The 57,671-nt window shown below is 35.4% G+C and carries 43 protein-coding genes and 1 tRNA gene (2 of these 44 running past the window's edge); 9 read left to right on the top strand and 35 right to left on the bottom strand.

Features of this window, described 5'->3' with window-relative positions; translation table 11 throughout:
- The 3 genes in view from ACHRV5_RS11165 to ACHRV5_RS11155 are tightly spaced (at most 19 nt apart) and all read right to left on the bottom strand, a layout consistent with a single transcriptional unit that may run on beyond the window.
- On the bottom strand, nucleotides 1-1,258 hold the 5' portion of the coding sequence (locus tag ACHRV5_RS11165) for a DUF6850 family outer membrane beta-barrel protein (protein ID WP_395426804.1). It extends 254 nt beyond the left edge of the window; the window shows 1,258 of its 1,512 coding nt (coding positions 1-1,258); its start codon is at nucleotides 1,256-1,258; its stop codon lies off the left edge, out of view.
- A 10-nt stretch (nucleotides 1,259-1,268) separates the two neighbouring features.
- Nucleotides 1,269-2,477, bottom strand: a complete 1,209-nt coding sequence (locus ACHRV5_RS11160; protein WP_395426803.1) for a DUF4876 domain-containing protein — start codon at nucleotides 2,475-2,477, stop codon at nucleotides 1,269-1,271.
- 19 nt (nucleotides 2,478-2,496) lie between these two features.
- Nucleotides 2,497-5,322 carry a TonB-dependent receptor plug domain-containing protein gene (locus tag ACHRV5_RS11155; RefSeq protein WP_395426802.1) on the bottom strand — a complete coding sequence of 942 codons (2,826 nt, stop codon included), beginning with the start codon at nucleotides 5,320-5,322 and terminating at the stop codon, nucleotides 2,497-2,499.
- A 317-nt stretch (nucleotides 5,323-5,639) separates the two neighbouring features.
- Between ACHRV5_RS11155 and ACHRV5_RS11150 the strand changes: the two genes are divergently transcribed.
- Both ACHRV5_RS11150 and ACHRV5_RS11145 read left to right on the top strand, forming a co-directional pair.
- Nucleotides 5,640-5,724 (top strand) — tRNA-Ser (locus ACHRV5_RS11150).
- A gap of 439 nt (nucleotides 5,725-6,163) precedes the next feature.
- Nucleotides 6,164-7,384 (top strand): phage integrase SAM-like domain-containing protein, encoded by a 1,221-nt coding sequence (locus ACHRV5_RS11145; RefSeq protein WP_395426801.1) that lies wholly within the window; start codon nucleotides 6,164-6,166, stop codon nucleotides 7,382-7,384.
- Between the two features lie 37 nt (nucleotides 7,385-7,421).
- Here ACHRV5_RS11145 and ACHRV5_RS11140 read toward each other — a convergent pair whose 3' ends face one another.
- The 20 genes from ACHRV5_RS11140 to ACHRV5_RS11045 form a co-directional block, all read right to left on the bottom strand.
- The gene (locus tag ACHRV5_RS11140; RefSeq protein ID WP_395426800.1) at nucleotides 7,422-7,706 is read right to left on the bottom strand and encodes a helix-turn-helix domain-containing protein; all 285 of its coding nucleotides are present in this window, start codon (nucleotides 7,704-7,706) and stop codon (nucleotides 7,422-7,424) included.
- Between the two features lie 22 nt (nucleotides 7,707-7,728).
- On the bottom strand, nucleotides 7,729-8,151 hold the full coding sequence (locus ACHRV5_RS11135; protein WP_395426799.1) for a hypothetical protein: 423 nt from the start codon (nucleotides 8,149-8,151) through the stop codon (nucleotides 7,729-7,731).
- A 71-nt stretch (nucleotides 8,152-8,222) separates the two neighbouring features.
- Complete coding sequence (locus ACHRV5_RS11130; RefSeq protein ID WP_395426798.1) at nucleotides 8,223-8,525, bottom strand: hypothetical protein; 303 nt, start codon at nucleotides 8,523-8,525, stop codon at nucleotides 8,223-8,225.
- A gap of 13 nt (nucleotides 8,526-8,538) precedes the next feature.
- Nucleotides 8,539-9,594 (bottom strand): hypothetical protein, encoded by a 1,056-nt coding sequence (locus ACHRV5_RS11125; protein ID WP_395426797.1) that lies wholly within the window; start codon nucleotides 9,592-9,594, stop codon nucleotides 8,539-8,541.
- Between the two features lie 24 nt (nucleotides 9,595-9,618).
- A complete protein-coding gene (locus tag ACHRV5_RS11120; protein ID WP_395426796.1) occupies nucleotides 9,619-10,422 on the bottom strand; it encodes a hypothetical protein in 804 nt (267 codons plus the stop codon).
- Nucleotides 10,423-10,449: 27 nt separating this feature from the next.
- On the bottom strand, nucleotides 10,450-11,295 hold the full coding sequence (gene traN / locus ACHRV5_RS11115) for a conjugative transposon protein TraN (RefSeq protein ID WP_395426795.1): 846 nt from the start codon (nucleotides 11,293-11,295) through the stop codon (nucleotides 10,450-10,452).
- Nucleotides 11,296-11,313: 18 nt separating this feature from the next.
- Nucleotides 11,314-12,612, bottom strand: coding sequence for a conjugative transposon protein TraM (traM, locus tag ACHRV5_RS11110; RefSeq protein ID WP_395426794.1), 1,299 nt, complete (start codon nucleotides 12,610-12,612; stop codon nucleotides 11,314-11,316).
- A gap of 2 nt (nucleotides 12,613-12,614) precedes the next feature.
- The gene (locus ACHRV5_RS11105; RefSeq protein WP_395426793.1) at nucleotides 12,615-13,106 is read right to left on the bottom strand and encodes a hypothetical protein; all 492 of its coding nucleotides are present in this window, start codon (nucleotides 13,104-13,106) and stop codon (nucleotides 12,615-12,617) included.
- A gap of 13 nt (nucleotides 13,107-13,119) precedes the next feature.
- Nucleotides 13,120-13,728, bottom strand: a complete 609-nt coding sequence (traK, locus tag ACHRV5_RS11100) for a conjugative transposon protein TraK (protein WP_395426792.1) — start codon at nucleotides 13,726-13,728, stop codon at nucleotides 13,120-13,122.
- A 31-nt stretch (nucleotides 13,729-13,759) separates the two neighbouring features.
- Complete coding sequence (gene traJ, locus ACHRV5_RS11095) at nucleotides 13,760-14,956, bottom strand: conjugative transposon protein TraJ (protein WP_395426791.1); 1,197 nt, start codon at nucleotides 14,954-14,956, stop codon at nucleotides 13,760-13,762.
- Nucleotides 14,957-14,968: 12 nt separating this feature from the next.
- Entirely contained in the window at nucleotides 14,969-15,604 is a 636-nt protein-coding gene (locus ACHRV5_RS11090) for a TerB family tellurite resistance protein (RefSeq protein WP_395426790.1), read from the bottom strand.
- Nucleotides 15,601-16,230: a hypothetical protein gene (locus tag ACHRV5_RS11085; protein ID WP_395426789.1), complete on the bottom strand. Its 630-nt coding sequence runs from the start codon at nucleotides 16,228-16,230 to the stop codon at nucleotides 15,601-15,603. The genes ACHRV5_RS11090 and ACHRV5_RS11085 overlap by 4 nt, the downstream gene beginning before the upstream one ends.
- 15 nt (nucleotides 16,231-16,245) lie before the next feature.
- Nucleotides 16,246-16,935 (bottom strand): conjugal transfer protein TraI, encoded by a 690-nt coding sequence (locus ACHRV5_RS11080; protein WP_395426788.1) that lies wholly within the window; start codon nucleotides 16,933-16,935, stop codon nucleotides 16,246-16,248.
- 11 nt (nucleotides 16,936-16,946) lie between these two features.
- A complete protein-coding gene (locus tag ACHRV5_RS11075) occupies nucleotides 16,947-19,415 on the bottom strand; it encodes a TraG family conjugative transposon ATPase (protein WP_395426787.1) in 2,469 nt (822 codons plus the stop codon).
- Between the two features lie 40 nt (nucleotides 19,416-19,455).
- Nucleotides 19,456-19,773 carry a DUF4133 domain-containing protein gene (locus ACHRV5_RS11070; protein ID WP_395426786.1) on the bottom strand — a complete coding sequence of 106 codons (318 nt, stop codon included), beginning with the start codon at nucleotides 19,771-19,773 and terminating at the stop codon, nucleotides 19,456-19,458.
- 10 nt (nucleotides 19,774-19,783) lie between these two features.
- Nucleotides 19,784-20,122, bottom strand: coding sequence for a DUF4134 domain-containing protein (locus ACHRV5_RS11065; protein ID WP_395426785.1), 339 nt, complete (start codon nucleotides 20,120-20,122; stop codon nucleotides 19,784-19,786).
- 136 nt (nucleotides 20,123-20,258) lie between these two features.
- The gene (locus ACHRV5_RS11060; RefSeq protein WP_395426784.1) at nucleotides 20,259-20,732 is read right to left on the bottom strand and encodes a hypothetical protein; all 474 of its coding nucleotides are present in this window, start codon (nucleotides 20,730-20,732) and stop codon (nucleotides 20,259-20,261) included.
- Nucleotides 20,733-21,148: 416 nt separating this feature from the next.
- Nucleotides 21,149-22,852 (bottom strand): S8 family peptidase, encoded by a 1,704-nt coding sequence (locus tag ACHRV5_RS11055; protein WP_395426783.1) that lies wholly within the window; start codon nucleotides 22,850-22,852, stop codon nucleotides 21,149-21,151.
- Nucleotides 22,853-22,930: 78 nt separating this feature from the next.
- Nucleotides 22,931-23,101 carry a hypothetical protein gene (locus ACHRV5_RS11050; RefSeq protein ID WP_395426782.1) on the bottom strand — a complete coding sequence of 57 codons (171 nt, stop codon included), beginning with the start codon at nucleotides 23,099-23,101 and terminating at the stop codon, nucleotides 22,931-22,933.
- Nucleotides 23,102-23,235: 134 nt separating this feature from the next.
- The gene (locus tag ACHRV5_RS11045) at nucleotides 23,236-25,017 is read right to left on the bottom strand and encodes a helix-turn-helix domain-containing protein (protein ID WP_395426781.1); all 1,782 of its coding nucleotides are present in this window, start codon (nucleotides 25,015-25,017) and stop codon (nucleotides 23,236-23,238) included.
- 430 nt (nucleotides 25,018-25,447) lie between these two features.
- Between ACHRV5_RS11045 and ACHRV5_RS11040 the strand changes: the two genes are divergently transcribed.
- The 4 genes from ACHRV5_RS11040 to ACHRV5_RS11025 are packed head-to-tail and all read left to right on the top strand — an operon-like array spanning nucleotide 25,448 to nucleotide 35,265.
- Nucleotides 25,448-27,106, top strand: coding sequence for a T9SS type A sorting domain-containing protein (locus ACHRV5_RS11040; protein WP_395426780.1), 1,659 nt, complete (start codon nucleotides 25,448-25,450; stop codon nucleotides 27,104-27,106).
- 7 nt (nucleotides 27,107-27,113) lie between these two features.
- On the top strand, nucleotides 27,114-30,386 hold the full coding sequence (locus ACHRV5_RS11035; RefSeq protein WP_395426778.1) for an RHS repeat domain-containing protein: 3,273 nt from the start codon (nucleotides 27,114-27,116) through the stop codon (nucleotides 30,384-30,386).
- A gap of 12 nt (nucleotides 30,387-30,398) precedes the next feature.
- Nucleotides 30,399-34,661, top strand: coding sequence for a DUF6443 domain-containing protein (locus ACHRV5_RS11030; RefSeq protein ID WP_395426777.1), 4,263 nt, complete (start codon nucleotides 30,399-30,401; stop codon nucleotides 34,659-34,661).
- Between the two features lie 13 nt (nucleotides 34,662-34,674).
- The gene (locus ACHRV5_RS11025) at nucleotides 34,675-35,265 is read left to right on the top strand and encodes a hypothetical protein (RefSeq protein WP_395426776.1); all 591 of its coding nucleotides are present in this window, start codon (nucleotides 34,675-34,677) and stop codon (nucleotides 35,263-35,265) included.
- A gap of 550 nt (nucleotides 35,266-35,815) precedes the next feature.
- Here the strand turns inward: ACHRV5_RS11025 and ACHRV5_RS11020 are convergent.
- The 8 genes from ACHRV5_RS11020 to ACHRV5_RS10985 all read right to left on the bottom strand — a co-directional run bounded on the left by ACHRV5_RS11020 (nucleotide 35,816) and on the right by ACHRV5_RS10985 (nucleotide 48,594).
- The gene (locus ACHRV5_RS11020; protein ID WP_395426775.1) at nucleotides 35,816-36,259 is read right to left on the bottom strand and encodes a hypothetical protein; all 444 of its coding nucleotides are present in this window, start codon (nucleotides 36,257-36,259) and stop codon (nucleotides 35,816-35,818) included.
- Nucleotides 36,260-36,385: 126 nt separating this feature from the next.
- Nucleotides 36,386-37,111 (bottom strand): hypothetical protein, encoded by a 726-nt coding sequence (locus ACHRV5_RS11015; RefSeq protein WP_395426774.1) that lies wholly within the window; start codon nucleotides 37,109-37,111, stop codon nucleotides 36,386-36,388.
- Nucleotides 37,112-40,759, bottom strand: a complete 3,648-nt coding sequence (locus ACHRV5_RS11010) for a DUF6443 domain-containing protein (RefSeq protein WP_395426773.1) — start codon at nucleotides 40,757-40,759, stop codon at nucleotides 37,112-37,114.
- 30 nt (nucleotides 40,760-40,789) lie between these two features.
- Nucleotides 40,790-44,077, bottom strand: coding sequence for an RHS repeat domain-containing protein (locus ACHRV5_RS11005; protein WP_395426772.1), 3,288 nt, complete (start codon nucleotides 44,075-44,077; stop codon nucleotides 40,790-40,792).
- A gap of 13 nt (nucleotides 44,078-44,090) precedes the next feature.
- Entirely contained in the window at nucleotides 44,091-45,632 is a 1,542-nt protein-coding gene (locus ACHRV5_RS11000; protein WP_395426771.1) for a T9SS type A sorting domain-containing protein, read from the bottom strand.
- A gap of 336 nt (nucleotides 45,633-45,968) precedes the next feature.
- A complete protein-coding gene (locus tag ACHRV5_RS10995) occupies nucleotides 45,969-46,649 on the bottom strand; it encodes a hypothetical protein (RefSeq protein ID WP_395426770.1) in 681 nt (226 codons plus the stop codon).
- Nucleotides 46,650-46,746: 97 nt separating this feature from the next.
- Nucleotides 46,747-47,541: a helix-turn-helix domain-containing protein gene (locus tag ACHRV5_RS10990; protein WP_395426769.1), complete on the bottom strand. Its 795-nt coding sequence runs from the start codon at nucleotides 47,539-47,541 to the stop codon at nucleotides 46,747-46,749.
- A 330-nt stretch (nucleotides 47,542-47,871) separates the two neighbouring features.
- Nucleotides 47,872-48,594 (bottom strand): hypothetical protein, encoded by a 723-nt coding sequence (locus tag ACHRV5_RS10985; RefSeq protein ID WP_395426768.1) that lies wholly within the window; start codon nucleotides 48,592-48,594, stop codon nucleotides 47,872-47,874.
- Nucleotides 48,595-48,939: 345 nt separating this feature from the next.
- Between ACHRV5_RS10985 and ACHRV5_RS10980 the strand changes: the two genes are divergently transcribed.
- Nucleotides 48,940-50,604, top strand: a complete 1,665-nt coding sequence (locus ACHRV5_RS10980; protein ID WP_395426767.1) for a helix-turn-helix domain-containing protein — start codon at nucleotides 48,940-48,942, stop codon at nucleotides 50,602-50,604.
- 91 nt (nucleotides 50,605-50,695) lie between these two features.
- Complete coding sequence (locus ACHRV5_RS10975) at nucleotides 50,696-50,872, top strand: histone H1 (RefSeq protein ID WP_395426766.1); 177 nt, start codon at nucleotides 50,696-50,698, stop codon at nucleotides 50,870-50,872.
- 117 nt (nucleotides 50,873-50,989) lie between these two features.
- Here the strand turns inward: ACHRV5_RS10975 and ACHRV5_RS10970 are convergent, their stop codons facing one another.
- From ACHRV5_RS10970 to ACHRV5_RS10955, 4 genes are all read right to left on the bottom strand, one after another.
- Nucleotides 50,990-51,694, bottom strand: a complete 705-nt coding sequence (locus tag ACHRV5_RS10970) for a hypothetical protein (protein ID WP_395426765.1) — start codon at nucleotides 51,692-51,694, stop codon at nucleotides 50,990-50,992.
- 18 nt (nucleotides 51,695-51,712) lie between these two features.
- A complete protein-coding gene (locus ACHRV5_RS10965; RefSeq protein ID WP_395426764.1) occupies nucleotides 51,713-52,876 on the bottom strand; it encodes a hypothetical protein in 1,164 nt (387 codons plus the stop codon).
- Nucleotides 52,877-52,924: 48 nt separating this feature from the next.
- Entirely contained in the window at nucleotides 52,925-53,911 is a 987-nt protein-coding gene (locus tag ACHRV5_RS10960; protein WP_395426763.1) for a hypothetical protein, read from the bottom strand.
- Between the two features lie 245 nt (nucleotides 53,912-54,156).
- Nucleotides 54,157-54,378 carry a helix-turn-helix domain-containing protein gene (locus tag ACHRV5_RS10955; RefSeq protein ID WP_395426762.1) on the bottom strand — a complete coding sequence of 74 codons (222 nt, stop codon included), beginning with the start codon at nucleotides 54,376-54,378 and terminating at the stop codon, nucleotides 54,157-54,159.
- 662 nt (nucleotides 54,379-55,040) lie between these two features.
- On the opposite strand from ACHRV5_RS10955, the gene ACHRV5_RS10950 reads away from it, so the two are divergent.
- On the top strand, nucleotides 55,041-57,671 hold the 5' portion of the coding sequence (locus tag ACHRV5_RS10950; protein ID WP_395426761.1) for a SusC/RagA family TonB-linked outer membrane protein. The gene runs 333 nt beyond the window's last position; 2,631 of the gene's 2,964 nt are visible here — the first part of the coding sequence; it begins with the start codon at nucleotides 55,041-55,043; its stop codon lies beyond the right edge, outside the window.

Here is a 57,671-nt window from a genome sequence, read left to right as displayed (position 1 = left end):
GGGAAGTTGATACACTGATTAGAGATTGTGCTAAAAGTTTTGATATTGAAAAATCCAATTTACCTATAGCTTGCTGAATATCGATAGTTCTGAGCGGATCGATGTATTTTTCTGCCGTATTTTTCAAATTAAAACTTGGTGCAACAGACCATGATACTTCAGGATTCGGAACATAATACAATCCCGAAAACACAACCGATGCAACTTCATTTGTATATTTCGTATATTCCGATATTTTGACATAGGATGTTGTGGTTTGGTTGTCAAATATATTTTCTGTTCCTGCACGATCTGTATACGAAACACCAATTTTTGCACCCCAAACCTGCTCTTCTGTTTTTTTCAAATAAGAAGCTTCTCCTTCAAAACGCTGCTCTGCAATACCTGATGCAATGAGATTTTGAAATTCGGTCATTATCTTCTCATAATCAAAATGATTGTATCCTATTGATAGCGCAAAACCATTTCGATCTTTCGGGAAGAACTGTACATTTGCTCCATATCCCTTTCCATCATAAAAAGAACTCAATTTATTTCCCGTAAGCAAATTATTGTATACGCCAAGCCCGGTCATATGATATACTGCCGGAGCACCTAACTCGCTAAAGAATTTCAAATTATTAGACTGCGTGTATTTTTGGACATTAAAGGACGTTCCAATCGCATAATGATCTCCAATATTTCCTAAAATTCCGGCCGCTACTTTTAGATCCGAAACTGTGTTTTTGGGTCTGGGATCGATATCACGGTATTCCAATAAGGCGCGGTATTCTGCTGCAATTCCAAGAGTCATTTTTCGGAAAGCTTTAGCATAACCTCCTTTAAAAGAATATTCTTCATACGAAAGATCCCCTCCAATAGAATCGGCCGTTACATAAGGATATATGATTTGATAATCTGAGCTTTCGTTCCATTGGACATTTTTACGTCGGCCATTCTTATAGGAAGCATTTCCAAAAACGGTGTTTTCAGAATCAATCTTATAATACGATTGTGCCTTAATAAGAAACTGACGAATACCATTTCCTAACTGTTCTAAATTGGTTTGCTGAGAGGCCGTGCTATAACTAGCACCGAATTCAGACAAAGAATATCGGTATGCAAATTGTTGGTTTGCCGGATTACTGGAAAATGCATTCGAAAAATTGCTTGGGGGAGCTAAATTTTCACGAATACGAATCAGTACCGAAGTGCTGTCTTGCGCGTACATAATACCTGAACCAAAAAGAACAAATAGAAAAAGGGAACGAAAACTCATGATTATTGTATTAATTCATTAAAGAAGGTTTAACCTCAGGACTAAAATCTAAGGTAGAATTATTGGTATCCTTCAATATTTTTTTTCCGTTTGAAGCGCTTGAAAGCACTTTACGACGAACACTTTTACCATAACGGCTTTGGTCTGCATCAACTTTTCCGCAATAGGTCCATCCCATATCTAAAGTCGGAGCAGTAACAATCCATTGAAATTCTGATTGAACACTTAAATTTACAGCATCGATAATCCAGGTATTTGGTATCGAATAAACGCTCTCTCCCATTGGATAACTTTCACCACCAATTACCAAATTATACTCATAGTCGTACGTATTATTAGCCAGAAAAGCGTCTTTAGTTATGGGTAAACGCGCGATCACAAAACTTTTAAAACCTCTGTTATGAATAACCATTGAAGAGAATAAATTCTCCATATTTGGAACAGCCGGATTATCTACATCATCTGCATCTTCTGTATAAAACTCGAAAGCAGCAGTTCTCATATCAATCGAAGCTGAATTGTATTCTTTATGATTGATCGCATCTTCAGCAATAATAAAAAATTCACCCGGAGCAATTGGATAAGTTGTCCCCTTACCCGGAACAATAGCAATATTGGATGCCGCAAATGACTGTGCCATAATATTTGGAGTATAAGCTTGTTTGTCAGTCGTCATAAATTCTGACTGTGCAATCATTAATCCATCGGCGTATAATACTTTGTCTGTATTGTTGTAAATCTTAAAGTATTTGTCTCCCCAATATTGTTTCCCTTCAGGAGTTTTGGTTCCTGTAAAAAATACTTCTTCGATGATAAAATCAGATTGTGTTGTTTTCAAGAAAAGATTTAAAGAAACCGCCGCTGTCTGACCGGTAATAACAACCGATTTATTGTAACCGCTAACAGAAGCTTCGGCAGTACTTCCGTCCGCCGCGTAACGAATTTTTCCATCAACAGCAATTTCATAAGACCCTTCACTCAATGTGATAGCAAGTTTATTATTGACAAATGAAGTGCTTTGAGTTACTTTACCGGTATTCAATTCTTTAAAAGAAATCGAAAGATCAGAAAATGAAACACCGCTTAAATCCTCAGGATTAACAAGCGTTAAAGCTATATTGGTTTGTTTATCGCTATAAGTATCATCCTCTTTTGAACAGGATTGTAATAGGGCCATTACGGCTATTGTTAGATAAACGGGGAGTAATTTAATTTTCATGATTGTTTATTGTTTGTTGTTAAAAATTCAAGTTTAATTCCATTCCGAAATAAGGAGACGTAAGTCCTCTTCGCTCTATCTTCTGACCATTGATTTCATAATTTTGATAGTAGCTGAAAAGTCGGTTAACGAACATGGAAATTCTAATTCTCTTATAAAAATCTTTCGAGACTTTCAGGTTCATATTCATCGACATGGGAATAGTTCTTTTTTGAAATAAGGCATCATTGTATTTGATATCCAGCCATTGTAAAATCGGATCTGATTTATCCCCCTCGAGATAAGGATGCTGTTTTCCGGAAGGATCAATATAAGCAACAGGAGTCCCGTTCATTGGTAAAGCCTGATCACTTCTAAAACACATAAATTGAAAGGAACTCGAAAACTCCAGCCCCAGTGAAGGAACATAGGTATCAACAATCAAGTTTGCATTTAACTGTTGTTTTTCAGAACCGTCATCCCATTGATAAAGACCTATGTAAGGAAGTCTCTTTCCGTCGATAATGATCTCTTTCTGGCCGCTTTTATAAACAGGGCTGCTATTGGTGTAAGTCGTTTTAAACCAGGCACCATTTACGGTAAATCTTGTATTAATCGAAGTAAAACGTTTTGACGAAAATTGAAACTCAACCCCACTCTTCAGCAACTTACTACCATTATTAGTACTGTTGTAGGCTGTTAATAAAGTATCCATCACGAAACTCATTTGAGCAAGATCAGGCTGTGAGGTTAATGTATTTGGATCAATAGAACTACTATCGTATTTTTTATATGAAAGAGCCTGATATCGGGAGCTGTTTCGGAATCCGGAGTTTAAGTTTTCCTTAAAAAAAGTAGCTGAAAATCGATTATTGTCATACGAAAAATCAGCCCTAACCTCCCATTTTTTATTCACCGCCGGCGCCAAATCGTAATTAACAGCAGACGTTTTATAAGTCATTAAATTGATTCTCCTGTATTCGGGTGTATTATGATAATAGTTCAATTGTACTAAATCATTATAAACAAAATCAGGATAAAGCTGAGCCAAAGTTGGAAATTTAGTATACTGTCCGATTCCGGCAGTTAATTCAGCTCTCAGAGCCCGATTTCCAATTTTGAAAGACGGAAATACCCATTGTGCATTAATTCGCGGATCAAAATAATACTTACCTTGAATCGCATAAGCGGATGATATATTTAATAATGACGTAGCCCTAACCCCTGCCGCAACATTCAACTCATGAGCTGCAATCGGAATTTTAACGGCATCTTCCGCAAAAAAAGAAATATCTGTGCTTGCCGGAATATCTTTGTAAGATCTTGGACGTGTTGTCATTTCGGGCGATGGCGGATGATTGGTATCATAAACCTGGCCTTTCCCGTTATTTTTAGCATACGTCCATTCTGAACCCATTTTTAAAGTCTGTTGTATTCCAAATAAAGGAATTTCAAAATCACCCATTACTTTTAAAAAAGCGTCGAATGGTTTTCCGTCTACTTCAAGATTTGAAATGTACTGCGGCGTTAAAAAAATACCATCCGACTCTCCTTGTTCAGTGTTATTCGGAATTGCAGTTGCACTAGAAACCTGTACCCACTTGGTTTGTCTAATCTTATCAAATTGCTGCCCAACCGATGCGGAGGTATGAATCGATTTCAAGAAACGCGATGTTTTGAAATTTATATCCAAAGAATTCGCAAACGAAAACCGATTAAAATCTGAACTATAGCGGTCTACTTTTGCATAACCAATATCCGGATCGGTTTTTTCATTATCCATTGAACCGCTGTAATCTAAACTCGAATCCCATTGAAACAACTGAGAATCGTTCTCCCATGTTTTTTGTGTCCGAATTGATGTTGTGATTCTTTTGTAATTCTCAAAACTATTTCTCGGATCCGGTTTTGCATCTAAATAATCAAGACCAACATTTAAAACGAATCGTTTTTCTTGCGATTCAAAACCTTTTCCAACATAATATAATTTACTGAATTCGTCTGCTTTAAACCTTGATTCCCAATTACTACGGCCTCTTTTTCGTTGAATTTTAATAAGTCCGCTCGTTAAATCACCATATTCCACAGAAGGAATCCCTCTCACAATTTCTACTTTCTCAATTTGATCTGTCGAAATAGAACGCATATCTACTCCTTTTGATGTTATATTTCTGCGCGTATTGGCATAACCGGAACCTGGTGTAATCTGCACGGTAGGTCCGGTTGTAAATTGCAAGTTCGAATCTGTGTTAATGGGAATTCCGTCAACTACAAAAGAAGTTCCGAGAGAGGAAATATCATAATTAGAATCGGCTGTTCCAACTTCTCTCAATTTGATATGATTTGAAGCATTAAATACAGGATCCTTTGATCGTCCACCAGGTAACAATTCCAATAAATCTGTAAAACTTGACGGTTGCAAATGCTGCATTGCTTTTTTGTCAATGATGGAAGTACTGGTCATACCGCGTGATTCGACTGCTGTAATAACGACTTCGTTTAACTCAATACTTAAAGGGATTAATTCCAAGGTCAGATGCTGACCCGTTGTAAGTTCCAGTGTTTTTTCAAGAACTTCATAGCCTTTATGAGATAGTTTTATCTTGAATTTACCATTTGGAATGGATTTTAGAAAAACAATACCATAATAGTCTGACTGTATCTCATATTGCTGAAATACTCCTTCCACAGTTACCAGAACTCCTTTTATAGGTAATTTACTTTCCGCATCCTTAACAATAAGCTGAGGAGTTACTTTATCAATATTTTGAGTAAAAGCTATATTAGAAACTAAGAAGAGTGCTAAAAGAATGATGATTTTAATCCTTTTACTAAGTGGTATTGTGAGACTATTATAAGAAGTCATTGCATTGTATTTGTGGCGGCAGCTATAAAATATATAACAGAAAGGCGATTAAAAGTTGCAAATATAACCTAATTTAGACTAATTAAAAATAATAAAATGTAAAATTACCTGTTATTGCTTTATACATTGTCCCAAAAATACTATTATGAGATATAAAAGTTGTTCCGTTTAGCGCTAGATCACAGCAAACCAATATATAAGGAATCCAAGTAATAATAAAATGCAGTTATTCTAAATAATTGGTTCAAAAAAAGTTTTTATAATCGAAAAAGCGTCTTATATTTGCACTCGCAATCGGCAAATGATAGCAACATACTGGAGAAATGGCAGAGCGGTCGAATGCGGCAGTCTTGAAAACTGTTGACTGTAACAGGTCCGGGGGTTCGAATCCCTCTTTCTCCGCTGAATGAAGCTTCGAAAGAAACTTCCACAGAACAGAAACCTTTAGATCTCACGATTTAAAGGTTTTTTTATTTTTAGACATTAGTGGACCTATAAGTGTACCTGTTCTTAAACATAACGCGAAATGCCCGTATTTACTGGGAAAATTATAAAGGAAACGGAGCCTCTTCCTCCGCCACATGAAGTTTCAAAAGAAACTTTAAACATCAAAAGCCTTTAGATACCTAGTATTTAAAGGCTTTTTTCATTTGTGTTACTATGTCAAAGAACACATTAAATGTCATAGTACAGTGTACCTATAGGTGTACCTACTTTTTTCAAGCCTTTTTTTGACAAAATAGGTACACTAAATTCTAGGAATTCCCGCGGAATTCCCAGAAAACAAAGAAGACTCTCATAGTTTTTAATCAATTTTATTAATTAGAAAAAACAATGAGTTATGTTAAAAGTAATTTTCTACATCAAAGCACAAAAAGCCAACAAGAACGGAGAAGCTCCAATCTTCGCACGTATTAACTACATGGCTAAAGAAGTAGCAGTATCAAGTGGAAAGTCTATTAGTTTGGATAGATGGAGTCAGACCAATAAACTTAGAAATGTCCTTAAACTTGAAAAAGAAAAAGTAATTAAACATGGACTGGATAACTTTCAGCTTGCAATTGAAAAGAAATTTAATGAGCTTTTCAAAATTGATCCTGATGTATCGCTTTTCTTGCTTAAGAAAGAACTAAGCGGTAAGGCCAAAACTAAAAAAGAGGCTATAACCATACTTGAAGTTATGGAAAGGCATAATACCTATTTCAAAAAGAAGGTAGATGCCGGTGATCGCGCTGCCGCATCTTTACAGAAATATGAGAGAGCAAAAGATCTTCTCAATAACTTCATGAAAAAACAATACCGAATAAATGATATTGATTCGACTGAGATTAACAGTGCATTCGTACACAATCTTGAAGAATACCTCACCTACGAGAGCACATTTAAGGGACGTAAAGGGATTAAGAATAATTCAGTTGTAAAATATATTAAAAACTATAAAACGGCCTGTAATCACTGTATTAAACTCGACCTGCTTGAAAAAAATCCTTTTAATATATACCAAGGTCGTTTAAATGTAAAAGATGCTGTCTTTTTAAGTCAGGAGGAACTTAATCGTATTGAAAGCAAGAAAATCTCAATAGAAAGACTGGATAAAGTGAGAGATATTTTTTTGTTTAGTTGCTATACTGGTTATGCTCCAGTAGATGCCTCCAATTTAACACATGATAACATCTCTACAGCAAATAATGGGCAAACATGGCTTATGACCAATAGAGCAAAGACTTCCATCAGAGCAAATGTTCCGGTACTGCCTCCTACTCTGCATATCATAAAAAAATATGACGGAAAACAAGAGGGGCTTATTCCACGGATATCAAACCAAAAAATGAATGCCTATTTAAAAGAAATAGCAGATATCTGTGGTATTGATAAACATCTAACCTGGTATGTTGCCCGTCATACCTTCGCTACTACGGTTACATTAGGGAATGGTGTTAGAATTGAGAACGTCTCAGCTATGATGGGTCATACTAACATTAAACAGACCCAGCACTACGCAAAGGTCTTAGATCAAAATGTTATGGATGATATGCTAAAAGTTATGGAACGCTACAAGTAGCTCAAATTAAAATGGATTCCTATTTTAGGAATCCATTTTAATTTTCATTCTCTTCAAGAATTTTATCAATCTTCCTAGCATCATAAAGAAATATATCCCCAAGCTTCGTATATGGAAGTATTCCGGTTTGCCGGTACTTAATAATTGTATTACTCGATAATCCAAATATGGTTTTGAGATCATCATTTCTGTAATATTTTGGTTTTAGATTCTGCTTTAAAAGAATTACATCCATTCTTTCCAATTTTGAATATAGTGGGTCCAAAAGATTTTTAAATGCAGTCAGAAGCTTAGACTTATAGTGTGTTTTATCCTTTTCCATATATCTCGAATTAAAGATTTCTTTACCTCCTCTGTTTTCTTTGCTGTAATAGACTTATCATCTTATCCAGAAAGAGCATATGTTTTTCACGATAGGTAAACCCCTTTGCTTCAGAAAATTCTTTACTTATTTTGCTAATTGGTGTTTGAAGCCCCTTATCTCCACGATAGGTAAAATGTCTTTCTATAAAACATTGAAGCATACCTCTGTTTCTATTTTTATCATGCTCATCAAAAATCAGAATATCCTCATCCATAAGAATAAAAAATAGCTGCGCCAGTTCGGATTTATTAAGAGTAGTTCCGCAAGACGCTCTGGACTTTCCATTGGTTCGGCCTTTACTAATATTTCTTTCCAATCGCTTGACTTTCCTGCAAAGTGTTGCCACTATATGCGGAAGTTCTTCGGTTGAAATAAATGTATTACGCTCATTATTAACTGTCATAGAAATAGATTTTAGTCACGTGATTTTTCTTAAATGACGGCATATAACTAAAATAATCATATGCCGTTAGGTCATTCATTCACTTCTGTAGGCAAAACAAAATAGACTTTGCTTCCCCTTTTTCTATTGCGGCTTGGCTCGTATTTAATGTATCCATACTCATTCAATTGACGTATACACTTATGATAGGTCTTGGGAGAGTAGATCTTAGCAATGGCAATAATTTCAGACCTGTATACCTGAATAGGATTTATAAAGCCCTTATCTGCCCTGAACTGAAGCAGAGCGGCATACATCCCAATATGGGTAATGCTGATCCGCTGATCCTTCTTAATGGCTTCAAAGAAGTCTGATAAAGGTTTTAAGGTTTCCATTGTTGAATACTTTTTAGCTTACTTTCATTCCTGTACCCTTAGTTTGATTCTCTTGCTGGGTTTCATTTATTTTCTGCATCTGCCCTACTTTTTCTATTGTTTTATTACCTAAAGCCCCAGAAAAACTGATCTTTTTGGAGTTCTCATCATAAATAGTCAAAGACTTAAATTGTGGATTGGCTTCAATATAAAATCGATGGTCATTTCCATTTTTTGTTAAGATTACAGCTTGCCTGTTGCCTTGTTTTAAACTATCCAGTACTTTTTCCGTTTCTGTTTTATTTGAGAGTTCCTTTAATGGCAGTTGCCCGAGTGCTTTTTGAAGATCATACCCATACCCGGAATGAAATTCTTTAATCCGGTGATTACCATTGGAATCCCTGTCATTAAGATCCAGCTGAATCCAGGTTCCTTCTTTTTGGATTGCTCTGCCTGCAAGCAGATTATAAGCCTGTAGTGTCGTGACAGGGTTTCCTTCCTGCATTTTGAAGTACTGTTCTCTGCTTTCCCCCGGTTTTAGTTCATTGTGTAAAGTAGTTTTGTAGCCTTCAAATTGGTACTGCCCCATTTCATTTTTCCCAAAAGACAATTCGTGGTGAAGCCTTTCTTTTTCATTAATGTAATACGATACCGGTATACTAAACTGCTCGTATCCCTGTTTAATCTTTTGGTTTATAATCTCTGATAAATCAGGAAAACCAACACGCTGCACCTGTTCCTGCAGCGATTGGTTGTTTTTATCCTCTTCTTTTTCATCCTTACGTACTGCAATTTGATTTAAAAGCGGTGCAACCACCAGCTTACGGATAAGACGTACCAATAAATTAGGGTACAGTTGTTTCAGAACCTTGTCTTTTTCCTGCTTTAAAAGCTGTAAAGCAATACGTTCCTCAACATTCTTAGCTCCCTTATACTTTGATGCAATGCGCTCGTAGTGATACAACTTCTCTTTAAGAAGTGCCCTGTTCGTTGAAAGACTAAAAGAAAAAAGTTTACTAAAGCGTTCTTCCCTTGAGCGCCATTGGCTTAATTCCATCTCTACTCTGTTATCGGGAAGTTGCTGGTTCATCACTTAGGATTTATTTATCAGCTATTAAATAGAACTGGATTGACTTTTTCTCTTTCTCTTTGCCTCCTTTGGTACCTCAGGGCCGTCGTCGTCCGCGCTCTGATTCTGTTTTTTATTATTCTGTTTAATAGACGCTTCTTCACCCTGAGATTCTTTCTCCTGCTTTGCATGACGATTATCAATGCGATTCAGGTTAGAATCGTATACATTGATGGTCTTGAACTGCGGGCTGGCTTCGATATATTGTTTGATCTCGTTGCCTTCTTTTAAAAATGTAGCCGATTGCAGGTTTCCTTTTTTCATCGAATCCATCAAATCCTCTTTATGCTTAGGATTCTCCAGTTCTTTAATAGGGTGTTTTGAGAGGGTTGCTTCAAGATCATAACCATAATTCTGATGATACTGGTTCAGTTTAAAGTTACCATTGGTGTCTGCTTGTTTAAAGTCGAGCTGCAACCATGCGTTATACGCTTCCCCTTCTTTATTGGTAAGGTCTTTATTGACTGCTCTTCCTTCCATGAGGTTATAGGCTTCCTTCATCGTGATATTACTCCCTTTATTGATATAAAAAGTCTGTTCCAAAGCTTCTTTCGAATCTTCTTTGTGCAGTTCAACTTTATAAGAGTTAAAGAAATACATATCACTTTCACTTGACTTTTTGAAATTTAAAGTCGCTTGGGCTGTATCTTCACCATACTTGGCGGTATAATTCAAAACGAAAGTAGGCTCTTCTTTTTGCATTTTTTCCTTCAGCTCCCCTTCTAATCCTTCACCGAAACCGGTGTACTTTACCTGATCTCGCAGGTATTCGAAATTTTTCTCGTTCATGATTACTTTCTTTAAATAATTATTAGTTTATAATTTTGGTAACACCTTTACCCTGATCAGTTTTGTGTTTTTCACATGAAGCTCCAAATGCCTGCCTCCATTTTTTTCCATAAGCTGTATAGCAAGGTATTTTTTCTCCGGAATTGTAAATTTTGGTAAGGCAAACACAAAAGTATTTTCCGCTTCCCCTTCGATCTTAGGTTCGTTGTTAAGAACATAAAGTGGTGTAATTTCTATTTCCTGTGAAGCGGTTCTTTTGATTTTTTTAGTATCACGGATAAAAAAACGTAGCTGGTCAATATCGTAGCTGATCTTTGAAGTGTTTATTACCTTTATCCTGTAATACATGAGGTCATCACGAATGAAAATCCCATTAAGTTCAAAAGCAATATTGTACTTGCTATCCTTTTCAAATCGCACTTTCTTTTTATCATAAAAAGCCAATTTAGAATACTGCTGTACATCCTGATCGTTTAAACCTTCATCTGAAAAATAGATCTCCTGTTCTTTGGGTCTGCTTTTATTCAGGCTTAGATTTAATTGTGGTGACTCCTCATCATAATTCAACACAAAAGAATAGAGCTTTCCATCAGCAGTAACAACCGTAAGGTTCGTTTGGAAAAACCCCTTTTGGGCAGCCTTTACCTGAAGAACGTTCTCAAGACCCTTAGCTTTTTGTACCAGTATGTCCTGACTTCCCTTATCTACACTTTTAATGGCAAAAGGAAATACAATGTTGGTTGTCTTCCAATACGCTATCAGTAGCGAATCAGGCTCAATTTTAGAGAGGTTATTTTTACTTGTTTGTTGCGCAAAAGCACCGATAGTGATAAATAGTATACATCCTATCATCCATAGTTTGAAGTTTTTCATAATACTAATTTTTTGTTTTTAATTGGAGTCTTTTTGTTTCTGTTTTTCATCGCGAAGCAGCACCCGATAACCAGCTTTCACAACTACTTTCACCAGTTTTACCTTTTTACTGAGCAGGCTTTTCGCGGCTTCAATACCGGCTCCGGCTGCTTGTGATCCCCATGAATCATCCAATGCCGTAACACCCAGTGTTTGCATCGAGCGGTCGGCTGATGCTTTCGCTACATCGCGATTGATAGCCCCGGGTATATAAATTCCACTTAGCCCATCCATGTCATAAACCGACAGATCCACCGGAAATAAAGAGTTATTGTATCTCACACTGTTGATTTTTATAGCCAGTCGCTCTCCTTTGAGGGACGCCGTTCCAAAAAGAAAATTATCTTTTGGAATTTGTATGCCATTAATGTAGATGTCATTAACCAGACGTAATTTTACCACAGCGCCATTTACAATGGTCTGTGTCTCATGGATAACTGCTTCGACCGCATTTTGCACATCGTCAGGAGCTATTGTCTGATCAAAAGAGTAAAATCCGTTGTGTTTGGAGTTCCCACCGAAATTTGCTGTTTTTACAGGGTGGTTTTGCAATGAGGAAATATTATCCTCTTTGGCTTTAGTGGCTATGGCAAATACCTGACCCCGCTGCTCTTCTGAAGCCTTTCTCAATTTTTCTTGTACCCTGTCGGGATGCTGGATATCCAATATGCTTTCGAGCATTCCACTGATCTGTTGCATTTCAGGGTCCTGCTCACTGCTTTGGCTAGTCATGGACTGCATCATTTGCTCGAGTTTTTCTACATCATTAGAATGCATTGAAGCTTCATTTGGCTTTGTATGCCTGTTAAAATCCCTATTTTGTGTGGGAGTGGCAACAGGTGCATTTATGGCTTTTTGCAGTGCTTCTAATTTCTGCTGCACCTTTTTCTCGTTCGAATCGTGATAAACCGATCTGTTCAAGCCGGATCGGCCTTTTCCATCGTTAAATTCAGTAGATTCCATAGTCGTCGGATCAATTGGAAATGATTGGTCCAAGTAGTTGGGGTCTTTTTTGATGAGTTCCTCCAGTTTCGCAGAGTCAAGTGCCGCCTGGTCATAATACTTAAGCTTATCCAGGGCAATTCCTTCTTTGAGATTAGCACTTGGCAATTTTATATTAAAACCTTTCTGTTGTGGTGTCTCTACATTGGCGGCATCCATTTTCCCTCCTCCCAATGACCAAAATAACGCCGTTAAAAATGGTAACACCAATACCGGCAGTACCAGTAACAGTCTACGCTGCTTTAGCTCTTTTAATGATTTCGTTGTTTGTTCCATGATTATTTTTTTAATTGTAATTGATAATAATGCTCTATCAGCCTAAGGCTATCCAAAAGCCCCGGACGATACGCAACAATACTGTCATAGGTTGCTTTTGTAGCGGAATCGCGCTCCATACTTTCTATATAGCTGCGAAAGCGAATCATCTTTTCAAATTCAGTTTTACTAAGGATTGTATTTAATTCAGTGGGCTTCTTTAAAGGCGCCAAATTGGTAGGTTTGACAATTGGAGTTACCGAAATGTTTTTATCGGAATCACCAGTGATACTCTTTACCATTAGGTAAATACTGCAACTGCCTGCAACTAGAATGAAACAAAAGAGTATTGCCATCCAGTGCAGCGGTGTAAAATGCGAGGTCTTACGTTCCAGCCAATTGGCACATCGATGCTGAAGTTTAAGATTAGCTTTATCAAACGCTTGCCACAGTGTGTTTTTAGCACTTTTACCTAAATTATTACTTTCGCTTTTTTTCTTTAAAATGAATCTCATAGCCGGGAATTTATTATTTTCTGTTTTCGGTACTTAAATCGCGGTTCTCAATGGTATTCCATCGCTCGATTAAAAAGCCATGCGGATTGTTATCACTTCGTGATACATTGCGAAGATTGCCCTCTGTTATTAGATTTCGATGGGCAATACTGGTAGTACGTATTATATTTTGAGTAGCATAACATCGAAACTGATACGGATATTTATCAATGTCAATGGTTATGCTGTCAATGAGTATGGTCTGACTAATATTACCCGATATAATACCGGAGTAATATCCGTTTTCCATTAGATCATCATAAACACGTTTTGCGCTGTCATCAGCAAGGTAAAGTGCCTTGGTAACATTACTTTTGATTACTTTATCGTCAGGATCAAGGCTAAAGAAATACTTATGAAAAGTACTTACATGGTCTCTTGCTTCAACGGGTATATTGTCTTTTCTATCCGAAGCATACGCTTCCAGCGCTTTTCCATTGGCGAGTATATAGACCTTATCCTGCATCTTAGCGACCAGGCTAAAGCTTTTATAAAGGGCAAAGCAAGAGATTATGATGCTTCCTGCAATCACGAGCATGGTAAAACCCCGGACATGACGAAAAGCCGTGTCGATATTTTTCATTTTGCTAAACATGATAGTTCTATTTGAAGGGTTATGAATTGCCTTTTAACTTATCGCCCATATAACTCTCCTTATCCTTAAAATAAGGAGTCGTTTTCTCAGCACTTGACATGCTTTGGGACATACGTCCTGCTGCATTACCCATCGCATCTGCCGCCATACCTGCGCCTTGTGAGGCTGTATTGACTGCCGAAGTAGCTGAACTGCTAAAAATACTGGTCACCTTTTGCCCCAATGCTCCACCCCCACCGGCATGTACTATATAATTGGCAACCGAAGGGACTGTAAAATATCCAATGATTCCAATAATCATAAATACGAGGTAAGCAATATCTGTTCTTGAGAAGAGGGTGTCGCCATACTCATCCACCTGCGCAATATCAATTTTCAGCATATTCTCCTGAATCTTTCCAATGATACTTCCGAATATATTAGCAACCGGAAGCCATAAATAGATATTAATGTAGCGCGCCAGCCAGACCGTAAGGGTATGTTGGAAACCATCAAAAACAGCAATCCCAAAGACCAGTGGGCCTAAGACGGAAAGCACAACAAGCTGGAATGTTCTAAGGGTGTCAATACAAAGAGAAGCGGCCTCAAATAGTACCCGAAGTACTTCACTCATCCACTCTTTTACTGAATTTCGAAAATTATAAGAAGCCTTAGACATCGCAAACTTGATATCGTTTCCAATACCTTCCAGCATTCCCTGGCCGCTTGGGTCTGCGTCATCATTGGTGTATTTGTACCATTTATCCTGATCTCCGCTTCCTGTTGCACCTACATACATCTGCCATTTATCAGTGGTCCTGATAGCTTCTTCTTTTTCCCTGAGTAATACTTCAATCGCTTTATTTGATCCTTCAACCATCGCAGCTGTCGCGGTGACAGTAGGCTTCATAACACCATTAATCATATAAAGCACCGAAGGAAAGATCATAATACAGAAACCGATAACAAAAGGCCGAAAGAGCGGATAGAAGTCTATGGGCTCAGCATTGGCAATATGCCTCCAAACCCTGGAAGCGATATACCAAATAGCCCCAAAACCGGCAATTCCCTGACCGACTCCTATCAAATTGCTACACAAAGGCATCATCTCATCATAGAGTTGTTCCAGTACACTATGCAAACTGTTCATGTCATCCGCCATGCCTTGTGCATGGCTACCAAAAGGCACTACCAACCCGAGGATGGCAAAACATGCCCCCTTATTTATTTTCATCATAATAGTTGTTGTTTAGTTGTTCCCTTTGTAAATGCCCCGCATTGCATTTACATCATTGCGTTCCTTAGCCCTTTGTATATCAAGTACAGAAGTATTGTTATTGAAATTCCTTAAGAATAGTAGCTTATCCTGCATATCTGCATAGATTTTGTCAATAGCAGCCAAGCGCTCATCATCAGACATTCGCATTTTATTAGCGGTAATAACAGAGGTTAATTCATCCAAATTTCTAAGGCTCTGCTTGAACAAATTCTCATATACTCTTTCGAGATAGGCTATCTCATCAGCATTGAAATTTCCACTATCCCGGAACCGGTTAAATGCTGCCTTGTATTCCTTGACCAAAACAACCTGATAATTGACAATATCTCCTATACGCCTGTAGCTCCGTACTGTTGGGCTAACCTGCATCAGCGCATCAAGGAATGTCTCATGAAGGCTAAAGTTCCCCTGTGATAGATCTTTTACGGTCTTATAGCCACCGGTCAGCATTTCGTAACCCTTTTTCATGTCCTTAAGGATCTGTCTGAACTGCCCCAACTTTTCGATGTTCAAAATTAGCTGCTGTATTTCCTGCATTTGAGCGCTTACCTGATACGGCAATAAAAAAACAACAACTGCAATTGTGGTAATTAGTAACTTTTTCATGGTAAAACAGTTTTAAAGCCATTTAACGAACGGCTGGTTTTCACCTCTCTTACTTCTTTTGTCCTTGAGAGTGCCAGTAATCTTGTTTGTTTGCTAAATCCTTCACAAAAAGCAGCATTCTCCTGCATACCTTGATAGATTACATCAATACGTCTGATCCGCTCATCGTCTTTCATCTCCAGCTGGGCATCTGTAACGATCATCAGCATATCATCCATCTTTTGATCGCAGTTTTCTATAAGGCGTTCAAATACTCGCCTTATATAATCCACTTCATCTCCATGAAACAGATCACCCTGATGCAGCTGTTCATAAATACGGCTATAGCTCTTCATGATTTTTACCTGAAGCGCTATAATCTCACCAATCCTTACATAATGTCTGACCCTTGGGTTAACACTTTTAAGCGAAGTAAAATAATCGGTATGGAGATTAAACTCTCCCCGTTTGAAATCCCCTATAGCCTTGAGCCCTTTTCTAGCCACCGAATACCCTTTTTGAGCATATCCGATGTACATTTTAAGAGCTGCAATCTGTTGCAAGAGTACTTTTTGCTGGCTTGCCTGTGCCTGTAGGTTTTCTGTTGTAAATGCTGTTAAAAACAGCAGTAACACTATTTTTTTCATGACTTTGTGGTTTTATCATGGTAGGTTGTAAAACTTCTTAACCGCATTTACCTCTCCTTGTGTTTTGGCTCTTTGAATACTCAAAAGCACATTCTGCCTGTTGAATTGCAGTAGGTCATCGTAATTGGTATCGATTAAATCCGCAGCAGAATTGATGATTTCAAGCCGTCTTGCATCACTCATCTGGGTAGTAAATGAATCAAGCGCTAAAAAGATCTGATCTATATTTTTTAAACTCTCGTTCAATATTCCTGAATATACTTTATGCATATAATCCAACTCCTGTTCATTGAAGTGGGCATCCTGTTGAAATAAGTTCCAGGCTCTTTGATACTCATCTACCAAACGGGCCTGTTTCTCACTAATATCCCTGATACGCTGGTAATAGGTAATAATAGATTTGACTTTCATCAGCTCCTCATAATAATCCTTGTACAGGTCTTTTTGCTTTTGTGTCCAATCGGAAATCTCATCGAGTTTTAGCTTGGATAAGATATTTTCTATCTTCTTCTGTGCGTTCTGTAGCCAGATCGTTTTATTCTGTAAACGTTGTATTTTAAGGTCAATCGCTTTTATGACCTTCTTTATGACTGACTTTATCGCTCCGATAATGGGCACGGCAGCAACGTTCTCCGCAGGTCTTGCGGGAGTGCTTACCAGCAGCAGGCAAAGCAGACCTACCATTAGCTTTCTTTTTGTTTTCATAATTTCTTTATTTAGTTGCCATTTCTCATCTCTATTGCCAAAGCAGCAATGCCTTTTCTAATGTCTCCATCAAACTTTTTGGCATACGCCTGTACTTTGACTTTTTCGGTTTCCTCAGTGGTATACGCTAAATATTCTTCAAGGGATACCTCGGTGCGGTATACTTTGGAGAGCATTCCTCCTAAAGAGATAAATACTTCCTTATACTTTTTATCAGGATCATTTGCCTTATTGACAGAAAGAACCAAAGCCTTTTCTTTTTCTGTAAGCCCCAGCAGTTCCTGTATTTGCTCAAACTTATTCTGGTATTTGCTCTGATCCAGCAATATTTTGCAGTCGCTGTTATTGATAATGGCCTGTTTGACTACCGGCGATGAAATAATATCTTCCACTTCCTGGGTAACAACTATCGCCTCACCAAAGAACTTTCGCACTGTTTTGAACAAATATTTTATGTATTCTGCCATACCTTCTTTGGCAATAGCCTTCCACGCTTCTTCAATGAGTATCATTTTCCTGATGCCTTTGAGTTTGCGCATCTTGCTGATAAATACTTCCATGATAATAATCGTTACTACCGGAAAGAGTATCGGGTGATCCTTAATATTGTCCAGTTCAAAGACAATGAAACGCTCCTTTAATAAATCAAGGTTTTCGGTAGCATTAAGCAGGTAATCAAACTCACCTCCATTATAATAGGGTCTTAATACATATAGAAAATTGTTTACATCAAAATCCTTTTCTTTTACCTTATCCCCTTCTAAGATTTTTACAAAATCATGTTTCAAAAAATCGTAAAACGTATCAAAGCACGCAAACAGGCCGGGATCACTGTCTAGCTTTTCATAGTACAGTTGAAGAGCATTGGAGAGTGCCACATATTCGCTTCTGTTAAAGGTTTCATTGTCTTTCTTCCACAAGGCCAGTAGCAAGGTTTTGATGCTTTCCTTTTTCTCGGTATCTAAAGTGTCCCCTTCACTGATATAAAAGGGGTTAAAACGAATTGGACTCTTTTCATCATAGGTAAAATAGTAACCACCGACCATATCGCATAGTCCCTTGTAACTGTGTCCCACATCGACCAGGACAACATGAGTACCCTGCTCGTAATAGCTTCTGACCATATGATTGGTAAAAAAGGATTTTCCGCTTCCCGAAGGTCCCAATATGAACTTGTTGCGGTTGGTACAGATACCCATCTTTACAGGTTCATCACTGATATCCACATGCACAGGTTTTCCGGTTAAGCGGTCTCCTAACCGAATACCGATCGGGCTAAGGGAAGAACGGTAACCGGTCTCCATATTTAAAAAGCACGTAGCCTGTTCCATGAAGGTGTCAAAACTGTCATTCATAGGGAAATCAGCGGCATTTCCCGGAATACCCGCCCAAAAAATCTGGGCAGCTCCTACCGTTTCCTGTTTAGCGGCGGCGTCCATCTGCGCCAGTGCGGAAGAAACTTTATTCTTCAGGTCTTTCAGCTCTTCTTTATCCTGAGTCCAGATCAATACATTAAAATGTCCCTTGACCGGCAAACGCTGTTGGCTGAAAGCTTCATTTAAGAAATCGTTAGTTGCATCACGGGCAATAAGGTTCTCCCTGCTGTAGGCCGACAATGACTGCAATCGTAATCTTTTGCTCTCGAGTTTTTGTAATGTTTTCTGAAAATCGTCTATAAAGATATACTGATTGTAAATGTGGTTACAGGAAAGCAATTGGCCCAGTGTTGAAGCAAACCCAATACTAAATTTGGTCTTGTCTGTAGAATAACGATCGTAATTAATCCTTGAACCACATAACGCGGGTAAATCAGCAGCATCTCCTAAGGTATACATCTGGCAATGCTTGTCACCAACCTGTAAACCATCATTGAAAGCGATATCTTTAAAAACAAATGAGTTCTGTTTTTCAGACAAAAAACAATAACGCTCAATAATACCAATTTTTCTGTTGTGGCTTCGCAGTTCATCATCCCCTAAACGTTTTAGTTTTACAAAACCGCTGTCTTCCAATATCCGCCTGAACTGCCCCGTACTGTCTATAAACTCCTGTCGCAATTGCTCTTTCATTGTTTCTTCAGGTACTATTGTACTGCGAAGTAAAGTAGAGAATAAAGAACTTGATGTTTTTCTTCCCAGTGGTTTCTTGGTCAGGAAAATGTAACACGAATGCTCCAGAAAAGGGCGCTCATTAAAAAATCGTTCGCTGCTTCGGGTAAGGAAACTGGTATCCTCGTTGCTAAAATCCGGTTCGTATCTGCTATCAATAAACCAGTCCTGCTTATGGAAGACACTAAATTTAGGCAACAGCTTGATCGCCTTGATCCACGTCTGATGAAAAGCTTCATACTCCTGGTCTGACAAAGTAAATATTTCCGGTAATTCTGCTTTGAATACCACAGTTATATCGCCTTGTTTTGATACGATGCAGTCATGCTCTACATCCATAATCGGTAAAATATCCTCTATCCTCTTTTCCATCTTCATTTTGATTTACCTGATTGTCGTTTTTGAACGAATCTCACCTTCCCATCATAAATATCTTTCGGCTTTGGCATTTTACAGCTTTTGGAACCTGTCGTTTTGCAAGGGATTTCATCATGCCATACTCGCCATATTTATGGCTCATTTTATAAATCTTTATTACCAGTAGTGTACCCGAAATACCAATGATTCCAATACAGACCAATGAAGGTAAGCCTGCTATATACATTCCGGCAAAAAGAATCATAAGAACAATAACTCCACCTCCCAAATACCATATATACTGCGCTTTAAGCCCTTTAAACTCCACACTCTGGTTAATCCCTTTGTTAATCTGGTATACGCTATTAGACATATACCTTGTTTTAAATTCCGAAGAAGGATTGAATTACCGTAGCAACGACAACCAGAAAAACACAACTTCCAAACCAGGCTGCAGCTACTTTTCCCGTATCGGGATCTCCGGCATTCCACTTCTGGTATACCTTGACCGCTCCAATTAAACCCAGTAATGCTCCAACGGCATACATCAGGTCTGTTCCGGCATCAAAATAGCTTCTGACTTGTTGATTTGCTTCATTGATCCCTGCAAGACCATCCTGGCCATAGCTCTGATAGCTGAACACCAGAAGCGTCACAATACTGACCGTAATAACAAATCTTTGTGGTGTCTGTTTTTTAAAAATCCATTGACATTTTTTCATAACACATTCTTTTAAAGTTCAAATAATTGGGTAAAACGAAGGGCTGCCGCTGTCGCAATTCCACTTTCCTGTCACATAAGCCATACCGCACCGGGACGGACAGGGGCATTTCCTCCGTAATACATTTTCTGTTTATCTAATTCCACAAAGCTTCTGCTTCTGCCTGGGTCAGGGAAACAGCTTCTGATTTTTCACATTCTGAAACAATAAATTCACTCACTGATGAACTGAAAGAAGAATTTTTAATGGATGGATACTCCAAAAGAACTGACCTGAAATAATCAATAAGCTCCTGTTTCAAAAGTTTACTTTTCACTGCTTCTGCAATCACACTTTTTAAGCGTTCTATTAAATTATCTACATCTTTAAAAGTGGTATCAAATTCTCCAAAGGAAGATTGCGGATAACTAAGTGCAGTTACTTCCTGCGAATCTGACATTGTTGTTGATTCATAAGAATCCTGCGATTTTCGAAACTGGGGTCTCTGCTTGCCGCTAATTAGGTTTTTGATCTCATCCAAATAAAATCGTACTCCTACAAATACATACCAACTGGTTAATAACAAAGCAACTACAATTATATAATTACTCCATGAAATGTTTGTAAACATGCGCTGATCATTTTATCGTTCTACATTAGTTTTTTGAAATCTGGATAAGGGTTATTCCTAAATCCGGATGTTCATTATTACGAGGCAAAGAAACAACGTCGGATAAACTACTACAAGTCCAGCTTTTTGTTGTACCCCAGTTGGACCCCGTTGGACCCCCAGTAAAATCAGGGAGAAAAAAAATAAAAAAAGCAGAAAATAAAAAGAGGAGGTTCTAAAATTGACTTCTAAAGAAAAAATAATTGGCTATAAAGCAAAAAATCCACCTTCAAAGGTGGATTTATACTGGTAGGTACAAAAGGAATCTAAAAAACAAAAATAGCACAGATATAGCTAATCTTAAGTTATAAGAGGATAGTGTCTCAACTGCCAAACAATAGCGTACAAATACAGTGTCATCAATTTTACAATTAACACTATCTTACTCCTTTACTCACTTTCTTTGCCAATTCCATAGCGTTATATACATTTAAAACTTTTCCTGATTTTGATAATTCTGAAAACAGTACTTTTTTGTTATCACTACCTGGCACTATAACTTCAAAATCGTAATTGGATCCCGAATCCATGATAATTTCTTTAACTTCTTTTACAGTGAGTTTAGGATAATAAGACCAGATTAAGGCAGCAGCTCCGCACACCATAGGAGCAGAAAAAGAAGTCCCTGAATCTGTTTTATATATATTTCCGGCTCCGGTTGTATAAATATTTTCGCCGGGAGCAAATAAATCAACATTTTGTTTACCGTAATTTGAATAATCAGAAACGAATTTTTCTCCTGTTTTTTGAGAAATAGATCCAACATTGATAAAATTATGGCAAACCTCAGTTATGTTGTCATAATCAAGATCGTTAGGGTAATTTGTCGCTTTATCTATATCAGAACGTTCATTTCCTGCACTGTGTACCAAAAGAACATTATGCTCTTCGGCATATTTAAAAGCATCTGATACCCAATCTTTATGCATGGAAAACTCTTTACCAAAAGACATATTAATTATTTTGGCACCATTATCTACAGCATATCGAATTGCCATGGTTATATCTTTATCATGTTCATCACCTGAAGGGGAAATGTTTAGAGGCATAATTTTCACATCAACAATTCCTTTTATACCTATATTATTATTTCTGTTTGCTGCAATAATTCCGGAAACCATTGTATTGTGATCCTGAATAGTACGAATACCTTTTACAGTATTACTAACTTTATTGTTGCCATATCCTTTTTCCAGGATATTAGGATTATCACCTATTGAAAGTCGTTCGTTATAATCTAAATTCAAATTTTTATTGACAATAGAATCTAATTGCGTTCGTTCGTCTTGTAATTTTTCTAAAGTATTTTGCCCCATATTTATGTTCGCAATCATTGAACCAATTAATGCTCCTAAATCTCTGTCGTCGTCATCGCGTCTTTGCTTAAACTCTTTATCATTAATTTTATATTTTTTGTAAAGACTGTCGAGTTGTGCATAAGCGTAATCTCCTTTAGGGAAAAAGTATTTCAAAGTGTCCTTTGCTTTAGGATATAATGCAGTTTTATAATTTAAAGACTTGAGCCATCTCTTGTAATAGGTATTCTTTTCTTTGAAAAATTCTTGAGCCCTTTGATATTCTTTAAATTTCCATAAGTCTTTTGAATCTATTTGAGATTCTGTTTTATCTTTAAAATATTTTCCCCATTCCTCTACTATACGAACATATTCATATCGATTCCATACTACGTAAGTACCACTTCTCGTACCTGTAAAACTCCATCCGTTAATGTCATCAATGTATCCGTTTTTATCATCGTCAATATGATTATTGGCAATCTCTTTTTTATTGGTCCAGATATGCCCTTGCAGATCTTCATGTTTTAAGTCAATCTGAGTATCTATAACTGCTATAATGATGTTTTTATTTTTAGGCTTCTTTTTATTTGAACTATACCATTTTTCTAATGAAATCCCCGGGATATTATCTTGTTGATAATCTTTTTGATGCCAAATAAGTAAAGAATTTTGTAATTCCTTACTTGAATTAGTAGCTGTAGCAGTAGAATTATTCGATTCTTTGATTGATTTACAACCTAAGAGAAGGAATACGAATAGAATAATTACGTAATACGATTTCATTATTTTTGAGAATATTTGTTTTCTTGAGCGATTCTAATGTTTATGAAATTCTTGATGATTTCAAAATTTTGGTATTTATTAATGACAGTCTCCAGAAGACCCTCCTTTGTCAGTTTTATTCGTATCCTTAGGATCATCGTCATGACCTGTCCCGCCTCCAATAATTAAACGTAAGCTATTTAATTTAGCCACTTCAAATTTTTCTAAATCAAATTTGTTATTTTTTTTTGTTTCTTTTTTAGATTTCATTGTTTTCAAATTATTAACATTATATGAACAAATATATAATACCTCATTTTTAGAACGGTATAAAAAAAGTACAAACCTATCGAAATTCCTGAATTTCGGATTTTGCAACCCTTAAAGCCTTTAAAATTAATTACTTAAAATTTGCTAGCTTCCAGTTTTTTTATAAAATAGGTTGGCTTAATTCCTGTTTTCTTATTAAATGCAGTTGAAAATGATTCTGCATTGTTAAAACCGAATTCTAATGCGAGCGCCTGAATAGTATATTTTCTTAGTTTATAATCTTCTTTAAGTTTATGGATAGCATATTCAATTCTCAAGTCATTTATATATTGAATAAATGATTTTTCTTTGTAGACATTTATTATTTTCGAAACATATTTACTGTTAGTTTCAAATTTAACAGATAAGTTTTGTACTGTTATATTTGATTCTAAATAGCCTTTATCATCTTCAAAGCGATTTAATTTTTCTAAAATTTGATTTATTAAATCTTGAGCGATACCTATATCCGCAATTTTATTTGTTTCGATTTTGACTTCATTTTCTTTATTTATTTTGTGATTAGAATCTTTACTTGTTATATCATTTACTATTTTTTCAAATCTGGATCTGTATTGTTTCTTTGTGCGGAATTGATACAACGCAAAACCGCCAATACCAAGGGTAGATAAAAATAAAAATCCTAAACTCCATCGTGTTTTTATTTTATCATTATTAAGACTAGCGATAAGGTTTTCTTTTTCAGAAATTAAGCGAGGCGTATCATATTCTTTATATAATAGTTTATTTAACTCGCGATAGTTTCTCTGTAAAGTACTATCAATAAGTGTGTATTTTGTTATATATTTCAACTGATTCTCTTTATCTCCCTGATTTTTATAATAATTAATGAGATAGGGGTATCCTTCTATAAACTCAGTACTAATTTTTTTTGTGGCTTCGTATATCGAATCTACTTTTATAAAATATTTTGCAGCTTTTGTTTTCTCTCCTATTCCACTATAAGATTTCCCCAAGTAAAAATAGGCAGCTAATATATTACCGGTATCATCATATCGAACCATTTCTGGTAGCGCCTTGGTGATGCTGTCCTTGGCTACATTATAATTCTTTTTTAAGACCTGGTTGGCTCCTTCATTTAAAACAAAAAGATATTGATGGTATTCATTTTTAGTTATTTTAGATTCTTTATAGCCCAGTATATTGTAATAGGATGTAGAGTCAGTGTTTTGAAGTGATTTGAAGCAATCTGCAATTCCAAAAATTACACTTTGGTAATCACGTGCAAATTTTCCAGTTCTGTAATTTGTTGTTTTATAATGATTATAACATTCTTTATAAATTTCAAGTGCTTCCGTATATTCTCCTAAGTCTTCAGATTTAGTTATAGCGATATATTCTCTAACGACGTAATAATAATCCGGATTAGTCAGTAGTGCAGTTCTTTCGGCCAGATTATAATTAATCATAGCTTCTTTAAATTTAAATTGTTTTTTTAGGAAATCCCCCTTTTCACAATAAGCAGCGGCGGGAAAAAATTTACTATTTGTATTCTTGGAATACTTTATCACACTATCTAAATATTGTATTGCTTTGTCTTTATCAGATTTATAATACAAAAGAGCGATTTGATAATTAGCCTTAGCTCTTCTCATTCTATTGTTTTCTCGTATAGCCTTAACCATATAGGCATTTGTATATACTATCTGTTTTTTGGGGTTACCAACGTTACTAAAATACAAGTCATGCAACTCATCATAAGATAGACTTCCAAGATCTTTTTCTACAATTTGTGACACTAATACAAGAGGAAACAGTAATAATATTACTTTTATCTGACGTTTAAAATAAAGCATTTGTATATCTGTTTTATAAAATAAACTAATAAGAGATATTCTCACAAAAAATTTATTCATTTTAAAAATTTCCCAAGTTACTAGTTTAAAACTGTTAATTTTTAGTTTTTTTATAAATTATATAAGAATTTGGTCTCGATATTCCCGAATTTCGACAATCATCATTTGTGAGAACTTAAATGTTCATTTAGTTTTGGCACTTCAAGAATATATTTTTTTTGCCATAAACCAATAGTAATCTAATCGCATGTTAAATTGAAAAATCCATCAATTCCAAACAAAAGGTTTTTTTAAGTATTGTGATTTTACAGGTTTAAAAATTATTGTGAAACGCTATGCCAAAACAATCCATATTCACTGCCGCTAAGAGAATAATTCAGATCATTTTATACTGTTGTTTTTGATACTCGCTAACAATGAAATTCAAAATACAGTTATGGTCTGATTCTTTGGCCTTATTCGATGAATCAGGTTTAGAAATTAAAAAATCATGAAAAAACTTTACATTACACTACTTTTTCTACCCCTCTTTGTGTACTCTCAGGACGTATTTTGGGAGAAATCCTATGGCGGGAAACATGCCGATTATCTTTTTGATGCCCAGCCCACAGCCGACTATGGTTTTATTCTCGCAGGAAGCTCTCTTTCTGATAAAACCGGAAATAAAACTGACGATAACCACGGCGATCTGGATTATTGGATCTGGAAAATGGATGAAAAAGGAGATTTCGAGTGGCAGAAAACTTTTGGAGGAACCGGATTTGATTTGCTGCAAAGTATAAAGTCCACCAGAGACGGAGGATTTATTCTCGCCGGTACTTCAAGCTCGGGAAATGGGTTTCAGAAAGGCGAAGACTGCAAAGGTATTACTGATTTTTGGGTTATAAAATTAACTGCCGCAGGTGTCCAGCAGTGGCAAAGAACCTTAGGTGGTTCTGGTTCCGATGAATTATTGTGCGCTTTTCAGACCAAAGATGGAGGCTATATATTAGGAGGCTCTTCAAGTTCTGATCCTCCCTCCCTTTCTAATACTGGACCAATGGGAAAGGCGTTGACAACCACAAAAGCAGATCTGTATAACAAATCCGAAAAAAGCAGGGGCAATATGGATTATTGGGTTGTAAAGCTAAATAAAGACGGAGATATTCAGTGGCAGAAAACCTATGGTGGACAATATGTTGATTTGTTACGAGGCATGGAACAGACTTCTGATAACGGTTACATACTGGCAGGTTACTCCAACTCTCCAATCTCAGGTGATAAAATAGATAGCGAAAAAGGTCTTGGGGATTATTGGATTATTAAGATAGATGACACCGGAGAAATTCAGTGGCAGAAAACTTACGGCGCCGATGGAGATGATCAGCCCTATGTAATACATCAGACCAGTGACGAAGGTTATATTCTCGGTGGTAATTCCAACAGCCGTAATCCACTTACTCCCTTAGGAGGAATAGTAAGTAATGGGACTGATTACTGGGTTCTGAAACTAGATAAAGAAGGAGATGTACTTTGGAGCAGAACTTATGATTTTGGAAAAACAGATTTCTTAACCTCCCTGGTCATCAATGACGACAAAAGTTACCTGATAGGAGGTTATGCGGCAACAGAAAGCAAACAATCTTTGCTCACGGCTGTGGCAAGTAAAGTGGGAGTAAATAAAGAAAAAGACGGAATCAATGATTATATAGCCCTGAAAATTGACCCAAAAGGAGAAGAACTCTGGAGCAAGACCGTTGGTAGTGGCGGCGAAGATATCTTAAGGAAATTAGTCGAAACCCGTGATGGAGGATACATAATGGCCGGGACTTCAAACTCCAATTCCTCAAAAGATAAAAACTCAAATATTGGGGCAAATGATTTCTGGGTGGTTAAGCTAAAAGACAAAACCAAAGCAGAAAAAGTAAAAGCCAGTATCGAAGCCATGCCTAACCCCGCAACAACTTACACCAATGTCATTATTGGACATGATTTTAAAAAGGGAACGGCTACTCTGGTAGATATTTCGGGACGTACACTGCAAAATTTCAGCATTTCAAACCGTACCGTACCGGTCGACTTAAGTAAATATTCCGAAGGAATCTACATCGTTAACATCAAAACGGATGTAAAAACCGAATCCGTTAAAGTAATCAAATCCATAAATTAAAAACCGCATGACTCTATTACAAACTCTCAACCGGGTAAGCGGCCTGCTTTTCCTGTTACTCCTTTTTGTTTCTTTACCAATCATTGCTCAGTCTGGCAAGTTTGACGACGTTTCGTTTTTACCCAATATAATTCCTCCCTCTCCTACAGCTGGGGAATTAGGAAAATTTGGAAACGTTCCGGTCGGCCTTTTTACAGGCGCTGCCAATCTTTCTATTCCTTTACTTAGTTTTAAAACCAAAGATTTAGAATCTCCGTTATCCCTTTTTTACGGCTCGAACGGAATAAAGATTGATGAAGTGGCTTCCAATCTAGGACTGGGATGGAATCTTAACTTTGGAGGGGTTATCACCCGTACCGTAAGGGACAAAAATGATGAAACACAAACTAGTATATATGCTCCAGATAACTTAAAAACGGCAACCTATGATGAAAAATTACAGTTTTACAAAGCAGCCAGTCAGGATAATGCCGATACGGAAAGTGATGTATATTCTTTCAACTTCAATGGAAACTCAGGAAAATTTGTTTATGACAAAAACAAACAGCCCGTTTTAGTTAATAACCAAAAAATTAAAATTGAAAGAGATCCAAAAAATAAAGACAATTTTTTGTTAACCACTACCAACGGTATTCAATACTTTTTTTCAGATAAAGAGTCTACAATCTTTAGAACCTCAGGGGCAGGACATTCTATACCTACAGGAGCTGTCACGGCATGGTATTTAAGTAAAATAGTACATCCTAATGGATCAGAAATTAATTTCACCTATGACGAGTACATGATGGAATACGTTGCCTCTGAATCTCAGACGCTGGCAATGTCCTATTTTACACAATTGGATTGTTCGGGTGTAACCTATGTTAAATCTCCAACCCTTAGCGGAATCGTTTCTCTGGATATGTCAGTGATAGGTAAAAAAATAAATAAGATATATAGCAACAATACCCATGATGGATACGTGACATTCACTTATTCTAAAGCCGGAGTTAACGAAGAAGTAGATGGTAATAGTAAGATAGAAAACATTACACTTATTAATGTTGAAAATGACACTATTGAGAGCATAAAATTTGATTATTTAAAAACAACAAACCAAAGGGTTTTTCTGCAGGGCATTACCTTTATTGACCCCACAAAAAAATATACTTTTGAATATCTGGACCAGTCCCAATTTCCTCTAAGACTTTCAAATAGTCAGGATCATTGGGGATATTACAATGGAAAATCAAATGTAAATTTAGTTGACAAAAACATCTCTCAGTATGGAAGCGGGTTTTATGATTTTGATTTTAACGGCGCTGACAAAGAACCCAATGAAAGTTTTGCTAAAATAGGATTACTAAAGCGTATTACTTATCCAACAAAAGGACATACGGAATTTGATTATGAAGGTAATACGTATTGGGGGGAGAAAACAACTTATCCTGCAAAAAAAACAGATAAATATGAAAGGAAAGAGGACGATCGTGATGATATAGTACACATTTATACACTAACATCTCCTATTGATCAGAGGGTTGAACTTACAGGTTACGTTAATTACGTAAATGGCCCCGCGCCAAAAGAAGGAGTTGAAGACCCTTATGATACCGGTAAAGAGACGGCCTCTTTACAAGTATTTTGTCAGAATGAATCGGGTCCAAATTGTCCCGGACTCTACACTTACACTCATTTTGGCGCACCGGTTAGTCATGATAGTTTCAGATTTATATCTGGACAAACAAATACTGCTTATCTGGATGTTAAGGCCGGTAAAACTTACGAACTCCACCTCTCTAAAGGCGGAATGCATACCTCTGCAAGACTATTTGTTTCTTATTATCCCACAGCACCGATAACCATTACTACCAATATTGTAACAGGTGGCGTAAGGATCAGGTCTACCAAAGATTTTACGGCTCTAGGTGCTATTCCGCTTTACAAACGATATTATTATGGCAGTAAAGAAGACGTCAATCATTCTTCTGGTAATAACGGCAGAAAACCCCACTACATGGATCTTTCTATGCAGAGAAGACCCTGCCCTACATTTTGCAGTTATGCGGATTTATATGATCTAGTGGTAAGCTCCAGTAGTATGATGTCTTTGTTTGATACCGGTAGTAGTAATTGTTATTATAAGTATGTTACGACTAGTGAAGGCGGGGACAACTTCGAAAATGGTGGTGAGACGAAAGAGTACATTGTCCACAGAGATAATTGGGTAGATGATTTTGATGATGCCGGGAATCCGGTAAAAGTGAATCATGAAATTAATTATACTAGTAGAATTCTGGGATCCATAGATATTAAAAGTGCCCCTTTTACCAATTTCGGATGGGATAATGGTTTGGAGATAAAATCACAGGTACTCCAGAAAAAAGAACCCAACAAACCTTTTGTTGTTCTTTCAGAAACTGAAAATAAGTATAAACTGGATCCTTCCTACTCTAAGGAAGTAAAAGGGTATTCCGTTAGAAAAAACTACAATGAAATTTGTTTAAATCCTAGTATAGTAGAAAACGTTAGTATAGTCGAATACAAGACAAAATCATATTGGTTTTATTTAGAATCTTCGATATCTAAAAACTATGATTTAAAGGGGTTAAACCCAATACAGACCCGTATTGATTATGTTTATAATAATCTTAATCACCTCCAGTTGACTTCACAAAGCACTAAATCTTCTTTAGCAGAGACTCTGGAAACCAAGTTTTACTATCCTCAGGATCTACCGTCAGAACCTTTGGTAACAGATATGATTTTTAGGAATATGATAGATACCAAACTAAAAACTGAGGTTTATAAAGCTGGAACAAAGATGTCTGAACAAAAAACAGTGTATGCCAAAGATGTCACCACCGGTAATCTGCTGCTTCCAAAATTTATCTACGCCGCCAAATTCCCCAACACCCTTTCTAATTCTTTAGAGAAAAAAATCACCTTTGATAAGTACGATGACAAAGGAAATATTCTTCAGTATACTCCTGAAAGTGGCATGCCAGTAGCTATCATCTGGGGCTATGGTAAAACCAAACCAATTGCCAAAGTAGAGAATATAACCTCCTATGATCAGGTGTTTACAGCATACAATGCCAACAATGATACTTTTAGAATCAATTTGCCTAGTGCACTGATTACCACTTTTACTTACAAATCTCTGGTCGGGATAAGAACTGTTACCGATCCTAAGGGGTTTACCACGACCTACGAATACGATGCTTTTAACAGACTCAATGTTGTTAAAGACAATCTAGGCAATGTCGTGACAGAGAATCTATACAAGTACAAAAACTAAACGAAGAAAAAGATGAAAAAATATATATTTAGTTTTGTATTGATTCTACTCGTTGCTGTAGGACATGCTCAAATAGCAACTCCAATGGCAGCTCCACCGGGCGGTGGCGGAGATGACAGACTCTATACCTGGTATTACGATGAGGATGGAGATGGCTTTGGTGATCCCAATAATAGCATTTTGAGAGCTACTAAGCCTACTGGTTATGTTTCCAATGATAACGATTGCGATGACAATCAAATACTGATACACCCCAATACATTATGGTACAAGGATGTTGATGGAGACGGATTTGGTGCGGGTACGGTTACGATACAAAGCTGTGTCAAGCCTACTGGTTACATAAACAACAATACCGATTGTAACGATAATAGTTTTTCCATAAAACCTACTACCATCTGGTACAAAGATGGCGATGGAGACGGATTTGGCGCTACCACTCCAACATTGGTACAATGTACACAACCCGTTGGTTACGTTTCAAATTCTTCCGATTACAACGATAGCACTGGCAATATAACCAACATTGCCCCGCAAACTTTTTACAGAGATGCAGATAATGATACCTTTGGTAATCCCGCTATAAGTGTTTTATACAGTGTAAAACCCAATGGTTATGTTACCAATAAAACAGATTGTAACGATGCCGACATTACAACAAACCCTAACACCAAATGGTACGCAGATGCAGAACGTGATGGCTTAGGTGATCCTGCTGTTTTTGTAACCCAGTGTACCACTCCGGCAGGGAATTATGTACGAAACAATACCGACAATTGTCCTTTATTAGATGGTACAAGTCCGAATTGTTCTACTATACTTTCCCCTTCCAATGAAAATTACATTATTACCAAAACCTATAAAGAACGTACTTCTACCGTTATAAAATCTCCTACAGTCAGCGAGGCTCAAACCAGTGTTACCTATTTTGACGGACTTGGGCGTCCTGTGCAACAAATAGCAAATAAACAATCAGCAAATGGAAAAGATATTATCACTCCTATTGTTTATGATGCCTTTGGGAGACAGGTTAAGGAGTATTTACCCTATGAAGCCAATTCTGTTAATATGTCTTTTGCAGGTGATGCAGAAGCTGCCACGATCGCTTTTTACAATTCGTCCCAATATGAGAGTACAACAAATCCTTTTTCAGAAAAACTACTCGAATCTTCGCCTTTAGGCCGGGTTCTAAAGCAAGCTGCTCCGGGAACTTCTTGGGCGATGAACAGCAGTCATGAGATTAAAATAGAGTATCAGACCAACACCGCTACAGAGGTAAAACTCTATAAGGCAACAGCCACTTGGGATGCTGCTGCAGGCTTGTTTGCAACTACTTTTGTAAATGCTGGAAATTATACTGCGAACGAGTTGATAAAAAATGTAACCTACGATGAGAACACGACGGCCACTCCAATAGAAACTGCCGGTTCTACGATAGAATTTAAGGACAAGGAAGGCAAAGTAGTCTTAAAGAGAACCTACGAGTCGGGTGTTAAACATGATACGTATTATGTATACGATCTGTATGGAAATCTAACCTATGTTATTCCGCCAAAAGCAGATGCCGGCATCGATAATACTATTTTAAATGACTTGTGTTATCAATACAAATACGACTACAAAAACCGATTGGTTGAAAAGAAACTACCTGGCAAACAATGGGAGTTTATTGTTTATGACAAATTAGATCGTCCAGTTGCCACAGGTCCTGCCCTATCCCCTTTTAAAGACGATACAACTATTGGTTGGTTAATCACCAAATACGATGCCATGAGCCGTCCAATTTATACTGGATGGAATGCTGTAAGCAGTACCTCTGCTGCCCGAAAAGCACTACAGGATGCTCAAAATGCTGCTACGGTTTTGTTTGAGACCAAACAAACCTCAGGAACCATAGATGCAATAGCCGTAAATTACAGCAATACTATAGAACCAAAAATATTTAAATTATTAACCGTCAATTATTACGATAATTATGTTTATCCTAACGCTCCAGCTATACTTACCAGTATAGAAGGTCAGACAGTTTTGGCCAATGTAAAAACACTCCCAACGGGAAGCTGGACCAGAGTTCCTACGACTGCTTTGGCTACGCTAGCAGAAGTAAACACGACCTTTTATGATGAAAGAGCACGCCCTATACGTTCTTATCTTTTGAATCATCTAGGGGGATATACTTCCGTAAATTCTAAAATTGATTATACAGGAAAACCGGAATATACAATTACCAAACACAAACGTACTTCAGGTACTACAGAATTAACCATTAGAGAGAATTTCACTTATTCTGCAGAGAATCGTTTGCTTACCCATACTCATCAGATTAACGGAGGAGCAACTCAGCTTCTGGCCGATAACAACTATGATGCCTTAGGACAGCTAACGAGTAAAAAGATAGGAAACACTACTGGATCTCCTTTGCAGAAAGTGGATTTTACATATAACATTCGAGGCTGGCTTACCCAAATTAATAAAACAGCTAATCTGCAGCAAAATACAGATCCTAAAGATTTATTTGCTTTTAAGATCAATTACAATACCACAGAAGCAGCTGTTGCGGGAGTAAATGCGTTGTTTAACGGTAATATAGCCGAAACTTTATGGAAAACAGGTTCTGATAATACCGAACGTGGTTATGGATATCAGTACGATAAACTGAACCGTTTAAAAAATGCTATCTACGAAAAAAATGGGTTAACCACCAATGCCTACAATGAGAGTTTGTCGTACGACAAAAACGGAAACATTATGACATTGACCCGAAACGGAGATACAGATCCTCAGTTACAGCCCATACAAACAGATAACTTAGTATACACCTACCCCGTCAATTCGAATCAGCTTTCTAAAGTAGTAGACAACAGTAACAATACCAGTGGCTTTAATGATTTTAATAAAACTGGGGACGATTATATCTACGATGCAAATGGTAATCTGATTACTGATAAGAGCAAAAGTATCACAGCCATCAGCTACAACCAACTCAATTTGCCAAAGAAAATTACATTTGGTACAAGTGGTACTATTGAGTATATTTACAATTCGGCAGGGCAAAAACTCGAGAAAATTGTAAATGAGACAGGGAAACCTACTGTAATGACCAATTATCTGGGAGGTTTTCAATATAAAGATAATGTACTGGAGTTTTTCCCAACAGCGGAAGGTTATGTAAAAAGCACCAGCGGGGCACTTACCTACATATTTCAGTACAAGGATCATCTAGGGAATATTAGAGTAAGCTATGCTAAAAACCCAGTTACAAACGCGCTTGAAATTATTGAGGAAGATAATTACTATCCGTTTGGGTTGAAGCACAAAGGGTATAATAATCTGGTTGCAGTATCAACTAATAAGTATAAATATAACGGGAAAGAGCTTCAATATGAGCTAGGGCTAAACATGTACGATATGGACATGCGTCAGTATGACCCAGCAATTGTAAGGTGGGTAGCTCATGACCCAATTGTTCATTATAGTCAATCTCCTTATAGTGCGTTTAATGGAAACCCTGTTTATTGGTCTGACCCTAGTGGAATGGCGGGAGAGCATTACAATTATCAAAAAGGTGGATATTACAATGGTTCTGGGCAAAGTATTTCTTTTTCAAATGCTATGGCAAGTTACGGATTAAATACAAATGGTAGTAAAAAAACTGACACGAATGAAAATTCAAATAATACAGCAGAAACATCTACTACAGAAAAAATTAACCCTAAAGAAGCTTTTGAATATCAACGGAAATATCCACGTACAATGCAAATATTAAGAAATTTAAATGGGTATGTAAGATCAAATCCAGAAATTCTAAAGAAATTATCTGAATGGTCAGGCTATTCAACTATGGAGGTTTTGGATAAAATAAAATACTCTAACAGCAGTATACTTATGGGTATAAAAGACTTACAAAGAATACATAAATATAATCCTGAAGGCTTAACTGAAAGTAGCTCACTTATTTTTCTTGATATTAGCAATGCAGAAATGTTAGAAACTATTCAAAAGAATGACGAATTACAAGTGTTTTCATTTTTTGTTGCAGTTACTATACTGCATGAATTTGTTCATGCCGGAAGAAAAGCTCATAGATTAGATCCCCTCGGAGAAACAGATGAAATGGGTTGGGGTTGGGAAAGGGCCACATTTGGAGGACATGTAATCAATGGTGGATTAATCGATCTTGACCTTGGGAATTTTTTCACTGAAAACAAAGGTCTAGTTAAAAAATACAAATGGAGTTTCAAAGATGCAGAATACAAATTACCACCACTTTTCTAAAAAAAAACAAATTATGATAACAAAATACATTTACTTAACGACTTTTTGTTGCTCGTTATTAGTTATTTCATGCAAAAAAGAAATTATTGTTGAAAAACAAAACGTTCAAGTTAATCCTGGACAAAAGTTTATTGAAGATAATTTTTTAACGATAGTTGATACAGTTGCCTATAGTAGAGGAGCATTCATAACTACTCCAAGCGACTCTATTTCGTATCCTAAATTATCAGTAAAACTATTTCAAAGAACAAATTATATAGAAGAACTAGAGGAATTTACAAATTCTTATTTTGCAAAGAATAAAGACTTAAGTGTAATCTTTAAGGATGTTATAGATAAAAAAGAATATTCAATAGTTACTTTAGATTCTAGTTTTCCGAAAAGTATAGGTAAATATTACTTTTTCTTTAATGAGAATGAGCAAGATAAAACCATGAAGTATGCTGGAAGAATAGATATAGAGAACTTTAAAATATATAGGAATAAAGCTGTGTTATTATTATCAAAATCAGTGGGAAAATATGGAACTACATTTATTGTCTTCTTAATAAAGGAGAATGGAACTTGGAAAGTTTATAAAAAAGACGTTTTACTCCTCTCGTAGTAGGTAATGTATCAAATGCGTTGGTGGTTAATTATTCCATCTCACATTTACAGATTATCAAGGATTAATATCGTAGTAAAAACTAAGCAACTAGAAGGTTGTTTAGTTTTTTATATTTAGGATTAAATCGAATAAAATTGTTTTAAATAATATTCCGCCTTACAGCTATATTGGCATAATTGTATTTATAATACAGTTTACAATTAATGAGATTAAGATTATTGATGATTAAACAATCCAAAAGAGTGCAAAAAAACACTTAGAATGTTACATGACCAAGGAAAATGGAATTAACAATGGGATGATTTTATTAAAACTAACTCAAATGCATCACCATCTCAAATATTTTATCAAGCAGAATCGAAGCTAAAAAAAAAAATGGATTAAAATGATGATCAAAAACATGCATAAATTCATGACCAACCAAAGTAGTTAAATAGGTATTATCTTTAAAAAATGTTCTTGATAGCCCCCAGAAGAAGTTGGAGCAACAGTAATTATTCGCACTAACGTGACGCTCGCACGAGCAAGAGATTAGATATTATTAAAATTAATATAATCGTCTAATTAACTCCGAAAATTCTTGGTACAAGTAATCATTGGGCTTAGTAAAAGAAAGTAATTTCTTAAAAAAAATTGAACTTTTTTCACGTGTTATAATTATGTAGCTAAGTTGCTTGTTACCTTTTTCATATCTAATTTCATATGAACCATATGAATAATTAGTTTTTTCATCAAAGCTAACTTGCGTATTATTTAAATCTACTATTTTAAGTATAGATATAAAATTATCATAGGATACAGACATTACATATACACGCACTTTACCTCTCTTTTCTGTTTTATTTACCACATTTCTATTATTGGGGGTAATAACTAACTCTATCGTAGGAAGCGGTTTATCCATCTCACCCTTCGGACTAAATAATATTGATTGTGCAACACACATATTAGTCAAAAAGAAAACAAATAGCAAAAAAAAATAGTTTTTCATATCTTAGTCTTTAAAATTCCCATTGTTATAATCTGAAATAGTTTTATTCTGAAAATCTAAGAGTTCAGTAACTGTGATAGGAGAAAGTAGGGCTTTCTCTCCTTTAATTTCAAGCCCCAAAGTTAATTACTTAACAAGTTTTAAAGGAACTTCATTTGATTCAATGATCCCTTCAAAAATTTCAACCTCATTATCATTAAGTTCATTCCTTACATATTTAGGAAGACATGACATGAGTGATTTAGCATTGCAACTATAATAAATTTGAAAATTTTCAGCATCCTTTAATCCTCTATAATACAAAGGATTAATTCCTTGTTTAGAATTAATTTCACTAATGATTGGAAAATTAACTATTGCCTTAAAAGTCTTCCTCTCTCCTGGACCGATTATGATTGAATTCTCAAATAAATTTGCTACATAATCAATATTTTTATTTTCAACACCTATTTTGTTATAATAATTGTTCTTAATACTGTCTGAGTAAATTTTGTTAGAATTGACTTCTCTATCAAAACTTACTAAAGGCATATTATATTTTTTAATTTCACCAACTTTGTCCTTGATTACGAAATAAGTGCTACCAGAAATTGTTAATTCCTTTTCAACAGAGGGATATATCTTTTTGTCAATAATAAAAAGTAATTTCTTGTCTGTTTCATTGGATATAACATAAGTAATAATGTTTTCCGATTTTGACCTCGACTCGCTGCTATTATAATTATAATTCATTACTGTATTGGTACTATCTACGAAATAGATTTGTTCATTTTCTATTCGGAGTGTTACGACCTTTTTATCCGTCGAACAAGACATTATTGTTAAAAACAATATTAAAGATATATTTCTCATTTATTTTTTATTTCTTATATTTTCAAAAAAGACTGGAAAACTTTTAATCTGATAATTACTAAAATGCTTATCTGCTACACTCATATATTGTTTAAATAAATAGTCATTACGGATGGGGCCTCCAAACCACCTCTCAATTTGATAAGCTCTCACTTCTGTCGTAGATCTTACTACACCATAATCTCCTAAATTGGCTTTACTCCACCATCCTCCCCATACATCGTATAAACCGTGATGGTTATCCCACGCATGCATTCCTTCATGGATTAAGTCAATAAACAATGTGAAATTAGTTTGAAAAGAATCTTGAGATACTCTGACCTTATGTTTACCATCATGGCCATAATCGGCATGTGCTCCAGGAATTGTATATTCATACTCAATATCAGGATTTCCAGCATCATTATATAACAAGTAAAGAGGTAATACACTTTGCCTCATATTCCATGCATATGAATTTTTTTTCTCGACCTCCGTAATTTTCTGATCAGGTGTATAATCTTGTTGGTTCAAATAAAATTTAGCATCATTATGTACTTTTTCTTCTCCACTATTAGTTAATCCAAGTGTACCATTAGAAAATGAAGCCGATGCTCCTACACTATTGATCTCTCTCATTATGCCATTACCAACATTAACATTGAAACTAATATCTTTTGAAGTGAAATTTTCTGGTGATGTGCCCCCAGAAGAAGATGGAGCTGCAGCCATACCATCTGGATCAATAAAATATACAGGGTTATTTAATGCATAAACATACGGAGAAAACTTACGTGACATTTCTGCCAAAGGGTCAATATTCATCCATCTTCCTAATGCAACATCATAATTACGTGCTCCAAAATCATACAAATTCAGCTGTACCCCACCAATACTTTCGTCTTGTAGTTCTTTATTATTGTATTTGTATTTATAAGTTGCATCGACAGAGTTTATAACAGGCGTAAGGACTACAAAAGGTGCCACTTGAAATTCCCTCATTATATTCTGTCCTGCACTATAACCATTATGCTTTAATCCTAAAGGATAATAATGGTTTTCTTCCATTATTTTCAGAACGCCATCTGAGGGATCTTTAACATAACTTAACCTATTATTACCTAAATGGTCCTTGTAGTTAAACACATAGGTATGAATACCTCCTGAGGGAGCCATATCTCCCCAAGTCACTTTAACATAACCTTCTGCAGTTTGATAAAAATCTAATACTCCATCGGTATACTGAAAACCAGTCAAATAATCGGTAGTGGTTATTGTAGCCCCGTTTGTTACTTCTTTCTTTACTTTAGTCCCACTAGTATTATAAGTATATTTAATTTTTAATGTTGCGCTATTATTGAATATTATTTCTATGGGTAGGTTTAAATGGTTATAAATTATAGAAGTAATCCCCTTATTTCTATCAGTTTTTAGATTCCCATAGGTGTCATAGCTATAGTCACTTACTGCGTTATCAGGGCTATCTTTGAAACCTTTAGAGTGATTAGAAGTGTCAGTAACTTTCATTAACCTGTCTGTTATTACTGTATCATAACTATAAACAAGATCGTCAATCTCTATTACCGAAGTCGATGTATCACTCTCACCATTGCGTTCAAGATTTTTAATATTACCATTAAGATCATAATAAATTTTCTCATTATATGAGTTCCGTACAGGTACACTAGCTTGAGGAATCTGATACCAGGAAGCTGTAAGCTGACTGAGCTTATCATAAGTAAAACCATAAGATCTCCGAATGTTATCGCTAGGTGTACGCCATGAAATTTCTGCGATATTACCATTATATAGGGCCTGTACTTCCCCGTTAATAGACTGGCTCGGCGAATCAGTATAATTTATACTAAGAGCAAAAAGATCTTGTGGGTCATTTGGCAGTGCAAGATCTCGAACATTATTAATACCTGTTAACCATCCCCTTATATTGTAACTATAATCAATTTTTTGTAATGCAGCTATTCCTGTAGCATCAGTCCCTCCAACATTTTTTCTTGTAAGTTGTCCTAACTCGTTATAGCTATTATGGGTCATAAGCTGTGCTGTACCGCTTCCTATTTTGTGTGTATGGCTCAGTAATCTGTCTTGTTGAGTATAAGTAAACTCTTCTCTTGTGGAAACGATACTCTCCAAAGCCGTTTTTCTATGACTGGTAATTGTATAAATTGGTGTCCCATCAAAATCAAGCTTATTAGTGGTTTGTGTATATCCTCCTAAATAGTTGGTAAGACGGTTTTTTATTACCCTTCCTTTAGCATCATATATGAAATAAGTAATTTCATTAAAGGTCTCGGTCGCAGTTGTAGGAACTCGGTTCCAGGAGCCAGTCGGTAATCCAGTCACAGTATTAGCAACTCCTTGCCCTTCAATATCAGTAAAAGGCGGCTCACCTGGGGAGCCGGTAAATTTGTAATTATCATAGTAATTCAACTTAAGTAGCTTAAATCCTGTCGGTAACACAAAACCAGTTGGTAAAATATAATCTGTGGAAATCGTATCAATAGTCGAAGAACCTGTTTTGTTATATCGTGTAACTGACATAGTACTTATATTGTTATCCTGTAATACTTTACGACTTGTAGATGTTATATTTGCCATTGGGTACCAGCCTGATATACATAACCTACCATAAACATCATATATATTATATATCCAACCTTCTTCACCAGTACCAAAAGGAGAATAAACGGGGCCACTAGCTATTACCCTGTCAGAACCATCATAAATAATATATTCCCATTTTTTTCCCGGGAGTTTTTTCTCAGTAAGCCTATTCTTACCATCATATTTGTAACTATAACAATTATTGGCATCATAAATGCCAAATGAAGATGGTGGCAGTACATAACTAAGGTTTCCAAATTGATCATATACATAATTGGTCGTAATAGCTGCATAACTTGATGTTCCAAACTGCTTGTTAACATAAGTGTTGTATGTCTTTTTTAATACAACTTGTCCTTCCTTGTTGGTGTATTCTTCAATAGTATTAAAATTACTTGTTGTGTTCTCCAGATTTATAGTACCTGTTTTATTTTCATCCTGTGTTATTGTTTTATATAATTCTCCTTCAGTATAACTTCCATTATTTACAAATGTTGGTTCATATTGTTTTGTAGTTGGACTCCATTGAGCATTCGCAGTAAGTTTTGCAGCCACTCCTGTTAAATAAGCATATTTTATGGTGTGGTCATTGTCATCATCAGTATTTCCTATCCAAATGTTTCCCGGTGCAGCTTGTTTTTTCGCTCTATTCAAGGGCGATACTTCAAAAAAAGTCTGGTTATATGGGTTGGGGGTGTTTTCAAAAGCAGCCGTATTATAAAAACTTAACGTGTTTGCTTCTGCTGATGTATCAAATAATAGATTGTTGTTTCCTGAAGCATAGGGAAGATATTCCATGGATTGCCTGCCATAGCCATCATATTCAATATGTCTTACAATGTCTTTTCCTGTCCCTGATGCTTTTCCATTTACTTGCTGTATAGCTCTGCCAAGTCCATCAAAATAAGTAACAATTATATTAGCTTTAGTTTCATCGGTTGTAGTAACCGGATCTTTATATGTAGCATTTTTTACAAAATTTTGCGTTGTTGTCTGACTTATTACGTGTAAAGGCAATAACAATAAAATATATAATATTTTTCTCATTTGTATCATCTATATCAATTATTGTTAAGATTAAGGTCTGTAATTGTATTTTGTCTCGGACAATAAGTAGTTGTTTTGATCCCTAACCTCTTTTAGCCTACCCTGAGAATCATAAATATAAGTTATCTTAAGTCCTTTAGGGTCAATAATAGATGTTACGCCAATTAAAGGTTTATATATAAAAGTAGTTACCATTGATTGCGCCATAGAAACATCATAACGCAAATTATTAAGGGCAATTATAAGGTTAGCTTCAGTACCAGTATCCGATTGTGTTTGTATAGCCGTTATCAGGTTAGAAGGAATATTTATATAAGACATGTTTTCAATTTTGGCTACGGGCAGCGTCTTATTATATCCCCATATATAACATGTCTTTATTCCGTCTTTAATCTGAAATTCAAGAACATTACCGTTGCTATTGTCAATTTCATTAAAACGCAAATCATTTTCCGAAGCTAATGCGCCTTTAGATCTCAATAATAACTCGGGCATTAAAATATTGTTACCCCAGTTTTTATACTTAGTCAGCTTTTCATCTAATTTAACGGCATTCTTTAGAAACTGAATTTTAAGAGGGACAAGCATATTTTTGTTTATAAGATCAGTAACCAATGGTTCTGATGCTACCTCTGAATCGCCTGGATAGAAGATTTTTGTCTCTAATGTTTCGCCTAAAGAGTTACTTGTAACCTCACTACTTAATTGCAAATGAGTTGGGTTATTGTAATTAAACACTTTATTTGTTACAATTGTTCCTGTGAGCGCATTTGATTGATTGTAAAAGCTCTCAGTGGTTTCTGTGCTTTTTAGATAATTCCAAGGTACAACAAATTCGTAATTATAAAATTGAACTGATTCAAGAACATTTTTAGGAGTTCCAAATTCTCCATTGACTGACGAAAATGGAAAACTATATCCGGTTCCGGCATAGCTAACATTTATAGATGATCTTCTAATCATTTTAAATCCTTCAACTATAGAAGTCCTTAAATTATCATCTACATAAACGTTTTTTACTTTTTTTATGGGATATGGTACATCGTTCACTAATTTATAATCACACTGCTCAATAAGTTTTCCCCTCATCCATGGTGTAGCAATTTGGACATAGTCTTCGGAAACCCAATCTCCACTATTTGTAAACTCATAGGTTGTAAATCCGTTCTTTTTTGAAGTCATCGGATCAATTGAAGTTTCTTTTACAAACCTATATGCAATACCCGTACCTTCAATTCCAGAGCTAGAAATTTCAGAAACTATAAATTTTTTAGAAAAATTTACCATAAATGGATTACCAGCGCTGCAATTTGATACGGAAAACGTTGCAGGAATGCGACTTGTAAACGATAATGCTTTATCATTATTTAAACTACCACTTGAATTTGTGGTACCAGGTGTATCATAATAATATTCTTTTTTTGTTGCTAAAGTAATTGCATCAGTATAATTTTCAATCGTTTTAATACGAAGACCAGGTCCAGCCAAGTTTTTAAACTCAGAAGATGCTGATTCAACATAAGTTAGAGATGCAGAACCAGACATGTGCTCGCCCCAGGCTTCAACAACCATGAACCCTGATCCTTGGAGGCTAACATAAGCTTCAAACGACTGAATCTTATTTTTTTTACCAGAATCATAAATTAGTCCGGTATCATTATCATAAATTCTTACTCTAATGTATTGATACTTTATTTCAGTAACATCATCATTAACATTGTTATGTACATCTATCCGAAGAGGTGAATTTGAAGATGCTCCTGTAAAATAACATCTATTATATTGGATACAATTTACTGGACATTGTGTTGTCCATTCGTCAATTGGACTTTCTCCTTCGGTTGGGTTATTATTTCCAGCCCCAGTACCAGTCGCACCACAGTTTAACCATTTTGGTTTATATTGCTGAAATTTGTCCAAACCCCAATACTCATTTCCTTCATAACTAAATTTACTAAAACCTTTTGTAGGATAATGCAATTCTGTTAATATAGCAGCCTTACTGTAATAGCTACTTACTGTTCGATCTGCACTTCCAACTGTTGCATTATAAGGTGATCCAAAGTAATGTTCAGGAATCATATTCAAGTTATTTCTCCCATTATAGTAACCGAAATAATCCTGTGAAGTAGAGTGTTTTTTGGGAAGAGTTATATCAGAATAAACAAATCTATGGAAATCCGATTCATCCAATAAATTTACTACTTTCAGTAGTTTTAATCTTTTATCATCAACACTTCCAGTTGCATTAAAATAGTCATATTCAAATCGGTAACCTTTTACAGTTGCAAATTGTAAAGTATTACCATTGTATTGTTGTACCTCCAATTTATTTAATAAACTGTTTCCATTAATAAGATCTTGCCTTCCAGGAAGTCTTGTAAAAAGAATCTTTGATTTATTATTATTAAATAATATCTCTTTTATTTTAATTGTCGAAGTTGTAACATCACCACCCTCTGTCCTTACAGGGCCTATGTTAGAAAGAACGCCTGCAGCACTACAACCACAGGCTATACACTCATCTTTAATTTCATGCTTCTGATTTGCGCTATGTTCAGTTACACCTCCGTCAGTGGAATAATAAAAATATATATTGCCATTGATAGGTGTTTTTATTTCGTCGACATACCATGCGCTTAAATAGTCATCATTATGAGTAAATTGTCTAACAGATTTTTCACTTGTATTGAAGATGTATTTATTGCCCATCTTATCCGTAATAGTAAACTTCAAATTTTTTCTTGTGCCAGTGCGATCAACCTTAAAAGCTTCAGGAGGAAATACCACAATGTCATTTTGAGCAAAATTTCTTATATAAAATTGCCCACTACAAGTCGGTGATGAAAAAGTATAAGTATCCTTTATTCTAGATTCGTCCAGATGCATGTTATTTATCGGTCCACTATTAAACGAGTATGGATTAGCATCATAAAAACTAAGATCTGCAGCAGTAGGTATTGCATCTAAATAAGTATTGTTTTCATCTACATCATCTTTTACATTTAATACAATTTGAGCTCCAAAAGTAAGATTCCAACCCAAGCCAACCCATGTAGCCTCCTGGTCAACCTTAATACCTGAAGAATGATAGTCCAATGATAACGGTATCCGAAAATCTTTTGATTCTATTGTATATAAAGGAATTGAAATATTAGGCACTCCCGTAGAAAGATTTACAGGAATATTTCCATACTGCAAAAAAGCTTCAGCCTCAGGTGACTTAGGTGCGTAATTAGGTATTTCAAACTCAGGTGTATTCTGTGAATAAATACTAAAACTTATTAAAATAAAAAATAAAAAAACGTTGGTTTTCATAAACTTGATCATGTTAATTTCTTGTTTTTATTACCTTTACCGACTCATCTCCCTTATCCGTCTGTACCTCAATAACATATAACCCTTCAGGATATGTGCTTAAATCAATTGGAATAGTCCTATCAGACACTTGAAAGCTTTGTAACTGCCTTCCTGCTAAATCAAATATTGATAATGTCCCGTTTGCGAATTCGAAACCGATAATGATATTTGTAAATTGTCTGGCAGGGTTCGGAATAGCCTCAATATTCAATTTTTTCTTTTCTTTTTTCTTATCTTTATCTTTAATTTTGACAACCCAAAAGTCAGCTTTTCCTTGTCCTTCGTTCTTATCGCGCGAAATTTCACCTTTAGAAGTCCCTGCAAGCAAATAGCCACCATCTCGAGTCTCAACTACTTTTCTAAGTACATCTTCACCATTGCTGCCAACTGTTTCTTTCCATATTTCTTCACCATCAGCAGAAATTTTTAACGCGATATAATCGTTGATTTCCTTCTTGTCTTTTTTATTAGTACCTATTGTCTCACTTTGGGCATATCCTCCTAAAAGAATAGTACCATCTACATTTTCAACTGCTGAAGTTAGAATATCTGTCTTACCTGTATTGTACGTTTCCTGCCACAGAAGTTCTCCTTGTTCATCGAGTTTTACTACCCAAAAATCAGTTCCACTTTTATTTGCCTTTTTCTTATTACCTGAAGTATTTGAAACCGAATCGCCAGCAATTATATATCCTCCATCAGTAGTCTGAACCGTTGAATATAAATGATCGTCACTTTCTCCTCCCAGATTCTGTTGCCATTCCGGATTACCATCTTTATCCAGTTTTATAATCCAATAATCACCTTCTCCATATCCATCGTGAGATTTATCCTGAGAGGCAGGAGAATTAGAAAATCCACTAGCAAGATATCCACCATCCTTTGTAGTTATAAGACTTTCGAGAATATCAACATATTTACCTCCAAGGGTTCTCTGCCATTTTATTTCTCCTTGATTATCCAATTTTACAATCCAATAATCCATGTTTCCACGGCTTTTCTCAGATTTGCTATATTTGTCAGTTCCAATATTTTGTGTATTATGGCCCTGTTCCGAATCTGAAGAACCTCCAATAATATAACCTCCATCCTGTGTCTGAGAAATGGTTCTGACCAAATCCCTCCCACCTCCACCAATGGTTCTCTGCCATTCTTCATTTCCCTTGGCATTAAGTTTTATAATCCAAAAGTCTTCATTACCCCGACAGGAATCTTTTTTAAATAGCCCTACTCCTGAATCAGATGTTCCTGCGAGAATAAAACCACCATCTGAGGTATTACGGATACTCTGAAGAAGATCAGCTCCTGAGCCTCCATAGTTTTTTTGCCAATCCAAATCTCCATCTTCATTCATCTTCCAAACCCAATAATCAAGATCACCTTCATTATCAGATGTCTTATTACCTGTTTTTTGTGAAAGAGAACTTCCTGCCAGAATAAAACCATAATCAGCAGTAGGTTGCACATCAAAAAGGTAATCAGCATGTTTACCACCGTATGACTTTTCCCACAAGACATCTTGAGCATGGAGACTGGCACAACAAAAAAGTAGAAAATAAAATGGAAAAATAAATAATAGCCGCATAACTTAAATAAATGTTAAAGTGAACGCCAAAATACAAAACTTTTCTGATGTTTAATTGCGGGAAAACCGCAATTAACACGTTTAAAATTACAATTTATACATAATAACGAGATATTCTTATTGAGTATCTTAGGTAGTAAGCTTTATAAAATTTTAGCTTCATGGACCTTAAATTTGCTTACTTAACATATATAGTCTGCTATATTGAACATAACTATTGTAAAGAATTGGAACTTTTCTTATTTTGATAAATTAATTATTCCATTAATATTCTTTTATTCGATCAATCATTTTTTCCAATGTTTTAATTGCTATTTCCTTATCCCGTTCTTCTGCTACATAGGCCTTACTTCGCATAGCGTCGTAAGAAAGGTCAGTCTTGTTTGGTGTCGATAAATAGGGAACTATTGTTTTAAAAACCTGGTTCATCGATTTTGACATTAAAATTTTTAGCTCATCAGAGGCTCGTAATATTAATGCAGTCTGATCTGTTGAAAGTTTACATAAAACCTTACTCGTTTGATAATTTACCAGAGGGTTGCTATTAGTTCTACGCTCGATTATTTGTATAGTTGAGCTTAAGTAGTTTGCAAATCTTACTTCTACAAAAGTTATCAATTCGTCCAAACAAGAAATTAAGGTAGTGGCTACCTCCTTTAGACTATCACTGTTGAACGTATTTTCAGTATTAATTTCTATAATTTTGTCTAACAGAAAAACCAAACTCGAATAGTAATTCCCAACTAAAATTTTGATTTCTTTTTCTTTAGTAAGAGAAAATACCCGTATGGTAAACTGTGACTGAATAATTAATGTTTGTTGTGTTGCTTTTTCTATAATCTCTTTCGACTGAATTGGAGTAATCATGGTAAGATCTGTTTTATTAGGATTAAGGATTGAAGTCACCATTAAATCCATCCACTCTAAAAGATAGGGTTGAGTCATTCTTTCTACTTTTAATTAATAAATCTTTCTTCCGATTTTTACATCGACAGTATTTTAAATCAATAGTTGCAGAACAGTACTCACCCCGCCAGAACAATTATCTCATGGTATTCCGGAGATTTAAACTTAAACGATATTCACTTGGAGACAGGGAAGTATGCTTCTTAAAAAAATTACTAAACAAAGAAGAATTACCAAATTGCAATTCTTCAGATATAGTGTTGATCGTTAAGGCTTGATTTTGAAGCAAGCGTTTTGACTCCAAAATTATTGCATCAACAATAAATTCTTTAGCCGTTTTTTGAGTAGATTCCTTAACGATTTTGGTAAGATGATCCGCCGTCATACATAATACATCAGCATAGAATTTTACTCCATGTTGCTTTTTATAGTTTAATTCGAGTGCTCTAAAAAATTGCATTAGTATTTTTTCTTTTAGTGTATATTCGACCTTTAGTTCTTTATAAAACCTATAGTAATTCTCTGCAAGAATATAGAGTAATAGATTAAAACCAAGTACTACTATTTCTTCTTTAAAAGCCTGCATATTGTATTGTTTTGCTTTACTCAACAATAGTTTGAATAGGTCTGTTAGATGTGATAGTTCTTTATTTTTAAGTAAAATCTTTGATGGGTACTTGATAACATACATTTCAAAATACCCCACATGTGACTGTTTTAGGCTGTTTTTATAGGCAAACTCTGAAGTGAAAGACAACACACAAATTTCTGACGATTTCTTTATGTGAAGTATCCTGCAATAAATTTTCTGCGGTATGGTGATCACTTCATGAACAAATAAATGAATTTTTTTGTCATTTATGCTAAGCTTAACAGACCCCGATCTAACGAATATAATTGAAAAATAATTATCGCCAAATATCTTACTCATTGAAAACTTAGACAAAGAGTTTTCGATGAAATGAAGTTTTAAACCCAGCAATTGTATTGATTTCGTGTCTACCAAAACATTATTCTTTATTACAGATTTTTAGCATAAGAAGAACCGAAACAAATAGCATATTTGAAACAGTTGTTCCAAAAAGTATTAGGGCCAAATCCCGTGGATCGCTGCTCTCCAGCTCGCCATTGGCGAGATAAGCTATTATTTCATCATAGCTTAATAAGTCTATGATGAAATAAAGGCAGATTAAATTGAAGAAAATCAGCAGTACGCTCAAGACGCACACAAGTTCTTTTTCAATTAGGTATATTCGATCTATCATTTGGGTGAAACATTTTTACTTTGCGCAATACCAACTACAAGTGAACCAGTAACAGCAGTGAATGGCCCCTTAAGTGCACCCTTTAATGCTCCCACAGCATTACCTTTAGATTTACCCCAATCCGGATCTCTTCTTTCTCTAATATGAAAGTACCAATGCCTTAGTAAAGATGTTGTAAGTAGTAGTGCTCTTTTATCGAAATTGTTAAACTGACCATTATCAATTACAGTTGTTTCGTAGGAGATGATAAATTGATAAATGACTTCGTATTTTTCTTTTTCTAATAAAAGTAAAGAGTCGATAAAATGCGACAAACTGGTTTTTGCTCCAGCAGTCAAAGTAGACGCTGTTATAACTGTGTTGAGATTAGCAGCCGGGTCTATTACAATTTCTCCAATTTCTTCAGGACTAAGCACTGTTGTACTATACCCTGTATTGAGGAGCATTACGTCTGTGTTTGCTAAAGCAATTTCTTTTACTCTATTACTAATCATAGTAATAGTAGTATCATTGACAGTATTCATTGCTTCGTAGAGATCAAGAATATTATTATGTGCTCTTCCGGCAGCGTCGTATGGGTTAGCAGCATTACCAGGCATGGGGCTTTCAGCCGTTGAATTGGGTTCAGTGAGTGTCTGAGAGGCTTCCATAATTTCTTCGGAACTACAGGAAATTAGTAGTGATGGTAAAAGAACTAATAACAGCAAAATCTTTTTCATAATCTGAATTTATTAAGGGTTACAACTTTTTCAATCCGTTCCATTTACCTGGATAAACAGAACTTTAATTTAGCAGCCTGCTAAATCTTTTTGCTTTTGAAATAATTGTAAAACTAGAATTCGGATTTCTATCCCACAACACTTATAGTGTGGATTTGCAGAAAAAAGGGTATGGATTTGCAGAAAATCCACACTATAAATACCGCACAAACATCATTGAATACCAATAGATTAACTTATATTTGATGCGCATTTCTCACAAAAAAAATATCACATCTTTTTTTGTAACGTATTCGACATTTAAATACTCATTTTATATAAAATAGTACTTATCCCAGTTGTCCTATGAATAAAATATATACATTAATTTGCTCTCTTGGTATGGGAGGTCAAATTTACGCGCAGGAAATTCCGCGTAAAATTCCAGATACGTTGGCACATAAAAATTACGACTATCTCTATGAAAAAATAGAAAATTTAAAAAAAGACAGCAATAAGCAGTCAATCTACCTGAAGACGTTTTTGTCCAAGGCAAAATCAGAAAACAATAACGAAGAAATAGTAAACGGATATAAAAATTATCTGCATGCCGCTCCTGAAAGTTTAAAACTTGTTTATGCAGACAGTATGATTTATACCGCAAAAAAATCAAAGGATAATGCTTTGATAGGCTCTGCTTATCTGTCAAAAGGTATTGTTTACTACAGTGAAAAAAAACTTAGACGGGCACTGGATCATTACCTTATTGCCAACAATTACATTTCCACTACCGAGAATCAGTACTTAATTTACAAAGTCAAGTACAATATTGCCAATATAAAATACTATTTGGGTTTTTATCACGAAGCCATTTCCTTATTCAATGAATGCATCGGTTACTTTAAAGATAATAGCCCTGACGGATACCTCAATTCCATACATTCTCTAGGGCTTTGTTATATTAAAATAGGTGCTCATGGTCTATGTTCCCAAACAAATAAAAAAGGACTTGAAGAAGGTAAAAGACTTGGAACTAATGAAATGGACTCTTACTTTATGCACTCAGAAGGAGTCAATCAATATTTTAAAAATAATTATGCATTAGCAATTAAAAACATTTCTGATGCTCTACCTGCAATAGAAGAGAATGACGATTTTGGAAATGTGGCTGTCGGTTATTTTTACATAGGAAAAAGCTACTGGACCCTTAAAAATAAACAAATTGCTGTTACGTATTTTAAAAAAGTGGATGAAATATTTGCTTCAAAAAAATATATCCGCCCGGATTTACGGCAAAATTTCGAAATGCTGATTGACTACTATAAAGCAGAACACAATTCAAAAATGCAGCTTTTTTATATTCGCAAATTACTAAAAGCGGATAGTCTTCTAAGTAAGAGGTATGTATACCTTTCCGGAAAAATTCATAAAGAATACGACACAAAGCAATTATTATTGGAAAAGGAAGGCATAGAGAATTCACTCCAAAAAAGGAAATACAATGACTATATTTTTGTAAGTGTAATTGCTATTTTATTTCTATCACTCCTATTCTTAGCTTATAGATTTACCCGAAATAAAAAACTCTACAGGCAAAAATTTGAAGCGTTCATGAAAAAAGAGAGCAAATCAAATGAAAAAAACTTAAGCCTTACTATTGAAGACATAAGTCAGGAAACTGTCATATCTGTCCTAAAACAATTGGAAAAGTTTGAAAAAGAAAAGAAATTTTTGGAAAAGGACTTAACATTAGTGAAATTAACAGCAGCATTTGAGAGTAATACAAAATATCTTTCTAAAATAATTTACCATTCCAGGAGAAAGAAGTTTGTTGATTACATTAATGATCTAAAAGTAGATTATCTCATTACCCTACTCAAAGAAGATCCCAAAATAAGAAAATATTCTAATAAAGCATTGGCTGAAGAAATCGGTTTTAGCAGCACCCAACGCTTTGCCAACGCCTTCTATGCCCGTACAGGAATGCCAACCTCCTACTTTATTGAGGAGCTTCAAAAGGAACAATTATAAATATCATTTAAGTATTTATTTTTGACATAAAAGCTATTTAAATATAAGCTAAACTTTTACTTTTGCAGCCCTAATTTAATAAACTAATATCATGAAAGATTTAATCGAAAAAATCAATGCAGAACTGGAAACGTTTAAAAGCGAATCTGACTCACTAATCGAAAAAGGTGTCAAAGCTGCCGGAGCAAGAGCTCGTAAATCAACTTTAGAGTTGGAGAAACTCTTAAAAGAATTTAGAAAAGTTTCTATAGAAGAATCTAAGAAGTAATATTTTTAGTAAAAACAATAAGAATTCAATAAATTATATACAGCTAACACATAATAACATAGGACGAATCTCTACATTTTTTATAATATCTTTGAAAAAGTTTAATTAGTGTTGAAATTACTTAGCATTTAACTGACTTCTGATAATTTCATAAGTAGTTTTCATGCCTAGTTTATGATAGAAATTATCTACAAATTTTATAGAGTTTATTATACCCCATTCAGCACAACCATGTCCTATACACCTCTCCGGAAAAAAGGCGCTTCCACGCCCTGCAAAAGGACTTAAGGAAAACTTATTTTTGAGCTTTAATGTTAGCCCTTTTTCATTTGTAAATTCATCAGAATATATAAGATTCCATTGAGGTTCATAATGGATGAGAGAATTTCTAAGTTGTATTAGCGATTTTATATCATTGAAAAGCACATCACTCTTGTCAATTGTATCTTTTTCACATGCAATTAATGCTATCTCATATTTACGTACTATTGAAAATGATGCTGTACGAGGCACATCTTGACTCCATAACCTTTTTATCATTTGTACATTTTTAGCATCTAAATTGTCATCAAATGACATAATGCTTTCATCAGAAACATTAGAAAAGAATTCATTTATTATTGATTCTAAAAACGCTACTGATAAGAATATCGCACTAGTACTGTATGACTTATATTCCATTTCTCTATCATCATGTAAGTTTTCTTTACATTCAATTCGCAATTTTTCTAGTTCGTAGGCTTTACGTGCAAAAAAACAAGCAGCTTTGATATGCTGACTAGAATAATTAGTTCTTGATGATATTGTTAATTTATCTTCCATTTCTATAAAAATTAGCAGTTATTTTCTAAAATCTTTACTGTGAGAAATAGTTGAGTTACTAAAGTAGCCTAGCTCCTTTTTTATCTTCTGTGCCTTTTCAATAAAGTCATTATTTAAGTCCGGAACAACAATGATAACAATATCAAAACAATTTTCGCCCTTTGAATTTTCGCCAATGGAAATACCAATTATTTTTTTCGCTGTTGGATTCTCATATCTAGCAACTATACATCTCAGTTCTAATTCTTTTTCCTTTTCTGCCCAATTCTTGTCATTTAAAGGCATAAATACATAAGTATGCTCACTATTATTTAGAGGTCTTAGCATACGTGCTTTTAACTTGTTTTTTATTGTGTTTTCAAGTATACTTCCTAATTCAATCCTATTTATCCTTGGTTCAAGATTAATAGTTCGAATGGCTTCTTCAAGTTCTTGTCTTTTTTCTTGAGATGTAGAATCAGTGATGTGATTTTTATGCAATTGTTGAATCATAAAATCCCAAATATAGCTTAACGTAATGTCACTTTGCCATCTAGAGTAGTCAGAACTGTTGACATATTCTTTCCAAAGATTTTCTCCCGCAATTACAGTTCCAGGAGCAACATAATCCTCTAATCCTGTTTGTATATAATAAGCTAAGAAATCAACTTCATTTGGGATTAGAATTGTTTTGTCTGAAATGAAATTTCTTTTTGCAGTCAAATAATTAGTGAAATCCGTTATAGTATCTAACTCACTAAGTATAGTTGCTGTTGACTTCTCATCAAATACATGAACATACCCTTTATCGAATTCCCCTGTTGGTAACGGAAATGTTTCCGGACTCCCAAAAGCAATAGCTATTCTATGTACAATCCTAGATTCTTTTGGAGGAAGTTTTATCTTTACACCTCTGTCTTTAAGTAGTATTTCATCAATGCTACTTAAATATCTTTCGGCACCATGTATTTGATCAATAGAATCGTGGATGGCTTTCTTAACCCACCTCTCATACTGTAATGAAACGTCGTTATTTTCCGAAACTCTAATATCTTTAATCGAAATTATTATAATTATATTATCACAAACAACTAGTACATCGCATAGTTCTTTGCCTTTTTTACCTATTGGGTTAGGAAAACTCCAAAATGGTAAAAAGGAGTTCTCACATAACTCAGCAACATATTTTTCTGATGGTGTCATAAATTATTCTATTGATTTTAATAAAACTAATTGAGGTTTTTATAAAAATTAAGTGGGAATTTTTTCATTCCAGACATCAGAGGCCTCCTTACAATCTTTGATTTTATGCGCACTAAGTTTTGTGAAGTAATTTATAATATCAGTTTTGTTTTTAGACAAAATTATGTTTAAATCATCTGATTTCTCATTTTTAAGAATTTCACTTTCAATTTTTTCAACAAGATCAATTGTTCTAGGGAACATTTTTATTGGATTAATAGTTATTCCATTTTTACTTAGTTTCAAACTTTGTCCCAAATAATCTGAGATTATAAGTAAGACATTAATGATTCTCACAAACGCATGAGGATGAGAGCTTTCTTCATAGTATATCTCTCTTGTTGCACTCGAAAATGTAAGAAAATATAACAAGACAGTTGCACTAAATAATTCAACAAGTAATTCCATCTTTTCAGAATCAATTTTTTCTCCAAATATTTTAAATCCATATTGCTGTATATGTGCTGCCAAAGAGAGTGCGCTAAAGCTATCAGCGTCTAATTCAAGTTTATGCCTTGTTAAAGAGAAATTATTACTTGTACTCGTTTCCTGCATCCAATTTTGAAGTTCTTCGGATTGTTGAATAAGGTGACCTAATTCATGATAAAAAGTAGAATGCTGTACTTGTTGGTACATCAGTACATTAATTGGATTATCTAAAAAAGGATATATTTTTTCAAATCTTTCCTTTAGTTTTTTATCGAGTTCTTCATTTTTTAAATAATCATTGATCTGACGGAGCATTAGTCCACTAGTAATTGCGATGATACCATGACCCTTAAATGTTTTTGCACGTGCATTTGGAGAAATATCGTTTTGAAAAAAAATATAACTTGAATTTACATCATATTTTGCTGCCCATGTCAAAATACCTCTATAAAAATCAAAGGTTTCATCAAACTCGCGTTCGTTAGGAGTTTCTCTAAAATTGAATATTTCACCTTTAGTTATGTCAGTATTTTTTGAAATTTCAATTACTTCATTTTCGTATGTCATTTTTCTAGTAAATTTTTTGAAAGCGTAGATAGCAATTAGTATTAAAATAATTATAGTTAAGAAAATATATACCATATTCAAATAATTTATTATATTTCTTCCCCATACGATCCGAAATCTATAACTTTGTAGTCAGGCTTTTTATTTATCGGATAACAATAATACGTATCCTTTCTCAATCTTCTTTACGGTTTTCCTCATTCATTATTTTATAAAACTAAAAAAGATGCTAATTAGCATCTTTTTTATAATCCAACAAGTTTAAAAAACTCTGAAAGTTTTAATTCTCTTGCTTCACAAATCTTTAATATAGTTATAAGGCTGATTTGATAATCATTGTCATATTTTATTCTTCGAACAGTTTTTTCATCAATACCGTGTTCTGTCGCAAATGAGTTTTGCGACGATGCTTTATTTACCCATTCTTTGGCAATAAAATCAACGATTTGACGATTTTTTATTTTCATATTAACAAAGAAACTTTTTAAAGCTCAAAATAATTCGGATTCAAATCCGAAATTCAAAATATATTATTATATTTGTTATTGATAATATATATTTGCGATACTTCTAATAAAATATTTGAAGCATTCGCTTTGAATCTCGCCTTTGAAAACTGGTACTTTTGCAACGAGATGATAAGTATGATGCTCACGTCCTTTGGCGTGGGCTCACTTATTGTTGCACCGGTATACCAGTACCTCAAAGGCAATAAGTTGAGAGCTACCCACGCCTCCTTTTTGGAGATACATCTACACTTAACTTAATTCTTAGCGTCTTTTAATATCATATAGTTTCGCAATTCACTATTGTTTAACCAATACTAAACTTGTGTGCCTATGATTTAAAAAATTCCTGGTTTGTTTTTACTGCCTGCGCTGTCTTATTGTAATTTTTGAGTTAGTGATTGTACAGTGGCAGGCAATTAAAAAAGAAATATGAACAGCGATTTAATATCCTAATTAAATCAAAACTGTATAAAAAGAAGACTCCCTACCCCGAAGTTTGCGACCAAGAGTAGAGAGTCCTAATTAAAAAAACTAACGTTTAATTAACCTTATCCAATATTATGAAAAATATTTCATTCTGCAAGGGTCGGGAGGTTCTTCGGTATGCATTTATTTTAACAATGTATCTAAGCTGCCCCGACATTCTTGCTACTACCCTAAAAAAATATTCCCTTACACAGCAACAGCAAATTAGTGGAACAATTACTGATGCTTTGGGCGCCATGCCCGGTGTAACTGTAAGTGTAAAAGGATCGACAATTTCTACCATTACTGACCAAAATGGTAAATACGCGATCAATGCCCTTAGCACTGATATACTTATATTCTCTTATATAGGCTTTAAAACTCAAGAAATCATCGTTGGCTCAAAATCGAGTATCAATCTGCAGATGCAGGAAGATGCGACAACACTTGGGGAAGTAACGATCAATGCCGGTTACTACTCCGTAAAAGATAGTGACCGTACCGGAAGTATTGTAAAGATAACTTCTAAAGACATCGAAAAACAACCTGTTACCAATGTACTTGCTACCATGCAGGGAAGAATGGCAGGAGTTAACATCACTCAAAATTCAGGCATGCCCGGTGGTGGTTTTGATATCGAAATCCGTGGACAAAATAGTTTACGACTCGAAGGAAACAGTCCTTTGTATATTATTGACGGGGTTCCCTATTCCTCACAGGATATAGGAAGTTCATACACATCAGGTAACATGACAGCACTAAATAGCCCGCTCAATAGCATTAATCCCGGAGACATTTCAAATATAGAGGTTTTAAAAGATGCTGATGCTACCGCTATTTATGGTTCACGAGGAGCTAATGGTGTGGTTCTGATAACCACTAAAAAAGGAAAAGAAGGAAAAATGACTTTTAGTACTACTTATTCTAACGGCTATGGACAGGTTGCTCATTTCATAGACCTAATGGATACCTCCCAGTATTTAGCCATGCGAAGAGAAGCTTTTGCCAATGATGGCATTACAAAATACCCTGCAAATGCCTATGATGTTAATGGAACTTGGGATCAAAACCGCAATACCAACTGGCAGAAAGAGCTTATCGGGGGTACTGCAAACCAAACTAATGTTCAATCTTCGCTTTCGGGTGGTTCTGCGCAGACACAGTTTCTTTTAAGCGGAAGCTACAATAAAGAAACCACCGTATACCCCGGAGATTTTGATTACATCAAAGCAAACGGGTATTTTAACCTAAATCATGAATCTTTAGACAAAAAGTTTAAAGCTGTTTTTACCACAGGCTATACGGCGCAGTTTAGCGATCTTCCTTCTATAGATCTTACCCGTGACGCTATTACTTTAGTTCCCAATGCTCCATCACTCTATGATGCTAGTGGAGAACTGAACTGGGAAAACAACACCTTTGAGAACCCACTGGCAAAGTTGAAAAGGGAAATAAAAGGAGAAACCTATGACTTTCTGGCTAATATGCTACTTTCTTATGAATTGGGCTTAGGCTTTACCGCTAAAACCAGTTTGGGCTACACAGACCTTCGCCAAAATCAAATGACCCTGCTTCCTTCAACTATCTACAATCCTTCTTATGAGTTGGGAAGTGAAGTTTCTGCCTCATTTGCCAACACCGTCAATCGTAATTCATGGATCGTTGAGCCACAATTGGGATGGGGATATGCAATTGATAAAGGAAAAATAGAAGTGTTGGCCGGAGCCACCTTCCAACAGCAAAAAAGCAATCAGCTTGTTAGTGCCGGTGAAGGTTTTGCGAGCAATAGCCTGATTGAAAATCCCGCTTCAGCGTCCAATTATCTTATTTTAAATAGTGATGAAACACTGTACCGATATCAGGCATTTTTTGGTCGTGTGAATCTAAACTGGCAGGGAAAGTATATTGTAAATCTTACCGGTCGAAGGGATGGGTCGAGCCGTTTTGGACCCGGTCGCCAATTTGCCACTTTTGGCGCTATAGGCAGTGCGTGGCTATTTGGAGAGGAAAACATTGTAAAGCAAAATCTAGACTTCTTAAGTTTTGGAAAACTGAGAGCAAGTTATGGAACCAGTGGTAATGACCAAATTGGAGATTATCAGTATCTCGATACCTACAGTACTTCAGGCTATACCTATGGAGGGATTAGCGGTTTGCAACCTACACGGCTTTTTAACCCCAATTTTGGGTGGGAAACCAATAAAAAATTGGAAGCGGCTCTGGAACTTGGTTTTTTAAAGGATAGGATATCCACCACAATAGCATGGTATCGTAATCGTTCCTCCAATCAATTGGTCGGAATACCACTGCCGGGAACAACAGGTTTTCCTGAGCTGAGAGCCAATCTAGATGCTGAAGTTCAAAACAGCGGGCTCGAATTCAGCCTTCGTACAGTCAACGTGCAAAGCAAAGATTTTAGCTGGATCAGTAACTTCAATATTAGCAGTGTCAAAAACGAGCTCCTTTCCTTTCCCGGTTTGGAAGCTTCACCCTATAAAAATCAATATGTAATTGGTCAGCCTATTAATATTGTAAAAGTATACCATTACACAGGACTTCATCCAACGACAGGTACTTATCAGTTTGAGGATTTTAATGGTGATGGAAGCCTATCGGCAGTAGATGATAAAAAGATTGTTAAAAATCTAAGTCCTCAATATTATGGTGGCTTTCAAAATCAATTACGCTACGGAAATGTGCAATTGGATTTTCTTTTCCAATTTGTAAAACAGCAGAATTTCAATGAAAGCTACAGGACATCGATGCCCGGCACGATGGTCAACCAA

It is taken from the genome of Flavobacterium sp. FlaQc-52 (assembly GCF_044007495.1).
Classification (GTDB): domain Bacteria; phylum Bacteroidota; class Bacteroidia; order Flavobacteriales; family Flavobacteriaceae; genus Flavobacterium; species Flavobacterium cupriresistens.
This window is presented reverse-complemented; position numbering and strand designations above follow the sequence as displayed.

What these genes read in the sequence shown, in the direction of transcription:
- ACHRV5_RS11160 (WP_395426803.1), bottom strand. Translation starts at nt 2,477, where the DNA reads ATGAAAATTAAATTACTCCCCGTTTATCTAACAATAGCCGTAATGGCC.
- ACHRV5_RS11155 (WP_395426802.1), bottom strand. Translation starts at nt 5,322, where the DNA reads ATGACTTCTTATAATAGTCTCACAATACCACTTAGTAAAAGGATTAAA.
- ACHRV5_RS11145 (WP_395426801.1), top strand. Translation starts at nt 6,164, where the DNA reads ATGTTAAAAGTAATTTTCTACATCAAAGCACAAAAAGCCAACAAGAAC.
- ACHRV5_RS11140 (WP_395426800.1), bottom strand. Translation starts at nt 7,706, where the DNA reads ATGGAAAAGGATAAAACACACTATAAGTCTAAGCTTCTGACTGCATTT.
- ACHRV5_RS11135 (WP_395426799.1), bottom strand. Translation starts at nt 8,151, where the DNA reads ATGACAGTTAATAATGAGCGTAATACATTTATTTCAACCGAAGAACTT.
- ACHRV5_RS11130 (WP_395426798.1), bottom strand. Translation starts at nt 8,525, where the DNA reads ATGGAAACCTTAAAACCTTTATCAGACTTCTTTGAAGCCATTAAGAAG.
- ACHRV5_RS11125 (WP_395426797.1), bottom strand. Translation starts at nt 9,594, where the DNA reads ATGAACCAGCAACTTCCCGATAACAGAGTAGAGATGGAATTAAGCCAA.
- ACHRV5_RS11120 (WP_395426796.1), bottom strand. Translation starts at nt 10,422, where the DNA reads ATGAACGAGAAAAATTTCGAATACCTGCGAGATCAGGTAAAGTACACC.
- traN (WP_395426795.1), bottom strand. Translation starts at nt 11,295, where the DNA reads ATGAAAAACTTCAAACTATGGATGATAGGATGTATACTATTTATCACT.
- traM (WP_395426794.1), bottom strand. Translation starts at nt 12,612, where the DNA reads ATGGAACAAACAACGAAATCATTAAAAGAGCTAAAGCAGCGTAGACTG.
- ACHRV5_RS11105 (WP_395426793.1), bottom strand. Translation starts at nt 13,106, where the DNA reads ATGAGATTCATTTTAAAGAAAAAAAGCGAAAGTAATAATTTAGGTAAA.
- traK (WP_395426792.1), bottom strand. Translation starts at nt 13,728, where the DNA reads ATGAAAAATATCGACACGGCTTTTCGTCATGTCCGGGGTTTTACCATG.
- traJ (WP_395426791.1), bottom strand. Translation starts at nt 14,956, where the DNA reads ATGATGAAAATAAATAAGGGGGCATGTTTTGCCATCCTCGGGTTGGTA.
- ACHRV5_RS11090 (WP_395426790.1), bottom strand. Translation starts at nt 15,604, where the DNA reads ATGAAAAAGTTACTAATTACCACAATTGCAGTTGTTGTTTTTTTATTG.
- ACHRV5_RS11085 (WP_395426789.1), bottom strand. Translation starts at nt 16,230, where the DNA reads ATGAAAAAAATAGTGTTACTGCTGTTTTTAACAGCATTTACAACAGAA.
- ACHRV5_RS11080 (WP_395426788.1), bottom strand. Translation starts at nt 16,935, where the DNA reads ATGAAAACAAAAAGAAAGCTAATGGTAGGTCTGCTTTGCCTGCTGCTG.
- ACHRV5_RS11075 (WP_395426787.1), bottom strand. Translation starts at nt 19,415, where the DNA reads ATGGAAAAGAGGATAGAGGATATTTTACCGATTATGGATGTAGAGCAT.
- ACHRV5_RS11070 (WP_395426786.1), bottom strand. Translation starts at nt 19,773, where the DNA reads ATGTCTAATAGCGTATACCAGATTAACAAAGGGATTAACCAGAGTGTG.
- ACHRV5_RS11065 (WP_395426785.1), bottom strand. Translation starts at nt 20,122, where the DNA reads ATGAAAAAATGTCAATGGATTTTTAAAAAACAGACACCACAAAGATTT.
- ACHRV5_RS11060 (WP_395426784.1), bottom strand. Translation starts at nt 20,732, where the DNA reads ATGTTTACAAACATTTCATGGAGTAATTATATAATTGTAGTTGCTTTG.
- ACHRV5_RS11055 (WP_395426783.1), bottom strand. Translation starts at nt 22,852, where the DNA reads ATGAAATCGTATTACGTAATTATTCTATTCGTATTCCTTCTCTTAGGT.
- ACHRV5_RS11050 (WP_395426782.1), bottom strand. Translation starts at nt 23,101, where the DNA reads ATGAAATCTAAAAAAGAAACAAAAAAAAATAACAAATTTGATTTAGAA.
- ACHRV5_RS11045 (WP_395426781.1), bottom strand. Translation starts at nt 25,017, where the DNA reads ATGAATAAATTTTTTGTGAGAATATCTCTTATTAGTTTATTTTATAAA.
- ACHRV5_RS11040 (WP_395426780.1), top strand. Translation starts at nt 25,448, where the DNA reads ATGAAAAAACTTTACATTACACTACTTTTTCTACCCCTCTTTGTGTAC.
- ACHRV5_RS11035 (WP_395426778.1), top strand. Translation starts at nt 27,114, where the DNA reads ATGACTCTATTACAAACTCTCAACCGGGTAAGCGGCCTGCTTTTCCTG.
- ACHRV5_RS11030 (WP_395426777.1), top strand. Translation starts at nt 30,399, where the DNA reads ATGAAAAAATATATATTTAGTTTTGTATTGATTCTACTCGTTGCTGTA.
- ACHRV5_RS11025 (WP_395426776.1), top strand. Translation starts at nt 34,675, where the DNA reads ATGATAACAAAATACATTTACTTAACGACTTTTTGTTGCTCGTTATTA.
- ACHRV5_RS11020 (WP_395426775.1), bottom strand. Translation starts at nt 36,259, where the DNA reads ATGAAAAACTATTTTTTTTTGCTATTTGTTTTCTTTTTGACTAATATG.
- ACHRV5_RS11015 (WP_395426774.1), bottom strand. Translation starts at nt 37,111, where the DNA reads ATGAGAAATATATCTTTAATATTGTTTTTAACAATAATGTCTTGTTCG.
- ACHRV5_RS11010 (WP_395426773.1), bottom strand. Translation starts at nt 40,759, where the DNA reads ATGAGAAAAATATTATATATTTTATTGTTATTGCCTTTACACGTAATA.
- ACHRV5_RS11005 (WP_395426772.1), bottom strand. Translation starts at nt 44,077, where the DNA reads ATGAAAACCAACGTTTTTTTATTTTTTATTTTAATAAGTTTTAGTATT.
- ACHRV5_RS10995 (WP_395426770.1), bottom strand. Translation starts at nt 46,649, where the DNA reads ATGACTCAACCCTATCTTTTAGAGTGGATGGATTTAATGGTGACTTCA.
- ACHRV5_RS10990 (WP_395426769.1), bottom strand. Translation starts at nt 47,541, where the DNA reads ATGAGTAAGATATTTGGCGATAATTATTTTTCAATTATATTCGTTAGA.
- ACHRV5_RS10985 (WP_395426768.1), bottom strand. Translation starts at nt 48,594, where the DNA reads ATGAAAAAGATTTTGCTGTTATTAGTTCTTTTACCATCACTACTAATT.
- ACHRV5_RS10980 (WP_395426767.1), top strand. Translation starts at nt 48,940, where the DNA reads ATGAATAAAATATATACATTAATTTGCTCTCTTGGTATGGGAGGTCAA.
- ACHRV5_RS10975 (WP_395426766.1), top strand. Translation starts at nt 50,696, where the DNA reads ATGAAAGATTTAATCGAAAAAATCAATGCAGAACTGGAAACGTTTAAA.
- ACHRV5_RS10970 (WP_395426765.1), bottom strand. Translation starts at nt 51,694, where the DNA reads ATGGAAGATAAATTAACAATATCATCAAGAACTAATTATTCTAGTCAG.
- ACHRV5_RS10965 (WP_395426764.1), bottom strand. Translation starts at nt 52,876, where the DNA reads ATGACACCATCAGAAAAATATGTTGCTGAGTTATGTGAGAACTCCTTT.
- ACHRV5_RS10960 (WP_395426763.1), bottom strand. Translation starts at nt 53,911, where the DNA reads ATGACATACGAAAATGAAGTAATTGAAATTTCAAAAAATACTGACATA.
- ACHRV5_RS10955 (WP_395426762.1), bottom strand. Translation starts at nt 54,378, where the DNA reads ATGAAAATAAAAAATCGTCAAATCGTTGATTTTATTGCCAAAGAATGG.